The sequence below is a fragment of the Nocardia sp. NPDC003726 genome (assembly GCF_053586955.1).
Window position 1 is genome coordinate 1 of record NZ_JBSFNF010000008.1, and the last position, 57167, is coordinate 57167.

The following is a 57167-nucleotide window of genomic DNA, read 5'->3' on the forward strand; positions in this document are numbered from 1 at the left end:
GTCCTGTGGGCACTGCTGCGCGACGGCCGCGAATTCAGCTTCGACACGCCGATACCGGTGGCCTCCGCGACTTGACACGGTCATTGAGAGTCCTTTCGTCGCGAGACGCTGCGTCTCGCCGGATACCGTGCCAAGCCGTTCGCTCGTTGTCAAGACGAGACGTATCGTCTCGTTGTCTGCTACCGTGACCGGATGGCCGACACTCCCACCGCCGCGCGCCGCAGCGAGCGCGCCCGTGCCGCGATACTCGCCGCGACCGCCGAGCTGATCCGCGAGGTGTCCTACGCGAAATTGGGCATCGAGGCCATCGCGGCCCGCGCAGGCGTCGGCAAACAGACGATCTACCGCTGGTGGCCGTCGAAGGGCGCCGTCGTGTTCGACGCCATGCTCGAATCCGATTCGGGGCCGGAAGGCCCCGCCCTGCCCGATACCGGCGACATCGCCGCCGATCTGCGCCTGTTGCTGCGCGGCTCGGTCGTCGCGTTGACCGATCCGGGTTTCGAATCCTTCCTCCGTGCGATGTACATCGAAATCCAGCAGGACGCCGAGCTGGGCGCCGCCTACCGTGAGCGTCTGCTGCTGCCCCAGCGCGCCGCCGTCGCCGATCGCTTGGCCGCCGCCGTCGCCGCGGGCGAACTGCGCGCGGATCTGGATCTCGAGCTCGCCATCGATCTGCTGCTCGGCCCGGTACAGATGCGGTGGTCCCTCGGCCTCGGTGGCCTCACCGAGGAATATGCCGACGCCGCGCTCGACGCCGCGCTGGCCTATCTGCGGGCCTGAGCCCAGGGGGTTCTACTCGACCAGACGGGCATTGGACAACGGCTTCCCGTCGAGTTTCTCGGTCCGGTCGGACGGCTGGACGGCGGCCCTTCACGAAGCGCGCAGCGATTCTGCCTGCTTCTGGATGCCGTCGGTCATGCCATCGAAACCCCGGCGCAGATCCTTGCCGAGCAAGGCGACGACCACTGGGTGCAGCCATCCGCCGAGTTCGAAGTGTGATTCGTAGCGGGTGCGGTTGTCCGGCAGCGGCGTCACGGTGTGCGAGCGCAGGCTGTGCAGCGCGCCGAGGGGCACCGGTTTCATCGAGTAGCCGAGCTCACTGCCGGGGGTGTGCGAGCGGATCCATTCCCGCTGCTTGCGCGGCTTCGAGCCGGAGAGCCGGACGAGCATGTCGATCGGCTCGCCGGGCACCAGCGAACTGCGGCATTCGGTGACGAACGGATTCCACTCGCCGTAGCGCGGGAAGTCGGTGATCACCTGCCACACCAGGTCGGCGGGAGCGTCGATGTCGGCGGCGAGGTCGATGACGAAGGCCATGAGGAAATTAGAACATGTTCTACGTATGCGAGTGCGGCTGCCGTGCCGAACGGCTCAGCACGAGCCCATCAGTGTCCCTTGATCCCGGCCGTAGCGGTGGCCGTGGCCGGGCGGAGCGTCCAGGGCGGCGAGCAGGTCGGCGGTGGTCTGCGCGAAGCTGATCACCGGAAGCCACCGCGGAACCGGGGCGTCGACGCGGGCGCCGGTCAGGTCGGGAGCGCGCCACAGCTGGGAAAGCGACCAGTGGATCACCGGATCCGAGCTGTTGGCCAGCACCGTCGCGCCGCCGCGGTTGACCCGGTTGGCGGGCGGGCCCGCCCAGAGGACCGCGCAGGTCCTGGCGTCCTGCTCGGCGTCGTCGGTGAAGACGGCGTTGCCGCCGAGTGCACCGAGACTCTGCCCGTACAGGTAGAGCTTCGGCTTGCGTGGCAGGGTTTGGATGTGGTGTTCGACGGCGGTGAACAAGGTGCGCGCGGCGGTCACCGCCGTGTCCCTGCCGAACACGAACGTCGCCCAGCTCGGCAGATAGGAGTATTGCAGCCCGACCAGCGCCACATCCCCGTCGAAGCGCCGATCGAAGCCCGCCACGGCGTTCGCATCGATCCAGCCCGATCCGGTGGGCACCGTGACGACCAGGTGCGAGCGCGCGAAGCCGCCCGAGCGTTCCAGTTCCTCGATCGCCAGCGCGACGCGGCTGTCCAGGTCGGGTGCGGAGGCCACCCCGACGTACACCCGCACCGCGCGCACCGACGCGTCGCTGACGAACTTGCGTCCCTCGGCCCCCAGCGACGTCCAGCTCACCGCCGACTCGGCGGTTCCCGACCCGCTGTGCGAAACCGGCCGTACCACAGCCGGATCCAGCTCGGCATTGGCCCGCGCGTACGCCGTCTCCCGCCATCCGACCAGCGCGGGCACGCCGACCAGATACAGCAGCACCGCCGCGACGGCGGCCAGTGAGACGCCTCGCGCCCAGCCCAGCTTCCGCCGCGTCCAGGCGATCGAGTGGGTAGCCGCCGCGAGCAATCCGACGATCAGCGCCGCGCCGAGCGCGCACCGCACCCAGTAGTCCGCGCCGATCGGCGGCGTGCCCATCGCGGCGCGCAGCCGGTTCTGCCAGTGTCCCGCGTTCGCCGCGGCTCCCACCACCAACACCGATGTCGCGATCGACAAGGGCAGCCGCAGCCACGCATGCCGACGATCGACGTCGAAACCGCTTCGCCGCAGAAGGATTCGCAGTGCACCTGCGGCACCGAGCGTCAGCGCCGCGAGGAGCCCGGTCAGCACGGCTTGCGCGCCGGGAGTGCGAGGGAGCAGGCCCGGAGCCAACGACGCCAGCGTGCCCACCCCGATGCCGAGCGTGGTGCCGATTCGTGGCGTTCGGATGCGGAATCCCGTCATCGCCGCACCGTCGCCGCGATGGGGGCAGGCGGCACGACACCCGAGGGTCCGGAGCCGCGCCGCCGGGTGCGGACGACGAAAACAGCACCCAGACCGGTGATTCCGGCGGCGAGCACACCGAGCAGCTTCCGGCTCGGCCCCGAGTCCGACTCGACGGCGCCGAACAGCGGCTCCACCACCGGCGCGCCGTAGTCCTGCCGTCGCGAGTTCAGATCGACGGCGGTGTTCGCGATCGATGCCATCGCCTCGCAGCGGGCGCGGGAGAACGAATCCACGCGGGCGGCGCAGGCCTGGTGCATCTGCCGGTCCAGCGTCGCGTCGAGGGCCTGGCGCGCCCACGGGCCCAGCGGTTCGCCGCGCCGGTCGGCGTAGCGCAGCAGGTCGTAGCCGAGGTCGTGAGCCTTGCAGGCGGTGTCGAACTCGGCGGGCAGCGTCACCGGAGACGAGCAGTCGCCGTCCGGATCGACCAGCATGCCGTCCACCGTGCTCGGCCGGTACCCGAACGACGCGGCGAAGTCCGCCGGGATCGCGGTGAGCGCGCCGGGGCCGCCCGCGGCCAGTTCGGCGACGGCGGCACTCGCCTGCGGGCTCTCGATGGGCGCTGCCGCCGCGGCCGCCCGCGGGGCGGGGGAGAGGAAGACCGTGGCCGCCATGGCGGTCAACGCCGTCGCGGTGAGCGCGGCGTAGCGGCGCGTCTGCACGGTGACGGACGATGTAGCGGCGGAATGGTTTCGGGCTCCTGCGGCCGATGCGAACCGGGTCTCGCGCCCGGCGCTGGTCGGTGTGCTCATGGCGACGACGTTAGGGACCGGCTTCCCGCGCTCGCCTCACGCCCGGGGAGGTTTCGCGGGCCGTGCCGCCGGGGGAGCCGCCGCGAGGTCTCGTACCGGGGTATCGGGGCGGAAATCACCCGTGGGTATGAGGCGGCGGTGATCTGCGAGTTCCTAGTGTCGTAGGCATGAACCGAGAAAGTCGCGACTGGACGCGACGGCTGGACGCGCGGACCTGGTTCGACCTCGGCACGGTGCTGGTCGCGCTGATCTGGTACACAGTGGCCTGGCCGACCCTGCACCTGACCCACGCGGTGCCCGCCGCGGCGCAGCCGTTCATCGCGGCCCTCGCCGCGTTCCCGGTGCTGCTGGTGCGGATCAACCCGGCGTTGGGCTGGGCCATCTCGGCGGGCTCCGCGCTGGTGATCGCGCTGGCGATCCCGCACCAGCCGGGCAACGAGCTGCCGTTCCAGGTCGTGCACGTGCTGTGCCTGCTCGCGCTGCTGTTCGCGGTGGCGTTGCGCGCGCCGGGGCAGATCGTGGCGGTGGCATGGGCGGCGACGGCCCTGCTGTTCGCGACCACCATGCCCGGCGAAGGCGACGCGTTCGCCAACGCCGCGTGGGGCTGGCCTGTCGCGCTGGCCGCGCTGGTGCTGTTCGGCCTGCTCGTCCGCTGGCTGGCGCTGTCGCGGCGGCAGCTGGTGCGGCAGGAGGAGGAGAACGAACTCGAGCGGGCCCGCCGCGCGATCCTGGAGGAAAAGGCGCGCATCGCCCGCGATCTGCACGACGTCGTGGCACACCACATGTCCTTGGTGGTGGTACAGGCGCAGACCGCGCCGTACCGGGTGGACGGCGTCACCCCGGCCGCGCGCGCCGAGTTCGAGTCCATCGGCGCCACAGCACGCGAGGCCCTCAACGAGATCCGCGGCATGCTCGGCGTGCTGCGCAGCGACGGCCAGTTGCCAGAGCACGCGCCCCAGCCGAAGGCGGCCGACGTGATCGGCCTGTTCGAGGGCGCGCGCCGGGCCGGCGTAGGTATCGAGTGGACCGTCGACGGGGCCCTGGACACCATCCCGGAGACCACCGGTCTCGCCTTGTTCCGCGTGGTGCAGGAATCACTGTCCAATGCCTCCCGGCATGCTCCTGGCGCACCGGTCCAGGTGCGCATCGTCCGCGGCGCGGAGTTGCTGCTCGAAGTCGAGAACGCGCCGGGCGCAACACCGGCCCGTGCGGTCGGCAACGGCGGCCACGGCATCGCGGGCATGCAGGCGCGCGCGGTGGCCGTCGGTGGCGAGGTGACGGCCGGGCCGCGCGCGGACGGCGGTTTCCGGGTGCGCGCGCGCTTTCCGCTCGGCGCACCGGAAGCCGATGCCGCCGTTGCCGCAGTGCACGGCGAACCAGCACGCTGACTGCGCTGCCGCCGGGTGATGAAGCAGCATGACCGGCGGCGTCGATCGGAGCCATGGGCGGCGATGGCCGAGCGGTGTGCCGCCGCTCTCGCCTCTGCCCGCAGGCGTGGCAACCGGCGCGGACACGAGGAAGGCGCCGATGGCGAATCGCGCAAGGAAGCGGTGCGGAGATTCCGTCGCATCCTGGAGCGTCGCGAACGCCGAGATCGGGACCGGTACCGTCCGAACCGGGGAAACCCCTCCGGCCCTCGACGCCGGGCCGCCGGCCGATCGGCGTGTCACCGCGTCGGCCGGGCGCACGGGCACAGCGCGCAGTCGTGCGGGGCAATTAGGGTGAGCGGGTGGCAATTACGGTGTTGATCGCCGACGACCAGGCGATGGTCCGTCAGGGGTTCGGAGCGTTGCTGGCCGCGCAGCCGGATATCAGCGTGGTGGGCGACGCGGCGGACGGCAAGGTCGCGGTGGCCGAGGCGAAGCGGCTGCGCCCGGATGTCGTGCTGATGGACGTGCGCATGCCGGAGATGAACGGGCTGGACGCGGCCCGCGCCATCCTGGCCGCCGGGTTCGACCCGCCGGTGCGCGTGCTGATGCTGACCACCTTCGACATCGATGACTACGTCTACGAGGCGCTGAGCCTCGGCGCCAGCGGGTTCCTGCTCAAGGACGCTCCCGCCGAGGAACTGGTCCGGGCGGTGCGGGTGGTCGCCGACGGTCAGGCGCTGCTCGCGCCCACGGTCACCCGCAGGCTCATCGCCGACGTCACCCGCCGCCGCAGCGCGGCCCGCGCCAAGCCGTCGCCGCAGTTGTCGGCGCTGACTCCCCGTGAGCGGGAAGTGCTGGAGCTGATCGCGAAAGGCATGTCGAACTCCGAGATCGCCGAAACGCTGTTCGTGGCCGAGCAGACCGTGAAAACCCATGTATCCAAGGTTTTCTCGAAGCTGAATCTGCGCGACCGTGCGCAGGCGGTGGTGCTGGCCTACGAAACCGGCCTGGTCACCCCGGGCTGAGTCACATCGGCGGGCAGGATCCGCCGCGCAGTTCGTCGAGGTGACGGCCGAGCATCCGCGCCATCCGGCTCAGGATGGTGGTGGAGTCGTCGAAGCTGCCGGAATCGGCCGTCGCCGCCAGCGCGACGGCGATCATGCCCGAGCGCACCGGCACCAGGCCGAACTGGCGGACGGTGTAGACGCCGGTCTCGTCGTCGGGGCCCCATCCGCCCTTGAACGCCGTGCCCTCCAGCACACCGAGACCCCAGGCCTGCTCGGGCGTTATCTCCGTCATCAGCTCGGTGACCTGGTACGACTCGGGCAGGCACGGCAGCCGGGAGGCGAAGCGGGCCTGATTGGCCAGCGTCCATTCGGTGCCGCCGAAGGAGGTGTAGTCCAGCGTGGTGCGCGGGCCTGCCACCCCGGTCGTGGCGTCGCCCGCCTCGTCGATCACGTCCTGCACCGCCTTGGCCGCTTCCAGCCCGTCGCCGAGCGACTGCCACAGCGCTTCGGCGGCGTCGTTGTCCGACCATGTGATGGCGGCTTCCACCTCTTGGAGGATGCCTTCCTGCGAGTCGTGGCGCAGCGCAGCGATCGCGAGCGGCACCTTGATGGTCGACCAGGCGATGCCGCTGACCCAGTCGCCGAAGACGGTCATCCGGCCACCGCCGACCGGCATGATCGCCATGCCGACCTGTCCGCCCAGCTGCGGCTGCAACTGGGTGAAATCGGCGGCCAGGGAGTCGGGCATGGACACGGCCAGCCGTGGCCGCCACGCTCCCGCGGTGTCGACGACCACGGCGGGGGGATCGGTATCCGGCCGATCACCGGGAAGCAGAGTGCACGAGGTCAGCGTGAGCAGCACCACCATCGCTCCGGCGCGTAGCGCAGAACGACACGTCGAAGCAGATCTCGTCGACCTCACCACCGAGTCCTCCCCACCACCGGTGACGCGTCGCGCTGTAGAACGGCGGTGCAAAATATCTCATCGGGCCCGCCCGGTCGGTGACCGGACAGGAGACATCACCGCGGCGCGCGGTGGCGTCGACGGCACGATGTCTCGACCATAGTTTTGCCGATCTTCCCGGAGAATTCGAAACCACGTGGCCACGGCGTCACCCGGTAGGCTCCTGGATCGGTAGGAAAGCGGTCACCTGAAGGGGGCGTGTTGCTCGACAGCGGTGCGGTGTTCGCCGGGTTCACCATAGAGAAGCTCCTCGGCCAGGGGGGAATGGGATCGGTGTATCTGGCCCGTCACCCCAGACTTCCTCGGCAGACCGCGCTCAAACTGCTCAACCGGGAGCTGTTCACCGACGTGGAGGTCCGGGCCCGCTTCGAGCGGGAGGCGGACCTCGCGGCACAGCTGGATCATCCCAACATCGTCGCGGTGTACGACCGCGGCGCCGAGGACGAGCAGCTGTGGATCTCCATGCAGTACGTCGACGGCGTGGACGCGGCCACGGTGAACCCGCAGAGCCTGCCGCCGGAGCGCGCCGTGCAGATCATCGAGGGCGTCGCGTCGGCCTTGGACTACGCGCACGGGATGGGGGTGCTGCACCGCGACGTCAAACCGGCGAACATCATGCTGGCCCGCGCGGTGGGCGGCCACGGCGAGCGGGTCTTCCTCACCGATTTCGGCATCGCCCGGCTGCGGGAGGATTCCACCCACCTGACCCAGACCGGCATGTTCACCGCGACGCTGGCCTACGCGTCGCCCGAGCAGATGACCGGGGCCCACCTCGACCACCGCTCCGATCAGTATTCGCTGGCCTGCGCGCTGTACTGGTTGCTGACCGGCGTCGCCCCGTTCGACGCGCCCGCGCCGGCCGACATCATCCGCGGCCACCTCCAGTTGCCGCCGCCCTCGGTGGCGGCCGTGCGCGCCGGTCTGTCACCCGCGCTCGACGCGGTGATCGCCAAGGCCATGGCGAAGCGACCTGACGACCGCTACGTCTCCTGCGCCGAATTCGCCTCGGCCGCACGGCGAGCGCTCACCGAACCCGCTCCCACCGTGGTGGCCGCGCAGTACCAACCGCAGCCCGCGCCCACCGTCCTGGCGCAACCGTCCTATCCCGCGCCGGAGGCGAGCCCGCCGGCCTACAACCCCTCCGCCGCCGGCTACACCGCGCCGCCGCAGTACGCCCCGAATCCGATGAGCGGCCAGCAGTTCCCGGCGTCCGGCGGCTATGCCGCGACGGCTCCGCAGCCGGGTTACCCAGCGGCGCCGCCGCATTCCGCCGCCCCGCCCATCGGTTATCCGCCGCAGCCGAGTTATCCGTCGCAAGGCCGCTCCAACACCGGCCTGATCGTGACGATCGTCCTGGTGATCGTGGCGTTGCTGGTCGGCGTCGGCATCTTCGTGGCGAAGGTCGGATTCTCCGATTCCGCGTCGCCGCTGGACCTCGCCACCAAGGCGCCCTCCGGCCCGTCCGACGCGGACAAACTCGCCAAGGCGTTCCCGAAATTGCTGCCGCAAGGCGTGGACACCAAATACAACATCGGTTCCGGACCTGGCTACGGCGGCAAGACGTGCTTCCTCGGCACCGCCGAACCGGGCAGCAAAGTGTCCAGCGCCAACGGCGTACCCGATTTTCCGAACTGGGCGACGGCGTGGAACTGCTGGGGCACCCCGATCGCCGAGCCCGACTACGTCCTCATCGGCTTCAAGTCGGCCGCCGACGCGCGAGCCGCGGTGCTGGACCTGCCCCCGAACACGCCGGCCACCGAACGCAACAACGGCGAGTCGTACTCGACCTACCGGTGGCAGGAGAAGGCCGGTGGACTCCCGGACGGCTACCTCGTCGTCGGCTTCGACGACCCGGCCCGGTCGAACTACCTGCTGTTCGCCACGGTGACCCTCACCGACAGCATGCCCACCTCCGGATTCGGCATCACCTCGGCGAAATTCAAGACGTGGTTCGCCGACCTGCCGCTGTGAACCGGCGAACTCAGTCGACCGCCAGCGCCTCCACGATGGGCATCCTGGCGGCGCGCAACGCGGGCGGAATCGACCCGAGCAACGCGAGCACCAGCGCGACCGCGGCGTAGACCAGCAGCATCGGACTCGGCCGGTAGGTGACGTCGATGGTCAAGGCGTGCCCGAGGGCGACCGTGGCCAGGAACTGCACCGTCGCGCCGAGCGCGAGACCGAGCACCGCACCGACGATGCCGATGCCCGCGGCCTCCGCGAGCACCGAGCGCATCAGGAACTTGGGTCCGGTGCCCATGGCGCGCAGCACGCCGATCTCCCTGCGCCGCTCCAGCACCGACAGCATCAACGTGTTGAGCAACGCGACCGTGGCGACCAGCACCACGATCCAGAGAATGGAATTGCTCATCGCCATGCCCTGCCGGATGCTCGACGAGGCGGCCACCACCGTGTCCGCGCCGGTGTCCACGTTCAGTTCCGGCGGCACCACCTGCCGGATCGCCGCGAACACCGCCGCGCGATCGGCGCCGGGCGCGATGTCGAGCGCGATGACCGTCTCGCCGGGCCGCTCGTACCAGCTGCGCATCAGGTCCAGGTCCATCATCACCACGCCGGCGATGGCGGAGAAATACGGAATCACCTGCAGGACCCGCACGGTATGGGGGCCGGTGGGGGTCGGCAAGGTCAGTTCCGCGCCTGCGCCGACGCCGAGCGAGCGCGCCACGTCGCGCGAGATCGCCACGCCTTCCCCGGCCGACAACCGGGCGACCGACTCGTCGGTGAGCATGCGCATCCGCGTCTCCCTGGCATCCGGCGGAAACCCTTGCAGCATCACGCGACTGCCGCCGAGCGTGGCGAAGGCCATCTGCGCCGGGCTCAGATGCGCGACCCCGGGCACCGCCGCCAGCTTGCCGGCCAGATCCGCGGGCAGCAGCGGCCCGGTCGGGAACTGCGCCATCGAGGCGGGGCTGACGTAGACGTCGTTGCGGGCCAGATCGGTGAAAGTGACGGTGGCCGAGTCGATCATGTTGCTCGACGCGCCGCTCATGCCGACGGTGGCCCCGACGCCGATCATCACCGTCATCGCCGTGGCCCACACGCGCCGCGGCGAGCGTTCCAGCGTGGTCGCGCCGAGTGCGCCGGGCGCGCGGAACCAGCGCGCGATCCCCGCCGCGGCCCGCACGATCGGGCCGGTGGCGGCGAAGCAGATCAGGATCGCGGCGATGAACGACATCGAGATGGCGGTCAGCGAATAGCGGCCCAGATCGCTGCTCGCGATCAGCACCGCGGCCCCGGCCAGCCCGCCTCCCGCGAGGGCCGCCAGCCAGCGCAGCAGCGGGCTCGCCGTGTCGGTCCCGGCCGCACCGACCGGGGCCAGCGCCTCGATGGGCCGCACCCGGTACACCTGGCGCGCGGCCAGCGACGCCGCCAGCACGCTGGTGAACACGCAGGCCACCACGGCGAACGGAATCACATACCAGGGCACCGAGTATTCGGTGCGCGCCTCGACGGACTCCACGATCGCGGTGGGCAGCGTGCCGATCGCGACGCTGCCCATGAACACGCCGATGGCCGCCCCGACCGCACCGCCGAGCACGCCGAGCAGCGCCGCCTCGGCCAGCAGGTCGCGCACCATCGGGCCGCGCCTGCCGCCGATCGCGCGCAGCAGCGACAGCATCGGCCTGCGCTGGGCGATCGCCATGCTCATCGCGTTGTAGATGAGGAACGCCGAGACGATCAGCGCGGCGGCCGACGCCATGGTGGTGGAGTAGCGGACGATCTGCACCGCCCCGCCCGCCTGCGCGGTGCGCAGACTCGGCTCGGCCACCACCGCGCGTCCGTCCACCACGTCGGTGAGCGCCGCGCGCACCTGTCCGAGGTCGGCGCCGTCGGCGGGGATGATCTGCACCGAATCCAGCCGCCCCGCCCGGTCGGTGATCTTCTGCGCGAGCCCGAGCGGAGCGGCGACGAGGTGACCGTCGTTGAGTTTCCCGGACGTCTCCGCGTCCAGAACGCCCGCGACCGTGACCGTCGTGCCGCTCAGCGTGAACTGCTCGCCTTCGGCGCGGCCGAGTCCGGAGCCGACCAGCACACCATTGGGCACCGAGAGCAGCTTCCCCGTGAAAGCGCTCATCGGCGTGGTCAATTCGCTGCCGAGCGCGCCGATGTTCGCGTCGGCGCCGATCAGCAGCGCTCGGTCGGCGCCGGTGCCGATCTGCGTGCGCAGCATCGGCACCGCCACCGCGACGCCGGGTGTGGTCGCGATCCGCCGCAGCAATTGCTGGTCGAAGCCGGCGTCGGTGATCCCGCTGACCTCCAGTTGCGCCTTGCCGCCGAGGCCGCGGGTCAGTCTGTCCACCGAGCCGGTGACCGAGCCGGAGATGCTCAGCACCGCCACCAGCAGCGACGCCGAGACGCCCATCACGACCAGCGACATGAAGGTGCGGCCGCGATGGGCGAGCAGTTCGCCGATATTGAACAGCCGCAGGCGATCCCACGCCGCGCCGATCATGCCGTGCCCCTTCCCGCCCGCGCCATCACCTTCCACCGACCGCTCACGCGTTGACCGTCCGCTCGACCTTGTCGTTGGACCCGATGCGGCCGTCGCGCAGCGTGATCACGCGGTCGCAGTAGGTCACCGCGCCCATGTCGTGGGTCACCATCACCACCGAACTGCCCGATCCGGCGATCTCCCCGAGCAATTCGAGGATGGAGGCGCCGGTCTTGGAGTCGAGATTGCCGGTGGGCTCGTCGGCCAGGATGAGCGGCGGATCCATGATCAGCGCCCGCGCCACCGCCACGCGCTGCATCTGTCCGCCGGACAGTTCGGCCGGACGATGTTCGGCGCGCGCGGCCAGGCCCACCCGGTCGAGCAATTCCATGGCGCGCGGCTTCGCCTTGCGCAGACCCGTGCCGTCCAGCAGTTTGGGTATCGCCACGTTCTCCCAAGCCGAGAGCGTGGGCAGCAGGTTGAAGAACTGGAACACGAAACCGACCTGGTGACGCCGGAATTCCGATTGCTGTTCCTCGTCCAGCGCGCCGATCTCCTCGCCGCGGAACCGGATCGAGCCCGCGTCGGGACTGTCCAGCGCGCCGAGCAGATGCAACAGCGTGCTCTTGCCGGAACCGGACGGTCCGATGATCGAAGTGAATTCCCCTGTCTCGATGCGCAAGGCGACGTCGTCGAGAGCGCGGACCGCTTGGCCGCCGACCCGATACTCCTTCGTCACGCCCGATAGTTCCAGCATCGCCGGTTCCGGCATCGTCGTCCCCCGCTCCGTATGGTCGATCAAAGTTCTTCGTTCCTCGTCGCGCGTTACCGCGCCATGGCCTCCGACGCGAGTTTGCGGCGACGATACTGCGCGTCGAGCACCGCGCGCAGCACCGGCTGCTCGGCCGCGAGTTCCAAGTAGGCCTCCATCGCCGTCGATCCCTGGTCGAGTTTCGCGGCGAAGTGCAGATTCCACCGGTAGCGCAGCGCCAGCAGCAGCCCTTCTTCGCCGCCGAACAGCCGATCCAGGCCGGGGAGCCCGGCGAACAGGTCTGGATCGGCCGGGTCGAGCGCGGCGCGGGTGAGTACGGTGTGCACGATGTCGGTTCGAGCGTGCTGATCCGTCCAGGACATGGCCATCGCCTTCCTCTGTGAACTACCGCCAACGCTACGGACGCGACGACCTTGTTGTCGTCGTGCCAGGGACCCGAATGCGTCTCCGACCACGGTAGGAGCCGCGTCCCGCTCGCGGGACGATGTACCGGCCACGATGCGGCGGCTAGCCTTACAGAATGGGTTCGACCGGCGTATCCGAAGCACCGCCAGGTACGCCTCGCGCGGGCCGCGTGCGGGCCTCGGTCCGGCGCGTCGGGCAGCGGTGCTCCGAGTTCGCGCGCGATCCGGTCGCGGCCTTCCGGCGCAGCGTCGAGGAGTTGCCGTACGACTATCCGCCGTCGGTGATCGTCAGCGTCGACATCGCGGTCTTCGCGGTCGCGGTCGCGGCCGCGGTGCAGCGGCACAGCTATTTCCCGACCCTGCTTCCGATCGTGGCGGTCCTGCTGACCTGTGCCTTCGGTCCGTTGCACGCGTTGCTCGGCGTGCTGCCGCGCCCGCTGCTGCTCGGCGTGCTCGCCATGGCGGCGGAGGCGTTGTTCCTCGCCCAACCGGTCGAGGCCGACTTCGCGCCGTTCGTGCTGGTGGCCGCCGCGGGCGAGATCGCGGCGATCGCGCCGAAACGGGTGAGCATCCCGGTCACGATCGCGATGATGCTGCAACTGGCCGCCTTCGCGGTGATCGGCCATGTGCCGGAGGGTCTGCCGACCTATCTGGTTGGCATCGCCTTCGGCTGGATGGCCGGGCTGATGCTGCAATACCAGCGCCGCTTCCTCTACCAGGAGCGCGGATATCAGGACATCCGCGCCGCGCAGGCCGCCGACGAGGAACGGCACCGGATCGCCAGGGAAGTGCACGACGTGATCGCCCACTCGCTGAGCGTCACGCTGTTGCATCTCACCGCCGCCAGGCACGCCCTGGAGACCGACCGCGACGTGGACGAAGCCGTGGAGGCGCTGACCGACGCCGAGCGGCTCGGCAGACAGGCGATGGCCGACATCCGCCGCACGGTCGGCCTGCTCGACGCGCGCCCCTGGAAGCAGGTTCCGGAACCGGGTGTGGAGGACATCGAGGATCTGGTCGGCGATTTCGTGCGGGCCGGGCTGGACGTGCGGTACGACCGCGCGGGCGATATCGGCGCGGTGTCACCCGCGGTCGGGCTCGCGCTGTACCGGATCGGGCAGGAGTCGCTGGCCAACGTCGTCAAACACGCGCACGGCGCCTCCGCCACGATCCGGCTCGCGGTGGACACGACCATGGTGACCCTCACGGTGGACAACACGGTGCCCGCCGGGCTGCCCGCCCAGCGCGGCGCCGGCATGGGCCTGTCCGGGATGCGGCAGCGCGCCGAACTGCTCGGCGGTCGCATGACGGCAGGTCCGTCCGGCCGCGACTGGTCGGTGCGCGCGGCTATTCCGCTCGCACCCGGCCGTGGCGGATTCTCGTGTTCGGTGCTGCCGGGGGCGGCGCCGGCCGGACGGGAGGGTTCGTGAGCAGGCGTCGGCGATTCGTGTCCGCGGCAGCGCGCGCTGCCTGGCAGCGAGGAGGACTTGTGTATCGGAGAGCCGACCGAGCAGGGAGCGTGCCGCAGCCGAGCGCGGGCGAGGTGCGGTCGTGAGCGTGCCGACACCCGCAGGCGGCGAGGACGCCGTGACCGTGCTCGTGGTCGACGACCAGGAACTCGTGCGCGGCGGTCTGCGGCGCATCCTGCGCAGACGCGACGGCTTCGTGGTCGCCGAGTGCGCCGACGGCGACGAGGTGCCCGCCGCCGTCGCGGCAGCCCGCCCCGACGTGGTGCTGATGGACCTGCGGATGAAACGGGTCGGCGGCATCGACGCCACCAGAATGCTGCGGGCCGGCGACGGCGCTCCGCCGGTGCTCGTGCTCACCACCTTCGACGACGACCAACTGCTGTCCGGTGCGCTGCGCGCCGGCGCGGCCGGATTCATCCTCAAGGACTCGCCCGCCGAGGACCTCATCCGCGCGGTGCGGATGGTCGCGGGCGGCGGCGCCTGGCTCGATCCCGCCGTGACCGGCCGCGTGCTGTCGGCCTACCGCACCGTCCGCCCGGTGCGCACCAGCACCGACGCGCGGCTGTCGGAATTGACCGCGCGCGAATACGAGGTGCTCGAACTGATCGGGCGCGGCCGGGTGAACGCGGAAATCGCTCGGGAACTCGGTATCTCGGAAGTGACCGTGAAAAGTCATGTGGGGCATATCTTCGGCAAGCTCGAGCTGCGGGATCGGGCCGCGGCGATCGTGTTCGCGTTTGACCACGGGGTGGTGGCACCCGGAGAATCCACTCTGTGACGGGCAGGCTCCGGTCGCGTACCGCGTGATCTCGGTGTGTGATCCCTGCCCGGGATGCGGAGGATGACGGGTGCAGGAATCCGGGCCGAGAACCGGCACGCGGTTCGGGCCGTACGAACTGCGGTCGTTGCTGGGCAAGGGGGGAATGGGGGAGGTATACGAGGCGTACGACACGGTCAAGGACCGGGTGGTCGCGGTCAAACTGCTCTCCGAAGAACTCGCCAAAGACCCGATGTACCAGCTGCGTTTTCGCCGCGAATCGCAGGCCGCGGCGCGGCTGGCCGAACCGCACGTCATCCCGATCCACGACTGGGGCGTGATCGACGGGGTGCTGTTCATCGACATGCGGCTGGTGCGGGGCGTCGACCTGCGGACCCTGTTGCGCAGCAAGGGGCCGCTGAGTCCGGCTCGCGCCGTCGGCATCATCGAGCAGATCGCCTCGGCCCTGGACGCCGCGCATGCGAACAATCTGGTGCATCGCGACGTGAAACCGGCGAACATCCTGGTCACCGACGCGGATTTCGCGTACCTCGCCGATTTCGGCATCGCGCACACCGAAGGCGACAGCGCGGTGACGCTGGTCGGTATGGCCGTCGGCTCCTATATCTACATGGCGCCGGAACGCTTCGACGTCGGTCCGGTGACCGGCCGCGCCGATGTCTACTCGCTGGCCTGTGTGCTGCACGAGTGCCTGACCGGAGCGACGCCGTTCCCGGCGGCCAGCATGAATGTGCTGATCAAGTCGCACATGTCCGATCCGCCGCCGCGGCCGAGCGCGCAGGCCAGTGGCATTCCCGCGGCGTTGGACGAGGTGGTGCACCGCGGTATGGCCAAGGATCCGGCCGACCGCTACCCGACCGCCACCGCGCTGGCCAGGGCCGCCCGCGCCGCCCTTGCCTCGGCGCCGACCGGGCCGACGCTGGTGGTGCGCGCGCCCGACCGGTCGCAGCAGGCGGTCGCGCCGGAATCGACCGGTGAACTGTCGCTGCCCGCGGTGATCCATCCGAGCGCGCCGACCGTTGTCCGCCCGACGGAGTTCCACTTCACGCCGCTGCCAGCGTCGGATGCGCCGGAGCCGCCGCGAGCGCAGCACCCGCCGGAGGTGGAACTGCCTCCGATCCGCCCCTTCCCGGACGCGCACCTGTATCCGGAGACGCAGCCGTACCTGGAGGCCGCCGGATATCCGCAGCCGGAGCCCGTCGTTCCGCCGACGCAGGTGTACCCGCAGCCGCCGGAGCCCGCCGCGCCGCCCACGCAGGTGTACCCGCAGCCGCCGGAGCCCGCCGCGCCGGGTCCCCAGGTGTATCCGCAGGCTTACGCCGAGCCTGCCGCGCCTCTCGATCCCGCATATCCGCGACAGCCCGACGACTCCGCTTACGCCGATCCGGATTCCACCCGGGTGTATCCGGAGCCCGCTGCGCCGGTGGACGGATATCGGCAGGGCTATGCCGATTCCGCCGTATCGGGGAATTTCGATCCGGCGTATGCGCGACAGCCGGACGACTCCGCGTATGCCGATCCGGATTCCACCCGGGTCTACCCGGAGCCGGTCGCGTCGGCGCACGAGTATCCGCAGGGCTACGTCGATTCCGCCGTATCGGGGAATTTCGATTCGGCGTATGCGCGACAGCCGGACGACTCCGCGTATGCCGATCCGGACTCCACCCGGGTATACGCGGAACCGGCTGTCGCGCAGCAATATTCCGATACGCCGCAGGCCTACTCGCAGATTCCCGGCGACGCCTTCGCCGAGGGGCATCCCGGGCTCGGGAACTACCCGCAGTATTCGGACCCGGCCCACCCGTCGGGCTCGGTCCCGCCGCACGGCACGTCCGGCTACCTCCCGGAACCGGACTCGGCCCCGACCCAGTACCTGGCGCCGTCCGAGCACGACGGGCACGCGGCTCGCACCGACTACCCGCCGCACGGCGACTATCCCGCGCGCACGGGCCACCCACTCGGCCGGGCGGAACCGGACTACGGCTATGACGACTACGACCAGCCCGATTACTCGGCGTCTGGTCAGGGTCGCTCCATCGCGCTGCCCATCATGGTGGCCGTTTTCGCCATCGTCGCGCTGACCGTCGGCGGCGCGATCGCGTGGCAGTCGTTCGGCCGCGGTCAGGTCGAGACGACCTCCGCCGCCGCGCACTCGGAGGCGTCCGCGCCCGCGGCCCGGCCGACCACCCAGGCGCCGAGCCGCACATCTGCGCCGTCGGCCACGTCCACCTCGGCGAAGCCGTCCCAGGTCACGTTGCCCGCGGGTGCGAAGGCGTGCGGTCAGGGGCAGGCCGCCACCGGGGCGTTCACCGAGTCGGCGACGGGCACCCCCGTGACCAGCTGCGCGTTCGCCGAAGAGGTGCGCAGGGCCTATGCCGCGCTCGGCCAGGCGCAGAACGCGACTCGTGACGCGCCACGCACGGTCGTCGCGACCAGCCCGGTCACCGGCCGCACCTACACCATGAACTGCCTGCCCGAAGGCCAGCTCGTCACGTGCAGCGGCGGTGAGAACGCGGTGGTGTACGTCTACTGACGGCGGCTACGGCACGGCCGGGCTGCCGCCGGGAACCACCGGCAGGCCCGCCGCCCGCCACGCCCGGAACCCTCCGACGAGGTCGGTCACCCGACGGAGCCCGAGGCGCTGCCCGTCGGCGGCCGCGAGGCTGGAGGCGTAGCCCTCGTTGCACACGATCACCACCGGTGTGTCGGCGGTGAGGCCGAGCAGTCGGTGTTCGCCGTTCGGGTCGAGGCGCCACTCCAGGACGATCCGTTCCACCACGACCGCGCCGGGTATCTCACCCTCGGCGCTGCGGTTCGCGTGCGGCCGGATGTCCACCATCAGGCCGCCCCGGGACTGCAGCGCGGCGGCCTGCTCCGGCGTCACCCGCTCCAGCCGCGCCCTGGCCCTGGTCACCATCTCCTCGGCGCCTGTACTCATCGTGCGTCCACTCCGCTCGCCGACGTTCCCGCGAAGTCAGCCAGCCTACGGTATTCGCGGGCCGGCCGGAGCGGGGGAGAGACGCGTGCACCGACGCCGCGGACCAGAGCTTGTCGTTGCGCAGCTGGTGCGAGCCGCAATCAGCCCCCATCGGACGCCGACAGGAACGCCTTCCGGTTATCCGAACCCTGGCAACGGCGGAGATTCCGGGAAGACGACCGGCAACGACACGAGGGCACGGTGGAACGGACCCGGTCGCCAGGACAGCTCTTCCGGCTCCACCGCGAGCCGTATCTCGGGCAGGGCGTCGAGTAGTTGGTCGATGGCGTCCTGCGCGATCAGGTACGCCATGGATCTTGCGGGACAGGAGTGCGGTCCGGCGCCCCAGGCCAGGTGGGCCCGGCTGTCGATGTGCTCGCCGGTGTGGATCGCCGGATCGTTGTTGCAGGCGGCCATGCTGATCACGACCGGCTGGTGGGCGGGCAGCCACACGTCATCGATCAGGATGGGCTGCTTCGGGTAGCTGAAGCAGTAGTTGGCGCCTGGCGGGTCGTCGAACAGCACCTCGTCGAGCGCGTCGCGGGTGGACAGGCTGCCGCCGAAGATCCCGCCCGCGAACCTGCGGTCGGTGAGCATCAACCGCAAGGTATTGGCGATCAGGTTCTGCTGCGGCTCGATCCCCGCCCCGTACAGGGTGACCAGCTGGTGAATCATCTCCATGTCGTCGAGGCCCGTCGGGTGGCGCAGCAGTCGGGTGGTGATGTCGTCGCCGGGCTCGCGCCGCTTCATCCGCACCAGGTCGAACAGCGCGTCGGCGAGCATCGCGTTGCCCTTGTCCGCGTTGACGCCCTCGAAGATGGCGGCCATGCCCATCGCCACCTGCTGCCCGATCTCCGGCGGGCAACCCAGCAGCGAGTTGAGCACCGCGAAGGTGAGCGGGAACGCGTACTGGCTGATCAGATCCGCCGCACCGTCCTGGCAGAAGGCGTTGATCAGCGGACCGGCGATGTGTTCGGTGGTCGCGTGCAATGCGTGCAGGTCGACCGCCTCGATAGCGGCGACATTCACCTGCCGGTAGCGCTGGTGCTCGAATCCCGTGTTGCGCAGTGCGTTCGGTCGCCACTCCATCATCGGCAGGATGGGGCACTCGCCGGGGACGCCCTGCTGCCAGGTGCGTGGATCCGCGGGAAAATGCACCGGGTCGTTGAGGATTCGCAGCGCCGTGTAGTAGCCGATGACCAAAGTCGCGGGCACGTTCGGCGCCAGTTCGATCGGGACGAGCGAACCGTAACGGCGGCGCATCTCCCGGTAGGCGTGATGAGGGTCGGCGGCGAAGGCCTCCGTGTACAGCGCGACCCGCGGTCCGTCGGCGTCGAGCGGCGAATTGTGCTGAACAGGGCAGGTTTTCGTGCTGGATCGCGGGGACTGTTGCGTGGACAAAGGGCATGACTCCAGAAGGGAAGGCGCTTGGCCGGCGCGTGCGGGTGCGCGGGTCGGCTACGCGCCGGTGAGGTGCATGTTTCCGATGTAGCTACGGGATCGTAAGCAGTTCCGACGCCGCGGTGGGGTGGTTTGGGCCGCGCGCTCATTCGCCGAGATCCGCCGCGTACCGTTCGGTGAGCGCGGCGACGCGAGCGGCGGGCCACGGGCACCGGATGTCGCCCCGGGTGGCGGCGAAGAACAATTCCAGCTGGACGTGCCAGGCGGCCAGCAGTTCGGGCCGGAGTCGAGCGAGCCTGTCGGGCAGGGTTTGGGTGAGCTCCACCCGCACGCCGAGGTCGGGATCGGCTTCGAAGGACCAGCGCACGGTGCCCTCCACCGCGCCGTCGTGCCGCCACCGGTACTCCAGCCGTCGGGGCGGCTCGACGCCGACGAGCTCGGCCGCATCGACGTGCGCGTTTGCCGACCGGACGGGGGCGGGGCCGCCGACGGTGGGAGCCTGCTCCTCGGTGAGCAGCGACCACAGCCGGTCCGGCGGCTGCCACACCAGGTCGCGCTCGAACCGCAGAATATAGCCGTCGGCGACCTTGTCGCGCGTGCCTGTGTCGAGCCCGAATTCCGCTGTGTAGCGCTCGATATCGGCGATCCAGGTGGTGTCCGGCCGGGCGTCGTCTCCGTCGAGTGTCGCCGTGAGAGCCGCCAAACAGCGGTCCCAGCCGACCGCCGACCGCGCGGCGCCGAGCCGTGCGCGCGGTCCGCCACCGAGGTGGTGGGTGAAGATCAGCAGTGTCCCGTCCCCGTCGGCCACCAACTCGAAGCGCAGCACGTCCTGGTTCCAGCGGAACATGTAGACCTTGGGCGGGTCGAATTCGAGCACCTCGCCGTGGGAGGTGCTGTCGGCTGTTTCCGGTGCGTCGGCGAAGGTGAAGCGCATCGCGGCACCGGGCCGCGGTTCGGTGGTGACAGCGGCGGGGAACCAGGCCGGCATCCGGTCCGGATCGCTGATCGCGCGCCACACTTTCTCCGGGGGATGGGCCAGCCTGCGTTGAAACCGCAGGGTGGGTGCGCCGTCGATGGTGTGCAGTCGTGCTCGGCACGGGCTCATGGTTGTCCTTCCTCGTCGGGCATGGCGTCGAGATGACGTTCCAGGGCATCGAGGCTGGTTTCCCACATCCGCCGGTACGGCGCGAGCCGTGCCTCGATCTCGGCCAGCGGTTCCGGGCGCAGCCGGTACCAGCGGCGCTGCGCGTCGTGACGGACGTCGACCAAGCCCGCGCCGCGCAGGCCCCCGATGCGCCGCTCGGGTCGCTGAAGAATTGCGGTGTCAGTTGCGTGAAGGTTGCGCCGGATCGCGATCCCGTCGTGGCCGCCGAACCCGCGCGGTGGCAGGCGTCCCCGGCCTCGACCTCGATGGGGCTTGCGCCGCGCGTCGCGATGTGTATCCGGTCGACCGCATGTCCCGGGCTGTGAAGCCCGCCAAACGCGTGCACCGACAACGGCGATGTCGCCGGAAGGCCGGCTCGAACCCGAAAATACTGCGGTGATACTCGAATGCTATTGAGCGCGAGCGACGTGCGCCCATCCGTTCGGCAGTGGCCGTGGCCGTCAGTGGTTTTCGGTGAACTGGGGCTTGATCAATTCATCTAGTACGTTCTCCGGGATAACGAGAAGCAGTTCTCGGGTGAGGCCGGCGCCGAACGCCGGTTCCGAACCCGGCCGCTCGGCGACATCGGGCGGGTAGGTGGAGGTGTCCATGCTTGTTGACCGCGCCGTCGTCACCTGGCGGGGAGACAAGAGTCAGCCGACCCGAGGCCGCGCCCCTGCCGTCGCGGTCGCCGGTGGGTGGGCCGGCGGATTTCGCGAGAAGAATGTGTCGAAAATGTCTACTGATCGATTCCGCAGAGTCCGAAACGTCCTGGGTTGCGCGGCGCTGGCCGCGGCTCTGGTAGCCGGATGTGGAACCGACCGCGCCGAGGATTCGTCGAGCGAGCCCACCATCACCGAGGCCGCGGCCCGCACCGACCAGAAGGGCCTGTCCCTCATCGTGCCGGGCACTCTGGCCGCGAGTTATGCCGAACTCGCCGCGAGCGTGCGCGGCAAGCTGGGCATGGCCATCATGCCGGTCGGCGGCGAGCAGGCGGTCACCTTCGGGGAATGGACGAGCGGTCCGGCCTGGTCGACGATGAAGGTGCCGCTGACCATCGCCGCGCTGCGCCGCAGTCCGAGCAGCTCGAACTACGCCGCTTCGGCGGCGATCACCCAATCCGACAACGCCGCCGCCGACGCGCTGTGGCAGTCGCTGGGCACACCGCAGGAGGCGGCGCAGGCCGTGCAGGCGGTGCTGCGCGAAGGCGGCGACAACAAGACCGTCGTGCCTGCCACTCGCACGCGCTCCGAGCACTCGGCCTTCGGTCAGGCGGAGTGGTCGCTGACCGATCAGGTGCGGTTCGCCTCGCGTTTGCCATGCCTGCCCCAAGCCGAGCGCGTCACCTCGCTGATGGAACAGGTGATCGCCAGCCAGCGGTGGGGTCTCGGCGAGTTCAGCGGCGCCGAGTTCAAAGGCGGATGGGGGCCGGACGTCTCGGGCAACTATCTGGTGCGGCAGTTCGGGGTCGTGAACGTGCCTTCGGGGCAGATCGCGATCGCGATCGCGGTGCAGCCGGAGTCGGGATCGTTCAGCGACGGCATGAACGTCCTGGACAAACTCGCCACGGTCGTCTCCCAGCATCTCGACGAGCTGGCCGGGGGTCAATGCGCGGCCTCGTGAGGTCATCTGTCCAGGTCAGTGTTACGCGCCGTTCACGGGGGCGGGGCTGCCGAGATCGGACATGAGGGGCAAGATAGCGGCCATGCGCATCGGAGTTCTGACCGGAGGCGGAGACTGCCCAGGACTGAACGCGGTCATCCGCGCCGTCGTTCGCACCGCGAACGGCCGCTATGGAGACGCGATCGTCGGCTTCGAGGACGGTTGGCGGGGCCTATTGGAGGACCGGAAGATCCAGATCCGCAACGACGACCGCACCGACAGGATCCTCACCAAGGGCGGCACCATTCTCGGCACCGCCCGCACCAACCCCGACGTGCTGCGCGCCGGGCTCGGCCGGATCAAGCAGACCCTGGACGACAACGGCATCGAGGCGCTGATCCCGATCGGCGGCGAGGGCACGCTCACCGCCGCGAGCTGGTTGTCCGACGAAGGCGTTCCGGTGGTCGGCGTGCCGAAGACCATCGACAACGACATCGACTGCACCGACGTCACCTTCGGCCACGACACCGCCCTGAGCATCGCCACCGAGGCGATCGACCGGCTGCACACCACCGCCGAGTCGCACCAGCGCGTCATGCTCATCGAGGTGATGGGCCGCCACGCGGGCTGGATCGCGATCAGCGCGGGCATGGCGGCGGGCGCGCACCTGACGCTGGTGCCCGAGGTCCCGTTCGAGGTGGACGAGGTGTGCGCGATGATCAAGCGGCGTTTCCAGCGCGGCGACAAGCACTTCATCTGCGTGGTCGCCGAGGGGTCGCATCCGGCGCCGGACTCCGGATTCACCTTGCGCGAGGGCGGTATCGACGAGTTCGGCCACGAGCGTTTCACCGGCGTCGCCCAGCAGCTCGGCGTGGAGATCGAGCGGCGCATCGGCAAGGAGGTCCGCACCACCGTGCTCGGTCACGTGCAGCGCGGCGGCAGCCCGACGCCCTACGACCGGGTGCTGGCCACCCGCTTCGGCCTGCACGCCGCCGAGGCGGTGCACGCGGGCAAGTTCGGCCAGATGGTCGCGTTGCACGGCACCACCATCGATCTGGTCCCGCTCTCGGAGGCCACCAAGCAGCTCAAGCGGGTGCCGACGGAGCGCTACCGCGAGGCGGAGGCGTTCTTCGGCTAGGCGCGGCGGTGCGGTACGCGCGCGGCGAATAGGCGCGACCGGCCCCGCGTCGTCGGTACTGTGAGTCGCATGCGCAGCGGGCGACTGATCGCGTCGGCACTGTTGGTGATCGCGGCACTGGTGGCCGGGTGTTCGGAGTCGAATCCGCCCGAGCCCACCACCGGTGACTGGCACGGAGCGATCGAGGTTCCCGGACAGCCGGTGCAGGTCGGCGTGAGCTTCCACGACGACGGCACCGCCACGATCGACATCCCTTCGCAGGGCATGAGCGGCGTGCGTTTGAAGGACGTCAGCTCCGACCGCGACGGCGTGTCCTTCGCGATCCCCGACATCCCGGGCGAGCCGGTGTTCCATGGCAAGTACGAGTCGGGAACCGACCGGATCACCGGTGATTTCACCCAGTCCGGCCAGCAATTCCCCTTGGCGCTGAGCCGGGGCGAGGTCGTGGCGCCCGCCCATCCGCAGGAACCGAAGCCGCCGTTCCCGTACAAGACCGAGAACGTCACCTACAGCAGCGGCGGCATCACCATCGCGGGCACGTTGACCGAACCGCAGGGCACGGGCCCGTTCCCGGCCATCCTCATGATCACCGGAAGCGGCGCGCAGAACCGCGACGAGGAACTCATGGGCCACAAGCCGTTCCTGCTGCTGGCCGACACCTTCACTCGCGCGGGCTATGCCGTGCTGCGCACCGACGACCGCGGCGTGGGCGGCACCGGCGGCAAGCTGGACGACGCGAACTACATCGATCTGGCCGATGACGCCGCCGCGGGCGTTCGGTTCCTGCGCGCCCGCTCCGACATCGACCCGGCGCGGGTCGGGCTGTTCGGCCACAGCGAGGGCGGCTACCTCGCGCCGCTGGTCGCCGCGCGCCCCGACAGCGGCGTCGCGTTCGCCATCCTCATGGCCGGACCCGGCGCCCCCGGCGCGGATGTGCTCGTCGAACAGACCCGCTTGCTCGCCACCGCGAACGGCACACCCGCCGACCAGGTGGAGACCCGCGTCCGCGACACCGCCGAACTGGCCGCCCTGCTGAAGGCGGGTGACCTCGACGGCGCGCGACAACTGGCCGTCCGGCAGAACCAGGCCCTGCCCGCCGACCAGCGTGTGCCGGACGAGCAGGCCGCCGCGCAGATCACGCCGTATTTCGCCGCCCTGGTCGCCTACGACCCGGCGCCCGCCCTGTCCGCGCTGCGCGTTCCGGTGCTCGCCTTCTTCGGCGGCAAGGATCTCCAGGTGCCCCCGGCGCAGAGCGAGCAGCCGATGCGCGAGCACCTCGCCGCCGACCCCGACGCGACCGTGCACGTCTTCCCTGGCCTCAATCACCTGATGCAGCCCACCGAGACCGGCCGCCCCGGCGAGTACGGCGCCATCGAGACCACCATCTCTCCCGAGGTGCTCGACTACGTCACCGGCTGGCTGCGGCAGCGGGTCCCGGTGAAGTAGCGGCACGCGAGAGCCGCTGCGCTGCGACGGGAGCGTTTACCTAAACTGATGGCCATGAGCGCACCCACGGTCGACCTGATGGATTACTCGGATGTCATCGCCCGGTTCGAGCCGGTGCTCGGCATGGAGGTCCACGTCGAGCTGAACACCGCGACGAAGATGTTCTGCGGTTGCCCGACCGAGTTCGGCGCGGAGCCGAACACCCAGGTGTGCCCGGTGTGCCTCGGTCTGCCCGGTTCGCTCCCGGTGGTCAACCAGAAGGCCGTCGAGTCGGCCATCCGGATCGGCCTGGCGCTGAACTGCTCGATCACGCCGTGGGGCCGGTTCGCGCGCAAGAACTACTTCTACCCCGATCAGCCGAAGAACTACCAGATCAGCCAGTACGACGAGCCGATAGCCACGAACGGGCACCTGGACGTGGTGCTCGACGACGGCAGCGTCTTCCGCGTCGATATCGAGCGCGCGCACATGGAGGAGGACACCGGCAAGTCGGTGCACATCGGCGGCGCGACCGGCCGTATCCACGGCGCGAGCCACTCCCTGCTCGACTACAACCGGGCGGGCGTGCCGCTGATCGAGATCGTCACCAAGCCGATCACCGGCGCGGGCGAACGCGCCCCCGAAGTGGCACGGGCTTACGTGACGGCGCTGCGGGATCTGCTGAAGTCGCTCGGCGTGTCCGACGTGAAGATGGAGCAGGGCTCGCTGCGCTGCGACGCGAACGTCTCGCTGATGCCGGTCGGCGCAACGGAATTCGGCACCCGCACGGAGACCAAGAACGTCAACTCGCTGCGCAGCGTCGAGGTCGCGGTGCGCTACGAGATGCGCAGGCAGGCCGCGGTGCTCGCAGGCGGCGGCACGGTGGTGCAGGAGACCAGGCACTTCCACGAGGCCGACGGCACCACGTCACCCGGCCGCCGCAAGGAGACCGCCGAGGACTACCGCTACTTCCCGGAACCGGACCTCGAGCCCGTCGCGCCCGACGCGGAGTGGGTCGAGCAGCTGCGCGACACCATCCCCGAGTACCCCTGGCTGCGCCGCGCGCGCATCCAGTCCGACTGGGGCCTGTCCGACGAGGTGATGCGCGACCTGGTCAACGCGGGTGCGCTGGATTTGATCATCGCCACCGTCGACGCGGGCGCCCCGGCCAACGAGGCGCGCTCCTGGTGGGTCGCCTACCTCACCGAGAAGGCCAAGGAGCGCGAGGTCACGCTGGAGGAGCTGCCGATCAGCCCGGCGCAGGTCGCCGAGGTGATCAAGCTGGTCGACGCGAAGACGATCAACAACAAGGTGGCCAAGCAGGTCGTCGACCACGTGCTGGCCGGCGAGGGCGACCCGGCGCAGATCGTCGAGGCCAAGGGCCTCGGCATGGTCAGCGACGAGGGCGCCCTGCAAGCGGAGGTGGAGAAGGCGCTGGCCGCCAACCCCGACATCGCCGACAAGATCCGCTCCGGCAAGGTCCAGGCCGCGGGCAAGATCGTCGGCGACGTCATGAAGGCGACCCGCGGCCAGGCCGACGCGGCACGCGTCCGCGAACTCGTCCTCGCCGCCTGCGGCTAGGGGCGGTCGACCGCGACGGCGCTGTAGGGCGTGGCCGGAGTCGGCGGCGTGGTGTAGCGCGCGTTCGGGAGGTACAGCCGATCCCCGTACGCGGCGACGGTCGTCGGCACGTCGAAGCGCGGGTCGGTGACGCGTCGTATGACGGATCCCGTGGTTCCCGCGTGGTCGAGCGTGACCACGGCGATCGCGTTGGACCGGTTCTGCACGACCAGAAGTGTGTTGCCGCGTAGCAGCAGCCCATCACCGTTGGGCAGTGTCTCCGCGCCGAGGTCGATCTGCCGTGTCGCGCCGGTCGCCGGATCGACGCGGAACAACCGGCCGGTCACCGACTGCATGATGATCAGTCCGGCGCCATCGGGCGTGCGCACGATCCCGTTGGCGTTGATCGCTCCCGGCTCGTAGCGGATGTCGCCCGTCAGCGGACGCCGCACCACCGCGCCGGGCGGGGGCAAGGCATCCCCATCGCTGATGGGCAGGTGGTAGAGCACGGGCGTCCGCGAGTCGGTGAGCCACGCGCCCGTGGGTGTGAGCACCACGTCGTTGACGAACGTGTCCGGCGGCGTGCCGAGCGGGTAGCTCGCCAGCACCGCGCCTGTGCCGGTGTCCACGACGCGGGCGTCGCCTCCCGTGCCACCGGCGACGAACAGCCGACCGCGGTGGTCGAGTTGGAGCCCGAGCGCCGGTGTCCCCCGCCCGGGGCTCAGCATGTCGCCTCGTCCGGTCACCAGGTCGGCGCGGTAGATGGAGCCATCGGCCCGCGACCCGAGATATGCGACCGGTCGCGACCCGATGGCGATGCCCTCCGGCTGGAATCCGGCGGGTAGGTCGAACTCGGCGGCGAGGACCGGACGGTCGGCCGTCCGGTCCTCGGAAACCAGCGCGGCCGCCCCGAAGCAGGCGAGGACGGACGCGATCACCAGGACGCGCTTCATCTCATCGTTCCTCTTGTCAGTGGTCGCCCGTCCTACCCTGTCGCCGCGCTCGTGCGGTGCCGAGTGCCCGGGTCCGGACTCAGTAGCCGACGGTGAAATGTTCGTTCTCGCCTGGACTCTCGAGCTCGTCCAGGACGGCCACGGCGAGGTCTTCCGCCGAGATCCGCGACGTGGCATCGGCGCTGGTGATCAGCGTGGTGGTGCCGCGCCGATAGTTGCCGGTCCGCTGTCCGGGTTCGAGCAGCGCGGGCGGGCTGAGATATACCCAGTCGGCCGGATGCGCACGGCAGGTTTCCCATTGCGCGACACTCGCGGCGGCGATGGTGCGAATGTGTGCCGGTACGTATTCCGGACTGTCGAGCACGAGCCGCTCGGGGTCTCCCGGAACCCGGAGCGGGGCGGCGCCTCCGACCACGAGGATGCGCGTCCCAGTGGTGGCGGCCGCGTCGAGCAGGGCGGCCGTGGTCGCCGTGACGGTGTGTTCCTGCCCGGCGGCCGGACGGGTCGCCGCCACGATCGCGTCGGCGCCGTCGAACAGTTCGCGCATTCGGACGCGGTCGGTCGCGTCCCCCTCGACGGCGGTCACCGTGGGCGGTAGGACCGTCCGCCGGGCTTTCCGGAACACGGCGACGATTTCGTGGCCGCGGCGCGCGGCCTCGTCGATGACGCGCGAGCCGACCATGCCTGCGGCTCCGACGACGGTGATCTTCATTTCAGTACCTCATCGGGTGCGGGAACGCGAGTGGACGTGCGGGTGGGGGCGGGAAGCTGTCCCGCGACGATCGCGGCGAGCGCGAGCCCGAACCCGAGGAGTTGGACCGGGCCGAGCGTCTGGCCGAGCAGGACGGCGCCGAGCACCGCCGCGACCAGCGGCGAGAGCAGGACGAGAACCGCGACCGAGGTGACGGGCAAAGAACCGATGCCACGGAACCAGACGACATACGCGAGCAGGCCGCCGGCCAGACCCAGCCAGAGGTAGCCGAGGACGGCGGGCGGGTCGATCGCGGGAGGCGGACCCTCCACGAGGAACGTGATCGGCAGTAGGAACAGCCCACCCGCAGTGAGTTGCCAGCCCGCGAACGCGGTGGGACCGGCCTCGGCGGGCCGTCCCCACTTCTTCGTCAAAGTCACGCCGAGCGCCATGGAGCCCGCGGCGGCAAGGCCCGCCAGGACCCCGGCGAGGTCGAAGGCGGCCTCCGGGCCGATCACCATGAACCCGACGCCGACAAGGCCTATCGTTCCCCAGACGAGGCGCCAAGCGGAGGGCTTCTCGCCCAGGACCACCACGGCCAGGATCGCCACGACGAGCGGCTGGGCCGCCGCCAAGGTCGCGGCCACCCCGCCGGGTAGGCGTTCGGCGGCCAGGAACAGCAGCGGGAAGAGCAGCCCGATATTCAGCACGCCCAGCACCGCGGCTTTGCCCCACCAGGCTCCGCGCGGCAGTGTCCGCGTGATCGCCAACGCGATCAACCCTGCCGGCAATGCACGCAGCAGCCCGGCGAACAGGGGGTGTCCCGGTGGGAGCAGTTCGGTGGTGACGACGTAGGTGGTGCCCCATGCGGCGGGAGCGAGCGCCGTCAGAACGGTGCGCGGCAGCGTTCCCGGTGGCGCGGCTCCGCCGGAAACCGCCTGTGTTGCTGGATTTCTCACCTTCGCAGTCTCGCGCGGCGCCGATCAATGAGTCCAACACATGTTTGTCACTTGATCAATCGTGATACACGATTGATCAATGGAGCTCCAGCAGATGCGCTACGTCGTCGCGGTGGCCGAGACGAACAGCTTCACCCGGGCCGCCGAACGATGCCTGGTCGTGCAGTCCGCTCTCAGCCACCAGATCGCCCGGCTCGAGCGGGAATTGGGCGCGCGGCTGTTCGAGCGCACCAGCCGCCGCGTGCGCCTCACACCGGCGGGTGCGGCGTTCCTCCCGGCCGCTCGCCAGTGCCTGGACGCCGCCGAGCGCGCCGTCGCCGAAGTGGCCGCCGCGGTCGGAGAGGTACGCGGGCGGCTCGCCGTCGGCCTGATCCCCACCGTCGCCGCGGTCGACGTCCCTGAGGCGCTGCGCGAGTTCCGCCGCCGTCACCCGCAGGTGCGCGTCAGCCTGCGGGTGGGCGCGAGCGAGGAGCTGGTGGAGCAGGTCGAGCAAGGAGCGATCGACGTCGCCTTCCTCGGCTTGCCGACCACGGCGCGCCCCCGGGGCGTGGTCGCGCACGCACTCGCCCGTGACCGGCTGGTCGCCGTCGTCGCGCCGGACCATCCGCTCGCCGGGGAGCGCTCGACCGACCTGCGCACGCTGTCTTCCGAGGTATTCGTGGATCTCCCGGCCGGGACAGCAGGACGTCTCCAGTCCGATCAAGCCTTCGCGGCGGCAGGTCTGGACCGCGACGTCGCCTTCGAAGTGACCAGCGCGGACTACATCGCCCGACTGGTCCGCCCCGGCCTCGCCGTCGCCATGCTCCCCTCCGCCTACGTGCCGCACCTGGAGGGCGTGATCACCGTCGAGGTCACCGACGCCCCGGCCCGCGTCGAATATGTCATCTGGAGCCGCAGCCGCACCCCCGCGGCCACCGCCTTCCTCGGCGTGATCGGCGTCCCGGCGCAGAACGCGGACAACTCCTGAAAGCAACCCGCTGTCGAGTCGACAACCGCGTCGCGGTGCGCGCTGGCGAACCTCTTCTGGCGAGCCCACCGCCCCGCTGACCGGCCTGGCCATGTACCGCCGAGGGCCTGACCCGGCGCCTGCCGTTTCGAAACGGCAAGCGGCGACTACTCCAGCAAACTCGTCGGCCCGTCGCGCGCGAAACCAGGCCGTGCGTCGCGGTTTGGTCAGTCCGCGCGATGCCCGAGAACGGCCCGCAAGCCGTTGCTCCTGCTCGAACGCCTGACACCGCGCAGGAGCCATGACCAGCACCACCGCGGCTTCCACTGGGGAGGGGCTGTCCGCAACCGCTGCCGAACACCGCATCGCAGGTCGCCTGCCTCGAGCAAGTCCGGATCGGCCGGGATTCGAGCGGCTGTGGTGTGCGCGCAAAAGCCCGCAGCCGCCCACGCTGTAAAGCCGAACCCTCAGGTCGCGCACTCACCGTCAGACGCGCCCAGCGCACCTCGACCACAGGTTTCGAGCGAAGCGAGACCGAGCATCCGCCGTTCGCGGCCCGGCTCGCGTCCGAGTGGCCGCCGCGTCCGCGACGCAGTCGCTAGCGGCGGTCGCTCGGGCGCGAGCCATAAGGGGGCCGCGAACACGCCGCGACGAAGTCGCGGCCAAATGATTCAGTCCGGGCCGCCGCCTCCGGCCTGCGGCGGCGGGATGCGGACCACCCGGTCGTCGAACGGTCCGGGCTGGCCGTCGGTCTTGTTCACCGTGGTCACCCAGATGGTGCCGTCCGCGCCGACCGCCGCGCCGCCGAGTTGCCCGTACTTGTCCTGCGCCGTGAGCGTCGGCGCCGCGGTGACCGCGTGGGTGGCCGGGTCGGCGGCGGCGATGGCGAGGGCCTTCGCACGGGTCAGGGAGATCGCGACACCGTCCGTGGCGGCGGCGCACCCGGCGACGCCGGGCCGGTCCGGCCAGGTCCACGCGGTGGTGAGCGCGCCGTCGCCGCCGAGCCGCTGCAGCCGGTCCTCCGCGGCGGTGCGGTCGGTGATCCAGATGCTGTCCTTGCCGTCCCGGCACACGTCCCCGGCGGTCCCGATGCCGGAGACGGCGATCTCCGGCGCGGGCGTGCGGCCGGGCACCGGCGAGTTCACGCGCAGCAGTTTGCCGGCCAGCGAGCCCGCCGATGCGGCCGCTCCGGGGTTGCCCGCGTCGCCGGTCAGCACGAGCATCTGGTCGGGCGAGGCGAATTCGATCGCGCCGTGATTTCCGCTGGCGCCCTTGGGAATTCCGGTGAGCACGTCCTTCGGCGAGCCGCCCTGGGCGATGCGGACCACCCGGTTGTCGCTGCCGGTGGTGATGTACGCGTACATCAGGCCGTCTTCGTTGTAGGTGGGCGACAGCGCGATGTCGCTGAGGCCGCCGTCGCCGGAGCCGTCCACCTCCAGCCTGGCGATCTCGAACGGCGGCTGGTCGGGCACGACCTTCAGGATGCGTCCGGTTCTGCGCTCGGCGACCAGCGCCCCGTCGGGGAGCGTCACCAGGCCGCCGGTGGTGTCCAGGCAGGTGGCCACCACCGCCGGGTCGGGATCGATGCACGGGCCGCTCGGCCTGGTGGTCGAGGTGGGCGGCTGGCTGGGTTTCTTCGGGTCGATGTTGGCTCCGTGCAGGGTCGGTTCCGGGGTGAACGGACTGGACGCCGAATCGTCGAACCGGGCGCATCCGGCCAGCAGGACGGAGCCGAGCGCCAGGCTCGCCGCGACGCGGCCCACGACAACCAAACTCATAGACCAGACGTTACGGAAATTCCGTCGCCCGCGCCCTTCCGGGTGGGGGTGTCGCGCGCACTGACACGCCGCGCCGTACTTGCCCGCGCCGGTGCGGTGCGGCATAGGGTATTGGCCGTGACCGACAAGCCGAAAGACACGCCCGAAGCCAAGGCCGGGGACGCTACTCCCACCACGGCCGAGCAGGTGGCGGTGTCGTCCACCGGCCGGGGAGTGACCAGCCCGTACGACTCGCCGACCGAGCAGTTCGAGCGGGTCGATCCGGCCCAGCGGCCGCAACTGTCGAAGGACGTCCCGCGCACCGAGGAAGAACTGGGGCTCGATCCGGACGTTCCGGCCACCGGCGCCAGCAAGCCCCCTGCGGGTGCGACGGCGGCGCCCACCTACGACTACGCCAGCATCCCGCCCGCCCCGACCCCGCCGAGCGAGACCGCGCGCCTGCGCCGCCGCAATGGCGAGCTCCGCCGCGGCACGCTCGATCTCGGTCTGCTGCTGCTGCGCTTGGTGGTCGGCGCCACCTTCCTCTACCACGGCCTGCAGAAGCTGACCGGCTGGTTCCACGGCCCCGGCCTGGACGGCACCCGCGACATGATGGAGCGCGGCGGCTGGGACCACCCGAGCGTGTCCGCCATCCTGGTCACCGCGGGCGAGGTCGGCGGCGGCGCGCTGCTGATCCTCGGTCTGTTCACGCCGTTGGCGGCCGGTGCGGTGCTCGCGGTCATCCTCGACGCATGGGCCTGGAAGCAGGGCATGGCCCCCGGCTTCCAATACAAGGCCGGGCCGGGAGCGGTGGAATTCGAAAGCGTCCTGGCGGGCGTCTCGGCCGCGATCATCCTCACCGGCCCCGGTCGCCTGTCCTTCGACCGCAGCCGCGGCTGGGCCATCCGTCCCGCGGCGGGCTCGTTCGTGATCCTGCTGCTGGCGGTGGCAGCCGCGGCCGGCGCGTACTGGTACCTGCACGGCGGTAACCCGCTGACGGGCATCGGCCCCTTCGACTGAACCCAGACGAACCGAAGGCCCCTTCCTCCCGGCCGGGAGGAAGGGGCCTTCGTCGTTCGCTACCGTCTAGGGCACGTGCCGGACCGCGCCCTTGTCGGCCGACGTCGCCATGGCCGCGTACGCCCGCAGCGCGGTCGTCACCGGACGATCCCGGTTGACCGGCTGCCACGGCCGTTCGGAGGCCTCCATCTTCGCGCGGCGCTCGGCGAGCACGGCGTCGTCGACGAGCACCTCGAGCGTCCGGCTGGTCACGTCGATCCGGATCTGGTCGCCGTTCTCGACCAGGCCGATGACACCGCCGCTGGCCGCCTCAGGGGAGATGTGCCCGATCGACAGGCCCGAGGTGCCCCCGGAGAAGCGGCCGTCGGTGATCAGCGCGCATTCCTTGCCGAGCCCCGAGCCCTTCAGGAAGGCGGTGGGGTGCAGCATCTCCTGCATGCCGGGGCCGCCCGCGGGCCCTTCGTAACGGACCACGATGACGTCGCCCGGTTTGATCCTCTTGCCGAGGATGACCGACACGGCCTCCTCCTGCGACTCCACCACCACGGCCGGGCCCTGGAAGGAGAACAGCTCCTCATCGATGCCCGCGGTCTTGAGCACCGCGCCGTCGGGCGCGATGTTGCCGCGCAGCACGACCAGGCCGCCTTCCTTGGTGTAGGCGTGCTCCAGGTCGCGGATGCAGCCGCCTTCCGCGTCGGTGTCCAGCGACGACCAGCGGTTGTCGGTGGAGAACGGCTCGGTGGTGCGCACACCGCCCGGGGCGGCGTGGAAGAGTTCGATGGCTTCCTGAGACGCCTTGCCGGAGCGGATGTCCCAGGTGTCGAGCCACTCGTCGAAGCTGGCGCTGTGTACCGTGGTGACGTCGGTTTCCAGCAGCCCCGCCCGGCGCAGCTCGCCGAGGAGGGCGGGGATACCGCCGGCGCGGTGGACGTCCTCCATGTGATAGTCGGAGTTCGGCGCCACCTTCGACAGGGTGGGCACCCGGCGGCTTATCTCCTCGATGGTGTGCAGATCGAAGTCGATCTCTCCTTCCTGCGCGGCGGCCAGGATATGCAGCACGGTATTGGTCGAGCCGCCCATCGCGACATCCAGCGCCATCGCGTTGCGGAAAGCATTGCGGGTCGCCACATTTCGCGGCAGCACGGACGCGTCGTCCGCTCGGTACCAGCGGTTGGCGATATCCACCACCACGGTGCCAGCCCGCTCGAACAGCGCCCGGCGCGCGGCGTGCGTCGCGAGGGTGGAGCCGTTGCCTGGCAGCGCGAGACCCAGCGCCTCGGTGAGGCAGTTCATCGAATTGGCGGTGAACATGCCCGAGCAGGAACCGCAGGTCGGGCACGCGGAACGCTCGACTTCGGACAGACCCTCGTCGGACACCGCCTGATTCGCGCTCGCGGAGATCGCGGTGACCAGGTCGGTCGGCGCTTGGGCGACCCCGCCGACGACCACGGCCTTGCCCGCCTCCATCGGCCCGCCGGAGACGAACACCGTCGGAATGTTCAGCCGCATGGCCGCATTGAGCATGCCCGGGGTGATCTTGTCGCAGTTGGAGATGCACACCAGCGCGTCGGCGGTGTGCGCGTTCACCATGTACTCCACCGAGTCGGCGATGATCTCGCGCGAGGGCAGCGAGTAGAGCATGCCGCCGTGGCCCATGGCGATGCCGTCGTCGACGGCGATGGTGTGGAATTCGCGCGGCACGCCACCGGCGGCGCGCACCGCGTCGGCCACGATGTCGCCGACGTTCTTCAGGTGCACGTGGCCGGGAACGAACTGCGTGTAGGAGTTCGCGATGGCGACGATCGGCTTGCCGAAGTCGGTGTCGGTCATGCCGGTGGCGCGCCAGAGTGCGCGTGCGCCTGCGGCATTGCGGCCGATGGTCGTGGTTCGTGAACGAAGCGGTGGCATTTCGATGGTCCTCGGGTCGCGGGGGCTGACGTGCGACGGGCGCGGAGCGTGCTCGGCGGTCCACCACGTTACTCCCGGTGGGCGTGTCCACCTGCCGGGTGGTGTGGCGTCCGATCGCGGTCGGCCGGGTCGGGTGTGTCGCCGGTGCGTGGTGTCGCGGGCGACGACGGTGACGCCGGAGGTACCGGAACGTCGGGTGGGGACTGAACGGAGGATCACTGCTCCGGGGAAATCATCCCATCACTCGACCGTAACCTCCCAACGATGGCGAATGTTCCGCGCCGGCGCTCGGACCGGGCGGCCGAGGAGCTCGCCGTACCTGCGTCCCCGATGGCCGCCGGATTGCCGACTGCTAGGTCGCGCTGTCGCGTGGCGTGTCTTCGTCGGCGTTCTCGCCGGACTTCGCCAACCCGTTGGTCGCCGGGTCGCCTTTGGCGTTCGAGGGTCGGTCACTCCCGTCCGCGGGTCCGGCGGGGGACTCTTCGGTCGCGGCTTCCCCGGGCGCGGCGAACGGGTCCGGAATCCGTCCGCCGGAGAACGCCGCCAGATCGCGCAGCCGGTCGTAGCTCACCGCGGGCAATTTCACCTCGGTGCCATCGGTGAGGTCGGCCCGCACGTATCCACGCTTCGGGATGCGCACACCCTTCAGCTGCGCCCAGTCCAGGTGGCGCGAGCCGAACAGCGTCCGCAGGTCCAGCCCCGCGTCCGAGACGGTGGTCTGCGTCCGCAGCACCCACGCCAGCACCGCGACGGGGATGAGCAGCAGCCACCACAGTCCGGCGGGCCAGCCGACGAAGGGGAAGAACACGCACATCAGCAGGATGAACACGCCCAGGAAGGCCAGCCGTGGGATGCGGATCACACGGGCCTGCGAGACGCCACCCGTATCGGTTGTCGCCGCGGGCGTGTGGGACGATTCAGACGGTGGCACGGACTGATGCGGTGATGACACACCACCATCCTCGCATCCTGATGAACGGACACAAGCAACCGCACTGTCCCACATAATGGGACACACGGGGTCATCTGTTTGACTCTTCGGTTCACACCCGCTTAACGTCGTGCGCGTGAATCGAAACGAGTTGCTCGTAATCGGCCGGCGCGTCCAGCGTTGAGCCTGACACACTGAGTCGAATACGTCAGCTCGCGTTGCGACGCGCCACCCTCGATCAGCCCTGTGCTGTCGGGGGCTTTTTTATGTTCGGACTAATGTCCGGCATGGCGAAGCGCAAGACACCGCTGGCACAACATCCGGGGTCGGAACCACAACCAGTAAGGAACGAAGACGGTGAGCGCACCTACCGCACGGCCAGGGCCTTCGGCCCGTAGGCCAGCGCCTTCGGCGAATCAGCAGGCCACGCCCGCTGCCAACGCGACGTCCGCGGCCAACCGCCGCCAGCTCCCGCCCGAGCGGGTCACCGGCGCGCAGTCGGTCGTCCGTTCGCTCGAGGAGCTCGGCGTCGACACCGTATTCGGCATTCCGGGTGGCGCGATCCTCCCCGTCTACGACCCGCTTTTCGATTCGACCAAAGTGCGCCACGTGCTCGTCCGCCACGAGCAGGGTGCGGGTCACGCCGCCACCGGTTACGCCCAGGCCACCGGCAAGGTCGGTGTGTGTATGGCCACATCCGGCCCCGGCGCGACCAACCTGGTCACCCCGATCGCCGACGCGCAGATGGACTCGGTGCCGATCGTGGCCATCACCGGCCAGGTCGGCCGTGGGCTGATCGGCACCGACGCGTTCCAGGAAGCCGACATCTCCGGCATCACCATGCCGATCACCAAGCACAACTTCCTGATCACCGACGGCGTCGACATCCCGCGCATCATCGCCGAGGCGTTCTACCTCGCCGCGTCCGGCCGTCCCGGCGCGGTGCTCGTCGACATCCCGAAGGACGTGCTGCAGGCGCAGACCACCTTCACCTGGCCGCCGGAGATGCGGCTGCCCGGCTACCGCCCGGTCACCAAGCCGCACGGCAAGCAGGTGCGCGAGGCGGCGCGGATGATCATGGAAGCCAAGGCTCCCGTGCTCTACGTCGGCGGCGGCGTGATCAAGGCCGACGCGTCGGCCGAGCTGCTGCAACTGGCCGAGCTGACCGGCATCCCCGTGGTCACCACGCTGATGGCGCGCGGCGCGTTCCCCGACAGCCACCGCCTGAACATGGGCATGCCCGGCATGCACGGCACCGTGGGCGCGGTCGCCGCGCTGCAGCGGTCGGACCTGCTGATCACCCTCGGCGCGCGGTTCGACGACCGCGTCACCGGGCAGCTGGACTCCTTCGCGCCCGGCGCCAAGGTCATCCACGCCGACATCGACCCGGCCGAGATCGGCAAGAACCGCCACGCCGACGTCCCGATCGTCGGCGACTGCCGCGAGGTGATCGTCGAGCTCATCGAGACCCTGAAGGCCGACCCTTCGGCAAGCGACGCGCTGCCGCTGCACCTGACCGACTGGTGGACCTACCTCGACGGCGTGCGCGACGCCTACCCGCTGGGCTGGACCCCGCCCGCGGACGGCTCGCTGTCGCCGGAGTTCGTCATCGAGGCCCTCGGCCGCTTGGCCGGACCCGACGCGATCTACTGCGCGGGCGTCGGCCAGCACCAGATGTGGGCCGCCCAGTTCATCAAGTACGAGAAGCCGCGCACCTGGCTGAACTCCGGTGGTCTCGGCACCATGGGCTACGCCGTCCCTGCGGCCATGGGCGCCAAGATGGGCGCGCCGGACAAAGAGGTGTGGGCGGTCGACGGTGACGGCTGCTTCCAGATGACCAACCAGGAACTGGCCACCTGCGCCGTCGAGGGCGTCCCGATCAAGGTCGCGCTGATCAACAACGGCAACCTCGGCATGGTTCGGCAGTGGCAGACGCTCTTCTACCAGGAGCGCTACTCCAACACCGACCTCGGCACGCACACCCTGCGCATCCCCGACTTCGTGAAGCTCGCCGAAGCCCTCGGCTGCCACGGCATCCGGGTGGAGCGCGAGGAGGACGTGGAGGCCGCGATCCGCGAGGCGCAGTCCATCAACGACCGTCCCGTGGTGATCGACTTCATCGTCGGCAAGGACGCCCAGGTGTGGCCGATGGTCGCCGCGGGCACCAGCAACGACGAGATCATGGCCGCTCGCGGCATCCGCCCGCTGTTCGACGACGACGAGCAGGCCGCCGAGCCCGCCGTCATCCACACGGCGATGTCGCAAGATCAGAACAAGGTGAACAACGGATGAGTACCACGCATACCCTCAGCGTTCTCGTCGAGGACAAGCCGGGCGTGCTGGCACGGGTCGCGGCGCTGTTCTCCCGCCGCGGCTTCAACATCGAGTCGCTGGCGGTCGGTGGCACCGAGCTGCCGGAGATCTCGCGCATGACCATCGTCGTCACCGTCGAGGACCTGCCGCTGGAGCAGGTCACCAAGCAGCTCAACAAGCTGGTGAACGTCATCAAGATCGTGGAGCAGGACGCCGACAGCTCGGTGGCCCGCGAATTGATCCTGGTGAAGGTGCGCGCCGACGCCAGCGTGCGGACTCAGGTGATCGAGGCGGTCGGGTTGTTCCGCGCCAAGGTCATCGACGTGTCGCCGGACGCGCTCACCGTCGAGGCGACCGGAACCCGGTCCAAACTCGACGCGCTGCTGCGGATGCTCGAACCGTACGGCATCCGGGAGATCGTGCAGTCCGGTGTCGTCGCGGTGGGGCGTGGACCGAAGTCCATCACCGCCACCCGCTGAGCTGACCAGCGGCACACCGATGGGGCCGACCGCCCGGCGGCGGCCACACGCTAGTCTTTCTGCGATCGACGGTTGGCGTGCCGCCTCCCCGCTCACGCGGGAATGATCCCCTCCCGCGCCCGCGGGGGTGATCCGATCCAGAACAACGAAAATCAACACCTGCGCGAGCACGGTGTGCCCCGCCTCGCGCGGGGATGATCCCGGAAGGAACCACAGTGGCAGTCGAGATGTTCTACGACGACGATGCCGACCTGTCGATCATCCAGGGCCGCAAGGTCGCTGTCATCGGCTACGGCAGCCAGGGTCACGCGCACTCGCTGAGCCTGCGCGACTCGGGCGTCGAGGTCCGCGTCGGTCTGGCCGAGGGTTCGAAGTCGCGTCCGAAGGCCGAGGAGGCCGGCCTGACCGTCGGCACGCCGGCCGAGGTCTCGGAGTGGGCGGACGTCATCATGGTGCTCGCGCCCGACACCGCGCAGGCGTCGATCTTCACCAACGACATCGAGCCGAACCTGAAGGACGGCGACGCGCTGTTCTTCGGCCACGGCCTCAACATCCACTTCGGCCTGATCAAGCCGCCCGCCAACGTCACCATCGGCATGGTCGCGCCGAAGGGCCCCGGCCACCTGGTGCGCCGTCAGTTCGTCGACGGCAAGGGCGTTCCCGCGCTGATCGCCATCGACCAGGACCCGAAGGGCGAGGGCCAGGCGCTGGCGCTGTCCTACGCCAAGGGCATCGGCGGCACCCGCGCGGGCGTCATCAAGACCACCTTCAAGGAGGAGACCGAGACCGACCTGTTCGGTGAGCAGGCCGTGCTGTGCGGCGGCACCGAGGAACTGGTCAAGACCGGTTTCGAGGTCATGGTCGAGGCCGGTTACGCGCCGGAGATGGCCTACTTCGAGGTGCTGCACGAGCTGAAGCTGATCGTCGACCTGATGTACGAGGGCGGCATCGCGCGGATGAACTACTCGGTCTCCGACACCGCCGAGTTCGGCGGCTACCTGTCGGGCCCGCGGGTCATCGACGCCGACACCAAGAAGCGGATGCAGGACATCCTCAAGGACATCCAGGACGGCAGCTTCGTCAAGCGCCTGGTCGCCAACGTCGAGGGCGGCAACAAGGAGCTCGAGGCGCTGCGCAAGAAGAACGCCGAGCACCCGATCGAGGTCACCGGCGCCAAGCTGCGCGGCCTGATGAGCTGGGTCGATCGCCCGATCACCGAAACCGCCTGATACTCGGGCTGATTCGCGCGGGGGCCCGCTTCGGAGTTCGGAGCGGGCCACCGGCGTCTTCGCGGACTTCCTAACTACTGCCGAACGAGCCGGTGCCCCAGCCCTGGCCCCATCCGCCGGGACCGCGGCCATAGGGTGGGTTGCCGTAATGGCCTCCGCCGAACAACGGGTTGTTGTTGCAACTCCAGTTCGGGAATGGGCCGAAGTCGCACCGGTTGTCGTAATACGGGTCGTATCGAGCCGGAGTTACGCCGGGTGTACTGGGCGTGGCGGACGCGGGCATCGCCAGCGCGGTCAACGGGATCGCGGCGATTGCCCCGGCTACGGCCACGCGGGCCAAGGTGCGGCGTGCGCTGGTTGTGGAGAACAACGTAAATCCTTTCACTCTGCGGCGAGCGTCTTCGCCCGCCATCCCCGACGCGGGGTCTGCCCACGGCCCACCTCCGTGCACAGATCTTGGATCTACGGTCACTGCTTCGCGGCCGCGCTTACCGCCGGGCAGCGACTGCATTCCTACACTCTGGCGCACCCGCTTGGAAAGGTCACGGGTGTCGCCTCCCCTTCGGGGTAAATAAAACCGCGGCATTAGGGGCATCCCCTATGGAATCCGCCCCCACCTCGACAACACCGGCATCCGTGAGTGGCACAGGGCTGCGGCAAAACGCGAGTAAGCCTCTCGATGGTGTGCCACTCGCGGAACGCGCCGGGGTTGGTGGGCGTGCCTCGGGATCTCTTCGGAGACCGGTGTGGAGCGCGGCTGAAATGCCCCGTCTAGACTAGTTACCGATGAGTAAGTTCTTCGCCTCGGTGGATGAGGTGACCGGGCGCCTCGCCGAGGCCGGGTATCTGCCGTCCCTGGATATCGCCACCGCCGTGTTCCTCGCGGGTCATCTCGGCAAGCCACTGCTGATCGAGGGCCCGGCGGGCGTCGGCAAGACCGAGTTGGCGAAGGCCGTCGCCGCGGCGACCGCCTCCGACCTGGTGCGGCTGCAGTGCTACGAGGGCATCGATGAGGCGCGCGCCCTCTACGAGTGGAACCACGCCAAACAACTGCTGCGCATCACCGCCTCGGACGACGCAGGCTGGGACAGCACCTGCGACCACGTCTTCACCGAAGAGTTCCTTCTCGCGCGCCCCTTGTTGGCCGCCATCCGCAATCCGCGTTCCACCGTGCTGCTCATCGACGAACTCGACAAGGCCGACGTGGAGCTGGAGGGACTGCTGCTCGAGGTACTCGGCGACTTCCAGGTGAGCATCCCGGAACTCGGCACCGTCACCGCCGTCCGCAAGCCGTTCGCCATCGTGACCTCCAACGCCAACCGGGAGCTGTCCGAAGCGCTGAAGCGCCGCTGCCTGTATCTGCACATCGATTACCCGACGGCGGAATTGGAGCGGGCGATCGTCCGGATGAAGGTCCCGGAGCTGGACGAGGCGCTGGGTGAGCCGGTGGTGCGCGTGGTCGGGGCGCTGCGGCAGCTCTCGCTGCGAAAGGCTCCGTCGATCGCCGAAACCGTCGACTGGGCCAAGACTCTGGTCGCCCTCGGTGCGCGCAACATATCCGGCGGCGTGGTCCGCTCGACGCTCGGCGTTCTGTTGAAGTATCAATCCGACCATCGTCTGGCGATCGAGCGGCTCGGGCTCGATCTGGATGCCGAGCAAGGTGGGCGGTGAGATGAAGGTCGGGTTCGGTCGGATCGCCGCATCGGTCGCCATCGACGGCGCGGAGGTCGTCGTCGCGCTGTCGGCGCACGACCGGGTCACGTTCTCCGCCCCGGTCGATATCGCATCTCGCGCGCCCGGGACCGTCCTCAGCACAAAGTCCCCTGTCGCCGTGCGATTCCGGTATCCGACCGGTCCTCGGCATCGCAGCGGACCGGGGGGTCGACGGCTCGGGTCGATCGCGGGCTCTAGACCGCGACCGCCCGCCCGGCCGCTGCGCAATCTCGCCTCGCATGCGACCATCGATTCCTGCGGGGTTGCGAGGCACCGGGGTCAGCATGAGCATCGCTGAAGCGGGCCGCCGAGGCCCCGACTCGATGACCGATCGGCTCGTCGAGTTCGTCGGGCTGCTACGCGATCACGGTATCGACGCGGGGCCGAGTGAGACCATCGACGCGGCCGAGGCGATGGTCGCCCTGGGAATCGAGGATCGCGCTCGCCTGCGCTCCGGCATGGCGGCCTGCCTGCTACGCCGAAATGGTCAGCGTGCCGTGTTCGATCAACTCTTCGACCTCTACTTCCTGACCGCTCAGCAGCCGCAGCCCGTGGAGCCGTCGACACCCGAAACCGTCGAAGCACTGCGCGATCGTCTCGTTGCCGCACTGGCACAGGATGATTCGGGCTCGATCGCCGAACTGGCCCGCCAGGCGCTGACCGAACTCGGCGGCTACGGCGGCGCCGCGCAGTCTTCCGCGCCGGTCACCACCGCGTCGGGCGCAGGCTGGTCCTCCTACCTGACCATGAAAGCCCTTCGCCCCGAAGAACTCATCGATCGCATCGTCGCGGGCATGAACGGCTCGTCCCAGCTCGACGCCACCGTCCACACGATCGAAGCGAACCGCCGCCTCGCCGGCTTCCGTACCGCGGTCCAGACCGAGGCCCGGCTGCGCTCCGCACAACTGCGCGGCACCGAATACATCGCCCGCCGCGGCGTCGAATCCAGCACCGACCGAATCGATTTCCTCGGCGCCCGCGAACAGGACCTCGCCGAAATGCGCCGCCTGGTCCACCCGCTGGCCCGCAAACTCGCCACCCGGCTCGCCGTCCGCCGCCGCAAAGCGGTGCGCGGCCAGATCGATCTACGTCGCACCCTCCGCCGCTCCATGTCCACCGGAGGCGTCCCCATCGACCCGGTGCTGCGCGCCCGCAAACACGGCCGCCCCGACCTGGTGGTCCTCGCCGACATCTCCGGCTCGGTCACCGGCTTCGCCGAATTCACCCTCCACCTGATCCAGGCCCTGCAAGACCAGTTCAGCAAGGTCCGCAGCTTCGGCTTCGTCGACACCTGCGACGAGATCACTCACTTCTTCACCCCCGGCGAACCACCGACCCCAGGCACCGCCGCTCGAATCATCCGTTCCACCAAGGTGGCTCGCTTCGGCAGCTCCAACTACGGCGAAGCCTTCCAAGGCTTCCTCGACAACTACGCCGACGCCCTCGGCCCACGCACCTCCGTCCTCATCCTCGGCGACGGTCGCACCAACCGCACGGACCCGAACATCGCTGCCGTGCAGACGATCGCCGACCGGGCGAAGCACACCTATTGGCTGAACCCCGAGCCGTCTCGGTCGTGGTCGACGGGGGATTCCGCAGCCTATGTGTACGCGGAGTGCGTGACGATGCACGAGTGCCGGAACGTCGAACAGTTGACCGAAGTCGTAGCGCGGCTGCTGCCTGCGTGAACCGGCTCGCGGAGACAGCGCCTTATCCGGATGTGACCGACTCGGTGGCTGTCGGGCCCAACTCGTGGACTACGGCGGCCGTCGCGGTGGCGACGACGTCGTCGACCCAGTCCGGAATGGGCACCGCGCCTGCGATGTACTCGCGAACCAGCCCGTAGGGAATCGCCTTGACCGCAGCGATCGCGATCGCCATGCGGTGCTCGTCGTCGGCGCCGAACTCCGCCGCCACGGCGGCGCGCAGCGCGTCGTTCATTCGGTCGTTGACCGCGGCGATGTCCGCGCGCAACTCGGCAGGGCCCACGTCCAGCAGCTCATCGCGCCGGAACATCTTCAACGCACGAGCTTCGGTGGGATGCTCGCGGCAATACCGCGGCAGGTGCATCGCGGCGGCGAGCAGCGGGTCGGCTCCCGACAGCGCGGCGATGACTCCGGTCTGGAAGCGCCGGATCGAGCGCAGCCACAGTCGAGCGAGCAACTCTTCGCGGGAAGCGAAGCGCACGTATATCGAGCCGGTGGGGACGCCGGAGGCGGCACTGATCGCGGCGATGGTCGGTCTGGTCGTGGCCGGATCGGCGAGCAAGTCGCGCGCGGCGTCGAGGATCTGGTCATCGGTGAATCGCCGGGGTCTTGCCACGGGTGACAGCCTAGGGCAATGTTTAAGAATATGGATTCAAAAACAAGGGTCCCGCTGACGGGCGGTCTGCTCGCTTTCATCGGATCGGCACATACCGCGCTCGGTGGAGTCATCTGGGCGACCGGTCGTGAGCAGACCGAGCTCGCTTTCTGGTTCACCGCGTTCGGAGTCGCCGCCGTCGGCTTCGGTATCGCCGTGATCGAGACGGAGCGAACCCGCGGCTACGTACCAGCGCCGATCCTCTCGGCAATCGGCGTGTTGACCGCGTTCGGCCTCGTTTTCGAGCCGGTGTCCGGGTTTCTCACCGTCCTGGTACCGCTGGCCATCGGCGTCCGCGGATGGATACGGCATCGCCGCATCGCCGCGGTTCCGGCATAAGGTTCGGCCACGTCGACCCTGCGTCCCGCCGTCGCGAGACTGACCTGAGGGCCGGCCTTCGGGTCGAGCTACGAGCCGACGCCGCCGATGTCGGGGCGGCCTTGGCCGAGCACGCCGCGCTGGATCGTGCCGCCGGTGGCCGGAACTCCTCGGTCGTGCACCGCGGTCCCGCTCGGGCGCAGGAAAGTTCCTGCGGCCAGGGCCACCGCGGCGCCGACCGCCGGATACACCAGTGCGTCGGCGTGGCGATACCAGAAGGTGGCGTAACGGCTGTCGGTGGTATCGCACAGGTCGTCGGTCGCCCGGGTGCTCGTCGTCTGGTCGACACAGATCCCGACGTAAATCGGCTGTGCGGTGTCGGTGGTCGGCGCGGTCGAGGTGATCCGGGGGGTGGTCGTCGTCGGTGGGGCGGTAGTGGTCATCGGCGGTGTCGTGCGGGTCGGGGGCTTCGAGGTGGTGGTGAAGACCGTGGTGACGATCGGCCGGGGAGCGGCGGTGCCACCAGCCCCGCATCCACTGGACACGAGCGCCATGGCCACCAGGGCGGGCACCGTGTACGAGACACGGCGCGACGCCATGACCCGCTTCTGCCGACGATCGCAGCCCGACGCGCCGCTCATGAATTCCCCTCCGCTTCATCCGAAACCACTGTCGCGAACCGCCCGATGCTAGCAGCGCGCCGGCGCGCGCACGATCGATCCGTGGTTCGTGAAATGCCAATTGCCGGAATGTTTTTCCCCGCTCGGGCCCTAGGGATCGTTCCCATGGCGAAATACGCGCCGAATACGGGAGAACTCATCAACGCGGGGTGTGGGACGACGCACGAGTGCCGCTATCACGCGCGGTGACCGAGGTCATGGCGCGGCTGCCTGCGGGTGTCGCGAATACTCCGTGCGACGATTCGCATGGAAACGCACCGTCGATTGCCGTCGATACGAGCGACATTCCGATCGGCGAAAGGTCGCGGTGATCAAGCCCGGCATTCGCCCTCCCTTGCGCAGGGGCCCAGGCGGAGCACAGCAAATGTGACGAAGTGCAACCCTCGAACGTGATGCAGGTCATTGCCCGCGAAGGCGCGGCTGGGTGATGGTCGTCAATTCCTTGAATGAAACTGGCTGGAGATACCCGAATGGCCGACCACAATTTCGCCTACGACCTCACCTTGGACGAGGTGCGACGCCGCAGCGCCGTCGTCGCGGCGCTCGGTGACGACTGGGATCCGATCGCGGTGCTCGCCGAGGAAGATCTGGCCTACGACATGCTGTACTCGAATCTCGACGACGAACAGCAGCGTATCTACGACGACCTCGTCCGAGCCGGAATCCTGCCGGATCGATCGACGGGCCGTATCGCCTCCGGCGAGGCGTGACCTGACCACCCCCGCTCGCCTACGTTCCATCGCGCTCATAGGTTCCAACCACAGCGAAGCAAAGCTCCGCACGTCTGCCTAGCGCGGTCCACCCTGCTGAAGATCGCGCATCAGAACATCGAACTGTGGAGCACCGGCCCAATCGGGTCGCAGAGTGCCGACGCGGTACCACCCCCACCGGCGATAGTTGTCATACGCCCGACGATTATCCGGACACGCCAACAGTGTCGCGCGCTGCTCCGGCCGCCCCTCGAGCAGTTCATCGTGTAAGGCACGAGCGAATCCTCGCCCAGTGAACTGCTTGCGCACCATGATCTCGCCGAAAGCAAACGTGCAACACCCATTCTCGGCAGTGAATCCCGCCTGGTCACCCTCATCGAGCCGCAGCCCGTCCCACCACGCGGTCCTGTCCGTGAGCGGCCAACCCCACGCCTGGCCACAGAGTTCACCGTCGAGCCGGGCGATCACCAGCTCGAACGCACCGGCGCGGACGGGATCGGTGTAGGCGTCGAACCGATGCATGAACGCTTCGGGCGCTTCGAACTCCCGCCCGTTGCTTTGGCGATGCACAGCCGGGTGTCGGACTACACGAAGACCAACTCAGTCACCGAATACACGCCCAGCGCGGATTGCTGCTTCTTCGGCTGGCATACGCCCGCCTGCCGAGAGCACCCCCATAACTGTTTCTTTCGCGATTTCTGCAAGTTCTTCGTCCAACGCTGACTCTTCCAGCGCTTCGAAGACGACGAAAGGAGCCAGGCGGAGCAGCCGCTTCAGGAAGTCTCGCAGAATCTCTCGCTCGGTCAGCCCGCGCAAGTCCATACGCCGCCACACTCGCAGGATCGACTTGATCAAGTGTGGACTGCCGCCCAAGGCCGCGCGCCGCGCGTAGATCTGATCGAATGCCGCTTCGCCGAGAACGTGCAATGCCGCATACGGGTCCGAGTCGGTCGGCGAATACACCAAGTGTGCTCGCCACCACATCCGGCCGAACACATGGCGAGTGAGATCGGACCCGAGGACGCGATCGACCGGTGGCTTCGGGTAGCGCCAGTGAGCAACGTCGGGGAGGACAATCAATGCCAGAAACGCCCACACATCGCCTGCAGCAGCCTCCGCAGGCGCGATTCGCATTTCCTTGTGCAATGCGACCGCAATGCTGAGATCGAAAGCCACCTTCTGACGCGCATCAGGTGGTTCCGGGAAGCCGGACTCCTTGGCCAGGTCTATGACGATGTCGCGGAGGAAGCGCAACTTCTCTTGGTCCACCCTTGTGCCACCGGTCGCCACGAATACCGCTGATTCGTCCGCAATCGCCCAGCGGTCGTGCAGTTCCAGTGGGGTGAATTCTTTGTACTCCGCCGCAAGTAGCTTCGCGCGGTGGCGCAGCAGCCGAGGGTACAGAAGTGTCATGCGACCCCCTCGAAAATCTTCACGGCCGCCTGCAACTCGGATGCGAACAAGTTCGGGGACTCCTGTGCTGCAAGCCGAATGTCGGTGATCGATCGGCTCGGGAAAAGTCGGCCGAACAGCTCTTGAAGCGTGGCGCCCAGCGTTTCATCAACGTAGTGCGCCTCGTCATCGAACTCGGCGAGGCGTAGGGCATGGTCCACCATTGTGCGAGCAACGTCGGCATAGAGTGCGGACAGGGCGATCTTGTCTTCAAGACGCGGGCTGGCTGCGCGTTGAAGGGCTTCTGTGATGACGGTCTTCTTCTCGTTGACCAGCAAAAGAAGCGAGCCCATCGTTGCTGCGTCGAGATTCGTACCGATCTCCAAGTGCCACGCGGCGTCACCGGGGTAGTCGGTCTTATCGAAATCGACTATGGCGATCGGGAATTGAGGAGCGTCGCCTTGGAGGCGAATCTGGCTACGATCGCTCCACAGAACCGAACCGCCGCGGCGAGGCGCTACTGGACGGTCACCGCCATGTCGGCGCCGGGCAAGGACCAAGGCGGTGTCCAACAGCACGACACCGCCCAGGTCGGCCCCTGGAAGCTCGGCTTGTAAGACGACTTCGCCATTTTCGGGAACCAACGCGCGCATGACCGTTCCCCTGAGCTTCGATCCGGTCGATGTCCAGATGGCGGCCAGCGCGAGTTCGGTGCCGGGGGCCAACGTCGATTCGGCAAGGGCCCGAGGCAGGTCTACCTTGACAGTGCGGCGAAGGCGAAGCGTCGTTTGATAGTCCCAGTGCGGGTAGGACTCCGGCAGCGGCAGTTCGTCACCATCGACTGACAACAACCACTGGCCTGCCTGGATGGCGGCAGGCGAAGGCTTTTTGTAGGGAAGAACGCGATGGACCATCAGCCAACCGCCTCGGTGTAGAGCATGATGTCGGTCATGGTGTCGGCGGCAGGCTTCACCACGGCCTTCCAGATCTGGCCGTCGCCTCCTTCGATGACGTACGACGGCACTTGATGCAGTTCCCCGTGTGGATCCTCCCAACCGACGAGTCCAGGCATTTCCGCACCGGCAGGAGGATCCATTTCGAGACCGCCATCGCTGTTCAGTGCAACTGCCAGATCGACGGTGACTCGTTGCGGAATGCCGACCGGCAAGCGGAAGCGCTGCACCACCACGGCATGTCCCCACAGTTCCTCCGGCTCGGGATCACCGACATATTCGACTTTCGGGCGTCGCCGACGTTGCTTGACCAGCTTGGCGGGCTCGGCGAATGCGTCCATGTCGAAAGGGTCCGAGTCGCCCGCGTCTCCGGTCAATCCGGCAGGCTCGCGTCCCTCAACGCTTGGTGTATGCGTGACTTCCACCGCATCGGTCTCAGCGACCTCTTGCCGACGGCCACTCGGGCGACGAGCAGGTGTCGATCGAGCGGGCGGTGCCGTGTCACCGGGCTTGCCGTAGTCGGTGGCCGCACCGATACCCCACGCGCCACCCACGAGAGGCGAAAGGCGTTCGCTCGCAGCCCCCAGCGATACTCGGGCGACCTCGACCCCGCTGCTGCCACGCGGTCCGAGCACCGCTTCGATGGCTTCCTTCATACGCACGAACGTGGTCCTGACGAACGTGTGATCAGGATGGTCCAGCGACTGATAGTTCCAGTTGTCGTGGGTCGGCGGCTCCGCCGCCGCATACGCTTCGTCCATCTCAGGATCGGCACGGAAAACGCCCGCGTATGCGGAGTACTCGCTCGCAGGCTTCGGTCCAGGCCAATATGTGACCACTAGTTCGGCAGGTCGCATCAGGCAGACGTGATGCACCATGCCGTTCTCGAAGCCTGCCATCCTTTCTGCGTCGGTTGGCTCGAACCGCTGCGCCATAGACTGGTATAGGGCAAACCGCCCAAGTAACTTCTTCGGCCTGCGGCAGTGCAGCTCTTGCGCCTCAGCGCCGATCATTTTCCGATAGGCGGAGGCGAACAAGCGCAGGGACTTCATCGATGTCGGTTCCGGCACCTTGTATTCGATACCGTCACAGGTCACCGAGAACCGCATCGGAACAATGCCGTTTCGGTCGGGCATCATCTTCGGCCACAACTGACACGTGATCGTCTCCGCGAGATACGTGGCTACGTCTGCCGGTTCTGCGTCATCAAGATCGGGATCGATAATGACAATCGTCGTTCCGGTCTCGGTGTCTCCGAATGGTCGCAACCCGAGCTTTCGGGCCATCGCGTCGGCGTCGGCACCGACGAGCGGCTCGATCACTTCCCCCGAAGTGTCTCCCCACCAGTGCCTGCCGGTGTAACGACGTTCACGGTCGAACTCCTTCGCGTCATAACTCTTCCACAGTGCCGCCCCCATCAGTCGAGTCTCGTAACGCCCCTCGTACCGGCAACGGGTGTGCACGAGGATCGTGCCCGATTTCGACACGAGATACAGGATGCCCTTGCCGAAGCCGTAGGTGCCGCCGCCCAATGCCTGGTCACGTGGTTCACCGATATTGCGAAGGAAGGCAACGAAGTCGGGCCGCTTTTGGGTGACCGCGTCGGCGCGGGTCGGCCCACCGAGGCCTCGGGTTCCGCGATCCGAGATCGACAACACCCGAATGGTGTGTTGCTGCAGAGAGTCCCGGAGCGGAAGTACCTGCTTGGCCGGAGCACGACGCAACAGGTTATCTCTCCAGGCCGGTGCATCGGCGGCACTGACAGTCTTCAGATCGATCCGATAATCCACCGAAGCGCCATCACTGACACGAGCATCCCAGCTGTTCTGCGCCGATTCGCGAATCAGAATAGTCAGATGGTCGAGCTCGGGTTTGCCGAGCTGATTCCTGATTCCTTCTGCGGCACTCGCGCCTTCCGGCGGAAATGGTTGGGAAACCCAAGCAGGCGGCGTCACACATGCTCCTCGATCATCAAGCGGATATGTCGTTCCACTTGGCTTTCCTCCATCGGGCCGGGCATGTCTCCCGAAAGGTCGATCGTGTAATCGACGTCGCGCACGTTCGAAGAGATCGCTGCCGCCGCGAGGTCGATGGCGGTCAGCCTCGGGAACCCGACATCGACGTTGTACCAGCGCTGTTCGCTCACGTGGTAGCGGGCATGACGGTAGTGGTCGTCATCGGCTTTCCGGTAGCCGATCGATGCCAGCTGGTTCAGAACGGCCGTCTCGTCGTCGGCGAGCTCCAAGACGCGATCGATCAGATCCAGGAAGCCGAGTCCGTCACGCACGGCCGGTTCCAGCCGAAGCCAGACCAACCCCAAGACACCGTTGGCAGGAGGCTCCAACTGGTCGAGGCCGTGGATTCGAATCTGTCGACCGTCGGCACTTGTCGAAGTCTTCACCTCGAGAGCGCCGGCGTCGGTCGCGAAATCGTGACGATATCCTGATGGCCCTCGCCATAGGAGGTGAGCGCTGCTGTGATGTTCGAGCAGACGCGCCAGCACGATCAGTTCGCCGAACAGACCCGCCAGCTTCTCCGGGCCCAGCGGCGGACCGGGGTTCTGGAACAGCGCCTTCCAACGATCAAGTACTCGGTTGAGCACCTTCAGCGGATTCTCGGGCGCCGCCTCGGTGGCGATCAGTACATCGGCGCACAGCGTAGTGAAGATGTCGTTCAAATCTGGCCGCAGACAGGCGAGATCAGCGTAGTCATGTCTGGTCCTGCCATCGTCGAGGGTCCGCTTGTGCAACATCAGAACCGGTCCGTTGAGCCCTCTGCGCACGTTCTGATGCGCTCCCACCGGAACGAGAAGGTGACGGTTTCCCGCGCTATCGAATGCGGCTGCCAGCGAGCCGTTTTGCGTCGGTACAGGTAGCTCGGAGACGGCAACGACCGACATCAATGGTGGGCGACGTGCGAGGCGGCGCCAGTGATCGTCCAGAACGTCTCTGATGGCTGACGACATCAAATGTCCTCGGCTTCGAGGGCGCTGAAGTCCTCCTCTTCGATTTCGACACCGGACAGGTCCGCCGAGATGTAGTTGGCCTCCCACGCAACAGTGCTGTCGTCGGCGGTCGGAGTGGGGAACACCAGACCGACGCCGATGACGTGCTCAGGAGCGTTGAGCGGTTGCCGCTCCTTTTTAGATGGTTTGGGTTTGGGCTCGGGCTCCGAAACCTTGTCGATCGGATATAGAACCAACAACCCGGTGTCGGGCTGCTGGATCTGGCGTGCTTTCTTGATTTCTTCTTCGGTTGTACCGGTGGTGATTCCCTTGAGATCCAAGCCTGCGTCGCGACGGCTCATCAGTGTTTTGATGTCGGAATAATCTATTCCAGATGCGAATTGGGACCGGACGATCCTCCCGACGCCGATGCCCGGTGCAAAGTCGAACCGCTCCAGACGGTTGTCGGTTGGTTTCCCGACCACTGCGAGGTTCCAGCGCCGTAATGTTCCTGCGTTTCGGATGCGCTTCTCGATGTATCCAGACATCAGCTTTGCATCGCACTCTTGCGACCGCTCATGGAACTGATAGTTCCGCAGGAACGTCAATACGATGTCACTCGACACATCTCGAATGAGATAGCGGCCCTCCGTTGTACTTCCCTCGACATCTCCGACCTGCACTGCGTCGCTCACCAGCTTGGATGCCGCTGATTGGTTCCGAAGCAGCCAATCGGATTCCAGACGGAAGTACCGGGTTTGAACACGCTGACCACCGTAGGACGATGCCGCTGATACCGCGTCCTTCATCTTCGCGGCTGCGGTAACGCGTAGTGCGGGATGCGTCCGGAGGCGGACCGCGAAGTTCATCGGGGTCTTTCCCTCGGTCATGTAGATATCGATGTCGCGGCGCATCTCGGTCTCAACCGTTGCGAGGTGGCGGAACCAGTCCTCGAGCTCCTTGGTCATCCAGATACGGGGCAGGTCTGCATAGCCCTTGCGGTAGCCGAACCAGCGGCCCATCTGCAGCAACGTGTCATATGTCGAGACCGAGCGCACGAAGTAACTGACAGACAAGCCCTCGAGCGTGAGACCGCGTGACAATGTGTTGCCGCCCACTGCGATCGCGACCACAGGCCCGTTCTCATAGTCGAGGCGGTCGGTGCTCTCCGAGTTGTCCATCACGATGCGGCAGTCACGGAGTACGCCTGGCAATTCTGCCGCCAGCTCATCGAACGAGACGGACTTTTCTTTGAACTCGACCGCAGGAACACGAGACGTTTCTTCATTCCATAGCGTGCGCAACTCATTTATAATTTTCGCGTCGTTCAGGTTGCGTCCGATTTTCGCTCGCAATGAAAGCAACGGGTCTCGGAAGCTGTTGTGCACTGCGGTGCGAACGCTGGTGTGAATCAGCATCGTGCAATGTGGATTCCCGCCGCCACGTACTCGACGGGCGGCTGTTGTCAACCAGAAGTAGAGCACTGCGCGGCGCAGGGTGTCAGTGATGGTCGGGAAAAAGCCTTCGGCCTCGGCCCTGGTCTTCGGTCGGACGAGCTCGATATCGTCGTCGGGAACGGTGCGGATCATGTCGTAACCGTCGTCGACCTCATTAGGGTCTTCGCCGTCCAACGCGTACCTGCCGAACAACACCTCCGTTCCGAAATGACCCTGTGGTTGGGGGAGGTTCACGATGAAGTGTTCGGGATACAAATCCTCGGCGGCAGGGTTGATCAACAAGTTGGCGAACGGTGAGGCTGTGTACCCCACATAGGCGGACTTCGGCAACGTGTTGAGGATCTGACGAATGAGCGGGTTGATCGATTTTGTTGCGACGGTCGCCTGATCGGCTTCGTCATCGATGATCAGCGCCGGACAATCCGCCAAGTACTCCGAAGCGTCGCCGAGCCATTTCACCAGCTTGCGCAGCACGGTGGCGTTCTTCTTGACGACACAAAGTACGTGCGTCTTGTTCGACTTGCCGAAGAAACTGGCGGGGTTCGCGGTCGGTCGGAAATCATGATCCAGGTCGGTGATCTGAGACCACAGCGTGGGGTTCGGCTCCACGAGTTGCTGGACCAAGCGAGCTTGGGTCTGTCTGCGGAGGCCGTTGTGAATCCCGGCGAGCACGATGAACAGCTTGTAGCCGCGATCGGCCGCCTTGGCCATCACCGCGGTGAAGTTCGTGGTCTTGCCGGACTGCACGTAGCCGACGACCAAGCCGCGCGTCGAGAAGGAACTCTGTCGCGGATGTTGTAAGAGCGAGACGACTCGAGTAGAGGCACCATCCAGACTGTCGATGGATGTCTTCGGCCAGCCGTCCCTGGCCAGCCCATCGGTGATCGACGGCCACAGCTTGTCATCGGGATGCGGCCCGGCGTACCAGGTTTCGTAGTTGTCGATCACAACAGAAGGTGGTTCTCGCATCTCCTTGATGCGCACGACTTCCTGCTCGTGACGGTCCACGATCCGTTTGATGACTTCGTCGGGCGTGGAAAACAAACGAAGCTTCTTGATCGCTTCCGCCGGCGTGTAGGTATCGAGCAGCAATCTGAACACATCGAACAGCTCGTCTTGCTCGTCAATCACATCGCTCACCGGCACCTCCCACTGCGTGCTACCGCTACATCGACGATGGGAGGTTTGGCTCCCCCGCGTTGCGGGTAACTGTATCGGCTCGATCCGATGATCTTCGGGTAAGTGGACGAAGTGTTACACCGCTGATGTGAGGTATCGTTCGCCGACGCGGGTTCGCTACAGGGGGCGGCAGACCGGCCGGGCCCACGCAGAGAGTGCGAGACAATGCGCTGTAGGTGCGAGAAGGGGTCAGACGAAAAGCTGTCCAATTCTTGCGAAGTGGTCCAGCGGGGCAGAGTCCCGGGTGTCGATCCATGGACGATCGACTACCTTCCGTGCATCCTCGTGACTCACCTGCTGCCCTAGGGCCGCCGACAAGACGTGTAGAGCGAGCACGGGTGGAATCGCATTGCCGATCTGCTGGGCGATGTCGTTGCCCGACCAGGGGTAGTCCAGCGGGAACGTCTGCAGGCGACCCGCCTCGGCCAGGCTGAACCGTGGGCTCTCGATACCGGTGTCGTCGACGATCTTGTTCCGGGAGACCTTGCCGGTGATCGTGGCCGAGGGCTCGCGAGAGTGGCGACGACCTCGCAACTTGGGGTTGCCACCGGTTCCGTAGTTCGAGACCACGCAGAAGTTGTATCCGCGATTCAGCGCAGTGTCCATCGTCTCCCAGGGGAGCAGGTCGGACTCACCCGCTGTGCGTTCTACACCTTTGCGGTAAGGCCGGTGGGTGGCTTGCGGGAGTTTGCGCTCGCCTTCGAGGCTGGCGATCAGAATGGCTCTCCGGCGAGTCTGCGGAACGCCGAACTGTTCGGTGCGCAGTACATCGCAGGCAACGTGATACCCGATCTTCCTCAAGACGGTGCCCATCGCCTGCCAGATGGGCAGTACTGCCGGAACTTGTTCCAGCACAATCACTTTGTAGGGATCGCCGCGGTTGTGCGCAGATAGTGCCCATCGTAAGGGTTCGAGGACCAGGCCGGTTCGCTCATCCTTCAATGTCTCCAAGTCTGCGGACACGTCCTCTCCGTCACCCATCCGGACGACGTAACTCAGGACTTCGTCAAGTGCCTTGCGCCCAGCTCCGGCACCGGCGACGGTGAACGTTTGGCAGGGCGGCCCGCCGGCCAGTATCCAGGCGCTCGGTGCTGTCGCAGGTCCGAAGTCCCGTACATCGTGCGGGCGGTCGTTCAAGCCGGCGGCAGACCTTGTCGCGCACGCGTTCCGGTCCCATTCGAACCCATAAACGCTCAGCCCCAACCATCGCGCCGCCACATCGAGTCCTCCAGGTCCGGCGAACAAGTCGATCATGTCGACCTGGTGGGGTCGGGGTTGCTCGTGTGGATCGGAGGGCATGACTCGCGATCTTAGCGGCGCAACGCCGAGTCGCTACAGCGCGTTCAACAGTCGGTCAGCGCTGCTCGGAGGGCATGGCCAACCGCGCACGCGGCGGGTGGCGGGGTCGCATTTCCGACCTGGCGATACCGCGCCGTTTTGCGGCCTTCGATACGCCAATACGCAGGGAACCCCTGCAATATGGCGACCTGTTCGACCGTGAGTTTCACCATGTGGTCTGGACCGAGGGCTGGGCTCCACACGAAGTCGGCGGCCGGTAGCTCGTCGCTGATCGACCGAGCGTTGACGCCGATTCTCGCCCAAGCGTTAACCGAACCCTGCGGTCCGAGGTCCCCACCGCCGCGGTCCCACGAGCCACCGACGATAGTGGGTGCGATCACGTTCGCCTGCATCGCCCACTCGTCGGCCTGAGGCCAGCCGCGCGCACCCATAGAGGGCCGCAACACAGTGCCGACTGTCAAGGCCAAGCTCGGCGGCGGAGCCGTCAGATTTCGTTCGAACTGTACGATGTGTCCATCGCGCAAGGCGATCAGTATGCCCAGCAGCCGATGCTGCGGTACTCCGAAGTCGCGAGCGTCGATCACCAGCCACTGATACTCGTAACCGGCAGTATTCAGGTATTTTTCGACGCAGGACCGGCTCTCACGGTATTCCGGTCGAGTAACCATGTCGGGCACGTTCTCGATCAGCAGGGCACGTGGTCGCAGTTCTGAAGTCAACCGGCCTGTCGTCTCCAGCAGCTCCAATTCCCAGCCGCTGCCGCGCTGTCTCGATGCCGTTGCCGCAGATCTCACTCTCGGAAGGCCGGCAGCCAGGAGGTCGATATCGGTCGATCGCGGCAACTCCAACCGCGGCTCGAACTTCAGCAAGTCGGTGTTCAGCACATTCCAGTGCGGCCGGTTCGTCCGCAGTGTCGCGCAGGCGACATCGCGATTGTCGAGAACCAGGAGGGGATCGAATCCCGCCTGCTCGAGACCGAGAGCGAGCCCGCCGGCGCCCGCGCAGAACTCCACCGAGCGCATTCGCCGCCCTAGGGGAACCACCCGGACGTCGGTTCGCTCTGCCTTGCGCAATGCCTACCTCCCCACCTGGTAGCTGTCCCGTTCAGGATAAGGCGCAGTTCAGACCATACGTGCTGTTAGTTGGGAAGTAGACATGCGCAAGACCGGCTCCCTGGTGATCTAGGTGTCGGAGCCAACTGGATCACTTCAGCGTGCGGTCGTTGGGTGTTAGGACAGGTACAGGTCAGCGTTGGACTTCGCCAACCTCAACCGCTCGCCGCTCTCGGCGCGACAGTTCGCACGCGTCTGCGACATAGAATGCTTCGAGCGCCTCAGTCGGAGGACAGGGATTCTCGAGCCGCCCCGTCGCGACCTCGATGAACGCCGCCAGTTCCTCCGCATACGCCGGACGGAAGCGTTCCATGAACCCGGAATAGGGAGGATAGGGGGAGGGACTTCGGTCGGGTTCGACGGAAGTCAGCGGCGCGCGGTCGTCCAAACCGACGATGGCGTTTCCCTTGGAGCCCAACGCTTCCAGTCGTACGTCGTACCCCGCCCCGTTGTACCGGGTCAGTGACACAGTCGCCAGCGCCCCGTCATCCAGGCGCAGCAGTACTGCGCCCGTATCGACATCGTCGGCTTCGGCGAAGAACGCCTCGCCCCGGTTCGCCCCGAGCGCATATACCTCGACGATCTCACGCCCCGTCACCCAACGAATGATGTCGAAATCATGCACCCCGCAGTCGCGGAACAACCCGCCGGAGCGGGCGATGTATTCGGCGGGTGGTGGAGCCGGATCGAGGGTCGTCGCGCGCAACGTGTGCAGCCAGCCGAGCCGTCCGGAGCGGATCGCTTCGCGCGCCGCTCGGTAGCCGGCGTCGAAGCGGCGTTGGAAGCCGATCTGGACGGGGACCGGGGAGTTGCGGAGGTGGTCGACGACGGCCAGCGTGCCGGTGATGTCGGCGGCCACGGGCTTTTCGCAGAAGACGGGAATGCCCGCGTCGACAGCGCGGAGGATGAGTCCGGGATGGGAGTCGGTGGTGGTGGTGATGATCAGGCCGTCGAGGTCGGCGGCGAAGAGGGTGTCGAGGTCGGGGGCGAATTCGACGCCGAGGACGGCGGCGGTGGTGCGGGCGCGGTCGGCGTCGGCATCGGCGACCAGCACGGTGGCGACGTTCGGGAGTTTCTTCAAAGTCTCGGCGTGGGAGGTTCCGATGCGGCCGGTTCCGGCGAGGCCCAGCGTGACGGCTCGGTGGGATGACATCGGCTCTCCTTATATATGGAACGGTGGCGGGGCGCGGGGCCCGTGGTTCAGCGGGGAGCGGTCGTGGTGGAGCGGACGACGAGCGAAGGTTCCACCCGGCGGCGGGCCGGGGTGGTGCGGCCGTCGCGAAGGCGTTCGGCGAGCGCCTCGATCGCGAGGCGGCCCATCTGGGTGCGGGGCTGGTCGATGGTGGTCAGCGCGACGTGGCGCAGCGCGGCCAGCGAGGTGTTGTCGTAGCCGACCACCGAGACGTCCTCTGGCACCCGCAGCCCCGCTTCCTCCAGCGCGGACATCGCCCCCACGGCGTTGAAGTCGTTGCCGCAGACCAGCGCGGTGGGGAAGTTGTCGCGGGAGAACAGGTTCAGCAGTTTGCGCACCGCGGCCGTGCCCGCGGAGTCGGTGTGCTCGCTCGCCACGACCATCGGTTCGAGGCCGTGGCGCCGCATGGCGGCGCGGTAGCCCTTGCGGCGGGGCGCGGAGGTGAAGGCTGCGCCGCCGTCCAGGTGCACGATGCGTCGATGCCCGAGGGAGACCAGATGATCGACGGCCAATCCGGTGCCGACCTCGCCGTCGTCGTTGACCGTGTCGATTTCGGCGACGGTGGAGGTGCGCGAGACCAGCACCAGCGGAGCCTGCTGCGCCGCTGCGCGAATGGCGGCGGCGGGCAGGATCGGTGACAGCAGGATGATGCCTCCCGGCCGGAAGGACAGCAGGCTTTCCAGCGCCGTGCGTTCGCGGGC

51 protein-coding genes (1 of these 51 running past the window's edge) are annotated in these 57167 nt (G+C 68.2%); 20 read left to right on the top strand and 31 right to left on the bottom strand.

Annotated elements, in window-relative coordinates:
* Window positions 1-192 precede the first annotated feature (192 nt).
* Window positions 193-780, top strand: a complete 588-nt coding sequence (locus tag ACWDMM_RS12810; RefSeq protein WP_195078613.1) for a TetR/AcrR family transcriptional regulator — start codon at window positions 193-195, stop codon at window positions 778-780.
* 90 nt (window positions 781-870) lie between these two features.
* On the opposite strand, the gene ACWDMM_RS12815 is transcribed toward ACWDMM_RS12810, so the two are convergent.
* Genes ACWDMM_RS12815 through ACWDMM_RS12825 form a run of 3 tightly spaced genes read right to left on the bottom strand, consistent with a single transcriptional unit; the run spans window position 871 to window position 3506 of the window.
* Window positions 871-1317, bottom strand: a complete 447-nt coding sequence (locus tag ACWDMM_RS12815) for an SRPBCC family protein (RefSeq protein WP_195078614.1) — start codon at window positions 1315-1317, stop codon at window positions 871-873.
* Window positions 1318-1371: 54 nt separating this feature from the next.
* Window positions 1372-2715 (bottom strand): alpha/beta-hydrolase family protein, encoded by a 1344-nt coding sequence (locus tag ACWDMM_RS12820; protein WP_357112891.1) that lies wholly within the window; start codon window positions 2713-2715, stop codon window positions 1372-1374.
* Window positions 2712-3506, bottom strand: coding sequence for a hypothetical protein (locus ACWDMM_RS12825; protein WP_449937423.1), 795 nt, complete (start codon window positions 3504-3506; stop codon window positions 2712-2714). The genes ACWDMM_RS12820 and ACWDMM_RS12825 overlap by 4 nt, the downstream gene beginning before the upstream one ends.
* Window positions 3507-3673: 167 nt before the next feature.
* Between ACWDMM_RS12825 and ACWDMM_RS12830 the strand changes: the two genes are divergently transcribed.
* Together ACWDMM_RS12830 and ACWDMM_RS12835 are read left to right on the top strand one after the other, a co-directional pair.
* Window positions 3674-4894 (top strand): sensor histidine kinase, encoded by a 1221-nt coding sequence (locus tag ACWDMM_RS12830; protein WP_195078617.1) that lies wholly within the window; start codon window positions 3674-3676, stop codon window positions 4892-4894.
* Between the two features lie 341 nt (window positions 4895-5235).
* Window positions 5236-5901 carry a response regulator gene (locus tag ACWDMM_RS12835; RefSeq protein WP_039799687.1) on the top strand — a complete coding sequence of 222 codons (666 nt, stop codon included), beginning with the start codon at window positions 5236-5238 and terminating at the stop codon, window positions 5899-5901.
* A gap of 1 nt (window position 5902) precedes the next feature.
* Here the strand turns inward: ACWDMM_RS12835 and ACWDMM_RS12840 are convergent, their stop codons facing one another.
* Complete coding sequence (locus ACWDMM_RS12840) at window positions 5903-6751, bottom strand: serine hydrolase (protein ID WP_323124192.1); 849 nt, start codon at window positions 6749-6751, stop codon at window positions 5903-5905.
* A 297-nt stretch (window positions 6752-7048) separates the two neighbouring features.
* Here ACWDMM_RS12840 and ACWDMM_RS12845 point away from each other — a divergent pair, with 297 nt between their 5' ends.
* The gene (locus tag ACWDMM_RS12845; protein ID WP_357112886.1) at window positions 7049-8818 is read left to right on the top strand and encodes a protein kinase domain-containing protein; all 1770 of its coding nucleotides are present in this window, start codon (window positions 7049-7051) and stop codon (window positions 8816-8818) included.
* Window positions 8819-8828: 10 nt separating this feature from the next.
* On the opposite strand, the gene ACWDMM_RS12850 is transcribed toward ACWDMM_RS12845, so the two are convergent.
* From ACWDMM_RS12850 to ACWDMM_RS12860, 3 genes are read right to left on the bottom strand one after another with little or no spacing between them, the layout of a single operon-like run.
* On the bottom strand, window positions 8829-11321 hold the full coding sequence (locus ACWDMM_RS12850) for an FtsX-like permease family protein (protein ID WP_449937643.1): 2493 nt from the start codon (window positions 11319-11321) through the stop codon (window positions 8829-8831).
* Window positions 11322-11364: 43 nt separating this feature from the next.
* Entirely contained in the window at window positions 11365-12072 is a 708-nt protein-coding gene (locus ACWDMM_RS12855) for an ABC transporter ATP-binding protein (RefSeq protein ID WP_195078913.1), read from the bottom strand.
* Window positions 12073-12125: 53 nt separating this feature from the next.
* The gene (locus tag ACWDMM_RS12860; protein WP_195078620.1) at window positions 12126-12434 is read right to left on the bottom strand and encodes a hypothetical protein; all 309 of its coding nucleotides are present in this window, start codon (window positions 12432-12434) and stop codon (window positions 12126-12128) included.
* A gap of 158 nt (window positions 12435-12592) precedes the next feature.
* On the opposite strand from ACWDMM_RS12860, the gene ACWDMM_RS12865 reads away from it, so the two are divergent.
* The 3 genes from ACWDMM_RS12865 to ACWDMM_RS12875 all read left to right on the top strand — a co-directional run bounded on the left by ACWDMM_RS12865 (window position 12593) and on the right by ACWDMM_RS12875 (window position 17256).
* Complete coding sequence (locus ACWDMM_RS12865) at window positions 12593-13906, top strand: sensor histidine kinase (RefSeq protein ID WP_357112882.1); 1314 nt, start codon at window positions 12593-12595, stop codon at window positions 13904-13906.
* Between the two features lie 163 nt (window positions 13907-14069).
* Window positions 14070-14723 carry a response regulator gene (locus ACWDMM_RS12870; protein WP_195078914.1) on the top strand — a complete coding sequence of 218 codons (654 nt, stop codon included), beginning with the start codon at window positions 14070-14072 and terminating at the stop codon, window positions 14721-14723.
* Between the two features lie 70 nt (window positions 14724-14793).
* Complete coding sequence (locus ACWDMM_RS12875) at window positions 14794-17256, top strand: protein kinase domain-containing protein (RefSeq protein WP_449937428.1); 2463 nt, start codon at window positions 14794-14796, stop codon at window positions 17254-17256.
* A gap of 6 nt (window positions 17257-17262) precedes the next feature.
* On the opposite strand, the gene ACWDMM_RS12880 is transcribed toward ACWDMM_RS12875, so the two are convergent.
* The 5 genes from ACWDMM_RS12880 to ACWDMM_RS12900 form a co-directional block, all read right to left on the bottom strand.
* On the bottom strand, window positions 17263-17661 hold the full coding sequence (locus ACWDMM_RS12880; RefSeq protein WP_449937430.1) for a rhodanese-like domain-containing protein: 399 nt from the start codon (window positions 17659-17661) through the stop codon (window positions 17263-17265).
* Between the two features lie 177 nt (window positions 17662-17838).
* Window positions 17839-19101: a cytochrome P450 gene (locus ACWDMM_RS12885; protein ID WP_195078623.1), complete on the bottom strand. Its 1263-nt coding sequence runs from the start codon at window positions 19099-19101 to the stop codon at window positions 17839-17841.
* Window positions 19102-19246: 145 nt separating this feature from the next.
* A complete protein-coding gene (locus ACWDMM_RS12890) occupies window positions 19247-20206 on the bottom strand; it encodes an SRPBCC family protein (protein WP_449937434.1) in 960 nt (319 codons plus the stop codon).
* Window positions 20203-20370, bottom strand: coding sequence for a hypothetical protein (locus ACWDMM_RS12895; protein WP_323124194.1), 168 nt, complete (start codon window positions 20368-20370; stop codon window positions 20203-20205). Before ACWDMM_RS12895 ends, ACWDMM_RS12890 begins: the two co-directional genes overlap by 4 nt.
* A 336-nt stretch (window positions 20371-20706) precedes the next feature.
* A complete protein-coding gene (locus tag ACWDMM_RS12900; protein WP_195078624.1) occupies window positions 20707-20856 on the bottom strand; it encodes a hypothetical protein in 150 nt (49 codons plus the stop codon).
* 124 nt (window positions 20857-20980) lie between these two features.
* On the opposite strand from ACWDMM_RS12900, the gene ACWDMM_RS12905 reads away from it, so the two are divergent.
* The 4 genes from ACWDMM_RS12905 (at window position 20981) to gatB (ending at window position 25991) form a co-directional block, all read left to right on the top strand.
* Window positions 20981-21868 (top strand): hypothetical protein, encoded by an 888-nt coding sequence (locus tag ACWDMM_RS12905; RefSeq protein ID WP_449937437.1) that lies wholly within the window; start codon window positions 20981-20983, stop codon window positions 21866-21868.
* Between the two features lie 82 nt (window positions 21869-21950).
* Window positions 21951-22985, top strand: a complete 1035-nt coding sequence (locus tag ACWDMM_RS12910; RefSeq protein ID WP_067797600.1) for an ATP-dependent 6-phosphofructokinase — start codon at window positions 21951-21953, stop codon at window positions 22983-22985.
* Window positions 22986-23054: 69 nt separating this feature from the next.
* A complete protein-coding gene (locus ACWDMM_RS12915; protein ID WP_357112870.1) occupies window positions 23055-24431 on the top strand; it encodes an alpha/beta hydrolase family protein in 1377 nt (458 codons plus the stop codon).
* A 54-nt stretch (window positions 24432-24485) separates the two neighbouring features.
* Complete coding sequence (gatB, locus tag ACWDMM_RS12920) at window positions 24486-25991, top strand: Asp-tRNA(Asn)/Glu-tRNA(Gln) amidotransferase subunit GatB (RefSeq protein WP_323124196.1); 1506 nt, start codon at window positions 24486-24488, stop codon at window positions 25989-25991.
* Here gatB and ACWDMM_RS12925 read toward each other — a convergent pair.
* The 3 genes from ACWDMM_RS12925 to ACWDMM_RS12935 form a co-directional block, all read right to left on the bottom strand.
* Window positions 25988-26923 (bottom strand): SMP-30/gluconolactonase/LRE family protein, encoded by a 936-nt coding sequence (locus ACWDMM_RS12925; protein WP_449937441.1) that lies wholly within the window; start codon window positions 26921-26923, stop codon window positions 25988-25990. The genes gatB and ACWDMM_RS12925 overlap by 4 nt on opposite strands.
* A 79-nt stretch (window positions 26924-27002) precedes the next feature.
* A complete protein-coding gene (locus ACWDMM_RS12930) occupies window positions 27003-27635 on the bottom strand; it encodes an NAD(P)-dependent oxidoreductase (RefSeq protein WP_357206945.1) in 633 nt (210 codons plus the stop codon).
* A complete protein-coding gene (locus ACWDMM_RS12935) occupies window positions 27632-28573 on the bottom strand; it encodes an EamA family transporter (RefSeq protein ID WP_449937445.1) in 942 nt (313 codons plus the stop codon). Before ACWDMM_RS12935 ends, ACWDMM_RS12930 begins: the two co-directional genes overlap by 4 nt.
* Before the next feature lie 79 nt (window positions 28574-28652).
* Between ACWDMM_RS12935 and ACWDMM_RS12940 the strand changes: the two genes are divergently transcribed.
* Complete coding sequence (locus ACWDMM_RS12940; RefSeq protein ID WP_357206943.1) at window positions 28653-29540, top strand: LysR family transcriptional regulator; 888 nt, start codon at window positions 28653-28655, stop codon at window positions 29538-29540.
* Window positions 29541-30190: 650 nt separating this feature from the next.
* Here the strand turns inward: ACWDMM_RS12940 and ACWDMM_RS12945 are convergent.
* Entirely contained in the window at window positions 30191-31297 is a 1107-nt protein-coding gene (locus ACWDMM_RS12945; protein WP_195078631.1) for a PQQ-dependent sugar dehydrogenase, read from the bottom strand.
* A 117-nt stretch (window positions 31298-31414) separates the two neighbouring features.
* On the opposite strand from ACWDMM_RS12945, the gene ACWDMM_RS12950 reads away from it, so the two are divergent.
* On the top strand, window positions 31415-32296 hold the full coding sequence (locus tag ACWDMM_RS12950; RefSeq protein ID WP_449937447.1) for a DoxX family protein: 882 nt from the start codon (window positions 31415-31417) through the stop codon (window positions 32294-32296).
* A 66-nt stretch (window positions 32297-32362) separates the two neighbouring features.
* On the opposite strand, the gene ilvD is transcribed toward ACWDMM_RS12950, so the two are convergent.
* Complete coding sequence (gene ilvD / locus ACWDMM_RS12955; protein WP_449937450.1) at window positions 32363-34204, bottom strand: dihydroxy-acid dehydratase; 1842 nt, start codon at window positions 34202-34204, stop codon at window positions 32363-32365.
* A gap of 352 nt (window positions 34205-34556) precedes the next feature.
* Complete coding sequence (locus ACWDMM_RS12960) at window positions 34557-35156, bottom strand: PH domain-containing protein (protein WP_357206939.1); 600 nt, start codon at window positions 35154-35156, stop codon at window positions 34557-34559.
* A 336-nt stretch (window positions 35157-35492) separates the two neighbouring features.
* Here ACWDMM_RS12960 and ACWDMM_RS12965 point away from each other — a divergent pair, with 336 nt between their 5' ends.
* The 3 genes from ACWDMM_RS12965 to ilvC all read left to right on the top strand — a co-directional run bounded on the left by ACWDMM_RS12965 (window position 35493) and on the right by ilvC (window position 39156).
* Window positions 35493-37427, top strand: a complete 1935-nt coding sequence (locus tag ACWDMM_RS12965; RefSeq protein ID WP_067797575.1) for an acetolactate synthase large subunit — start codon at window positions 35493-35495, stop codon at window positions 37425-37427.
* Window positions 37424-37927 (top strand): acetolactate synthase small subunit, encoded by a 504-nt coding sequence (gene ilvN, locus ACWDMM_RS12970; RefSeq protein WP_040780853.1) that lies wholly within the window; start codon window positions 37424-37426, stop codon window positions 37925-37927. Before ACWDMM_RS12965 ends, ilvN begins: the two co-directional genes overlap by 4 nt.
* A gap of 227 nt (window positions 37928-38154) precedes the next feature.
* On the top strand, window positions 38155-39156 hold the full coding sequence (ilvC, locus tag ACWDMM_RS12975) for a ketol-acid reductoisomerase (RefSeq protein WP_174372187.1): 1002 nt from the start codon (window positions 38155-38157) through the stop codon (window positions 39154-39156).
* Between the two features lie 70 nt (window positions 39157-39226).
* Here ilvC and ACWDMM_RS12980 read toward each other — a convergent pair whose 3' ends face one another.
* Window positions 39227-39526, bottom strand: coding sequence for a hypothetical protein (locus ACWDMM_RS12980; RefSeq protein ID WP_357107821.1), 300 nt, complete (start codon window positions 39524-39526; stop codon window positions 39227-39229).
* Between the two features lie 416 nt (window positions 39527-39942).
* On the opposite strand from ACWDMM_RS12980, the gene ACWDMM_RS12985 reads away from it, so the two are divergent.
* Complete coding sequence (locus ACWDMM_RS12985) at window positions 39943-40827, top strand: AAA family ATPase (protein ID WP_357107818.1); 885 nt, start codon at window positions 39943-39945, stop codon at window positions 40825-40827.
* 326 nt (window positions 40828-41153) lie between these two features.
* Window positions 41154-42557, top strand: a complete 1404-nt coding sequence (locus tag ACWDMM_RS12990) for a vWA domain-containing protein (RefSeq protein ID WP_357107815.1) — start codon at window positions 41154-41156, stop codon at window positions 42555-42557.
* Between the two features lie 22 nt (window positions 42558-42579).
* Here ACWDMM_RS12990 and ACWDMM_RS12995 read toward each other — a convergent pair whose 3' ends face one another.
* Window positions 42580-43191, bottom strand: a complete 612-nt coding sequence (locus ACWDMM_RS12995) for a TetR/AcrR family transcriptional regulator (RefSeq protein WP_357107812.1) — start codon at window positions 43189-43191, stop codon at window positions 42580-42582.
* An 18-nt stretch (window positions 43192-43209) separates the two neighbouring features.
* On the opposite strand from ACWDMM_RS12995, the gene ACWDMM_RS13000 reads away from it, so the two are divergent.
* Window positions 43210-43569 carry a DUF6463 family protein gene (locus ACWDMM_RS13000; RefSeq protein WP_449937457.1) on the top strand — a complete coding sequence of 120 codons (360 nt, stop codon included), beginning with the start codon at window positions 43210-43212 and terminating at the stop codon, window positions 43567-43569.
* A gap of 68 nt (window positions 43570-43637) precedes the next feature.
* On the opposite strand, the gene ACWDMM_RS13005 is transcribed toward ACWDMM_RS13000, so the two are convergent.
* A complete protein-coding gene (locus tag ACWDMM_RS13005) occupies window positions 43638-44147 on the bottom strand; it encodes a hypothetical protein (RefSeq protein ID WP_195078638.1) in 510 nt (169 codons plus the stop codon).
* Between the two features lie 551 nt (window positions 44148-44698).
* Here ACWDMM_RS13005 and ACWDMM_RS13010 point away from each other — a divergent pair.
* Entirely contained in the window at window positions 44699-44938 is a 240-nt protein-coding gene (locus tag ACWDMM_RS13010) for a DUF6400 family protein (RefSeq protein ID WP_357107806.1), read from the top strand.
* 78 nt (window positions 44939-45016) lie between these two features.
* Here ACWDMM_RS13010 and ACWDMM_RS13015 read toward each other — a convergent pair whose 3' ends face one another.
* The 10 genes from ACWDMM_RS13015 to ACWDMM_RS13060 form a co-directional block, all read right to left on the bottom strand.
* Window positions 45017-45460: a GNAT family N-acetyltransferase gene (locus tag ACWDMM_RS13015; RefSeq protein ID WP_449937461.1), complete on the bottom strand. Its 444-nt coding sequence runs from the start codon at window positions 45458-45460 to the stop codon at window positions 45017-45019.
* 78 nt (window positions 45461-45538) lie between these two features.
* Window positions 45539-46351, bottom strand: a complete 813-nt coding sequence (locus ACWDMM_RS13020; protein WP_357107800.1) for a DUF6339 family protein — start codon at window positions 46349-46351, stop codon at window positions 45539-45541.
* Complete coding sequence (locus tag ACWDMM_RS13025) at window positions 46348-47244, bottom strand: hypothetical protein (protein WP_357107797.1); 897 nt, start codon at window positions 47242-47244, stop codon at window positions 46348-46350. Before ACWDMM_RS13025 ends, ACWDMM_RS13020 begins: the two co-directional genes overlap by 4 nt.
* Window positions 47244-49238: a hypothetical protein gene (locus ACWDMM_RS13030; protein WP_357107794.1), complete on the bottom strand. Its 1995-nt coding sequence runs from the start codon at window positions 49236-49238 to the stop codon at window positions 47244-47246. Before ACWDMM_RS13030 ends, ACWDMM_RS13025 begins: the two co-directional genes overlap by 1 nt.
* Window positions 49235-50248: a PD-(D/E)XK motif protein gene (locus ACWDMM_RS13035; RefSeq protein ID WP_357107791.1), complete on the bottom strand. Its 1014-nt coding sequence runs from the start codon at window positions 50246-50248 to the stop codon at window positions 49235-49237. Before ACWDMM_RS13035 ends, ACWDMM_RS13030 begins: the two co-directional genes overlap by 4 nt.
* Window positions 50248-52824: a Z1 domain-containing protein gene (locus ACWDMM_RS13040; protein WP_357107788.1), complete on the bottom strand. Its 2577-nt coding sequence runs from the start codon at window positions 52822-52824 to the stop codon at window positions 50248-50250. Before ACWDMM_RS13040 ends, ACWDMM_RS13035 begins: the two co-directional genes overlap by 1 nt.
* A gap of 228 nt (window positions 52825-53052) precedes the next feature.
* Complete coding sequence (locus ACWDMM_RS13045) at window positions 53053-54162, bottom strand: DNA cytosine methyltransferase (protein WP_449937465.1); 1110 nt, start codon at window positions 54160-54162, stop codon at window positions 53053-53055.
* A gap of 44 nt (window positions 54163-54206) precedes the next feature.
* Window positions 54207-55184, bottom strand: a complete 978-nt coding sequence (locus ACWDMM_RS13050; protein WP_357107782.1) for a DNA cytosine methyltransferase — start codon at window positions 55182-55184, stop codon at window positions 54207-54209.
* A gap of 223 nt (window positions 55185-55407) precedes the next feature.
* Window positions 55408-56427, bottom strand: coding sequence for a Gfo/Idh/MocA family protein (locus ACWDMM_RS13055; protein WP_357107779.1), 1020 nt, complete (start codon window positions 56425-56427; stop codon window positions 55408-55410).
* A 47-nt stretch (window positions 56428-56474) separates the two neighbouring features.
* Window positions 56475-57167, bottom strand: partial view of a LacI family DNA-binding transcriptional regulator gene (locus ACWDMM_RS13060; RefSeq protein ID WP_195078642.1) — the 3' portion only. Its footprint extends 309 nt past the window's final position; the window shows 693 of its 1002 coding nt (coding positions 310-1002); its start codon lies beyond the right edge, outside the window; the stop codon is at window positions 56475-56477.

Excerpts from the sequence above, each read along its gene's own strand:
- ACWDMM_RS12825 (WP_449937423.1), bottom strand. The coding sequence starts at position 3,506 with ATGAGCACACCGACCAGCGCCGGGCGCGAGACCCGGTTCGCATCGGCC.
- ACWDMM_RS12815 (WP_195078614.1), bottom strand. The coding sequence starts at position 1,317 with ATGGCCTTCGTCATCGACCTCGCCGCCGACATCGACGCTCCCGCCGAC.
- ACWDMM_RS12900 (WP_195078624.1), bottom strand. The coding sequence starts at position 20,856 with ATGGACACCTCCACCTACCCGCCCGATGTCGCCGAGCGGCCGGGTTCG.
- ACWDMM_RS12945 (WP_195078631.1), bottom strand. The coding sequence starts at position 31,297 with ATGAGTTTGGTTGTCGTGGGCCGCGTCGCGGCGAGCCTGGCGCTCGGC.
- ACWDMM_RS13035 (WP_357107791.1), bottom strand. The coding sequence starts at position 50,248 with ATGTCGTCAGCCATCAGAGACGTTCTGGACGATCACTGGCGCCGCCTC.
- ACWDMM_RS12880 (WP_449937430.1), bottom strand. The coding sequence starts at position 17,661 with ATGAGTACAGGCGCCGAGGAGATGGTGACCAGGGCCAGGGCGCGGCTG.
- ACWDMM_RS12985 (WP_357107818.1), top strand. The coding sequence starts at position 39,943 with ATGAGTAAGTTCTTCGCCTCGGTGGATGAGGTGACCGGGCGCCTCGCC.
- ACWDMM_RS12855 (WP_195078913.1), bottom strand. The coding sequence starts at position 12,072 with ATGCCGGAACCGGCGATGCTGGAACTATCGGGCGTGACGAAGGAGTAT.
- ACWDMM_RS13005 (WP_195078638.1), bottom strand. The coding sequence starts at position 44,147 with ATGGCGTCGCGCCGTGTCTCGTACACGGTGCCCGCCCTGGTGGCCATG.
- gatB (WP_323124196.1), top strand. The coding sequence starts at position 24,486 with ATGAGCGCACCCACGGTCGACCTGATGGATTACTCGGATGTCATCGCC.
- ACWDMM_RS12860 (WP_195078620.1), bottom strand. The coding sequence starts at position 12,434 with ATGTCCTGGACGGATCAGCACGCTCGAACCGACATCGTGCACACCGTA.
- ACWDMM_RS12930 (WP_357206945.1), bottom strand. The coding sequence starts at position 27,635 with ATGAAGATCACCGTCGTCGGAGCCGCAGGCATGGTCGGCTCGCGCGTC.
- ACWDMM_RS12905 (WP_449937437.1), top strand. The coding sequence starts at position 20,981 with ATGTCTACTGATCGATTCCGCAGAGTCCGAAACGTCCTGGGTTGCGCG.
- ACWDMM_RS12990 (WP_357107815.1), top strand. The coding sequence starts at position 41,154 with ATGAGCATCGCTGAAGCGGGCCGCCGAGGCCCCGACTCGATGACCGAT.
- ilvC (WP_174372187.1), top strand. The coding sequence starts at position 38,155 with ATGTTCTACGACGACGATGCCGACCTGTCGATCATCCAGGGCCGCAAG.
- ACWDMM_RS12865 (WP_357112882.1), top strand. The coding sequence starts at position 12,593 with ATGGGTTCGACCGGCGTATCCGAAGCACCGCCAGGTACGCCTCGCGCG.
- ACWDMM_RS13050 (WP_357107782.1), bottom strand. The coding sequence starts at position 55,184 with ATGCGCTCGGTGGAGTTCTGCGCGGGCGCCGGCGGGCTCGCTCTCGGT.
- ACWDMM_RS12890 (WP_449937434.1), bottom strand. The coding sequence starts at position 20,206 with ATGAGCCCGTGCCGAGCACGACTGCACACCATCGACGGCGCACCCACC.
- ACWDMM_RS12940 (WP_357206943.1), top strand. The coding sequence starts at position 28,653 with ATGGAGCTCCAGCAGATGCGCTACGTCGTCGCGGTGGCCGAGACGAAC.
- ACWDMM_RS12915 (WP_357112870.1), top strand. The coding sequence starts at position 23,055 with ATGCGCAGCGGGCGACTGATCGCGTCGGCACTGTTGGTGATCGCGGCA.
- ACWDMM_RS12840 (WP_323124192.1), bottom strand. The coding sequence starts at position 6,751 with ATGGTGGTGCTGCTCACGCTGACCTCGTGCACTCTGCTTCCCGGTGAT.
- ACWDMM_RS12910 (WP_067797600.1), top strand. The coding sequence starts at position 21,951 with ATGCGCATCGGAGTTCTGACCGGAGGCGGAGACTGCCCAGGACTGAAC.
- ACWDMM_RS12850 (WP_449937643.1), bottom strand. The coding sequence starts at position 11,321 with ATGATCGGCGCGGCGTGGGATCGCCTGCGGCTGTTCAATATCGGCGAA.
- ACWDMM_RS12925 (WP_449937441.1), bottom strand. The coding sequence starts at position 26,923 with ATGAAGCGCGTCCTGGTGATCGCGTCCGTCCTCGCCTGCTTCGGGGCG.
- ACWDMM_RS13055 (WP_357107779.1), bottom strand. The coding sequence starts at position 56,427 with ATGTCATCCCACCGAGCCGTCACGCTGGGCCTCGCCGGAACCGGCCGC.
- ACWDMM_RS13015 (WP_449937461.1), bottom strand. The coding sequence starts at position 45,460 with ATGCATCGGTTCGACGCCTACACCGATCCCGTCCGCGCCGGTGCGTTC.
- ilvN (WP_040780853.1), top strand. The coding sequence starts at position 37,424 with ATGAGTACCACGCATACCCTCAGCGTTCTCGTCGAGGACAAGCCGGGC.
- ilvD (WP_449937450.1), bottom strand. The coding sequence starts at position 34,204 with ATGCCACCGCTTCGTTCACGAACCACGACCATCGGCCGCAATGCCGCA.
- ACWDMM_RS13000 (WP_449937457.1), top strand. The coding sequence starts at position 43,210 with ATGTTTAAGAATATGGATTCAAAAACAAGGGTCCCGCTGACGGGCGGT.
- ACWDMM_RS13020 (WP_357107800.1), bottom strand. The coding sequence starts at position 46,351 with ATGACACTTCTGTACCCTCGGCTGCTGCGCCACCGCGCGAAGCTACTT.
- ACWDMM_RS12820 (WP_357112891.1), bottom strand. The coding sequence starts at position 2,715 with ATGACGGGATTCCGCATCCGAACGCCACGAATCGGCACCACGCTCGGC.
- ACWDMM_RS12810 (WP_195078613.1), top strand. The coding sequence starts at position 193 with ATGGCCGACACTCCCACCGCCGCGCGCCGCAGCGAGCGCGCCCGTGCC.
- ACWDMM_RS13010 (WP_357107806.1), top strand. The coding sequence starts at position 44,699 with ATGGCCGACCACAATTTCGCCTACGACCTCACCTTGGACGAGGTGCGA.
- ACWDMM_RS12830 (WP_195078617.1), top strand. The coding sequence starts at position 3,674 with ATGAACCGAGAAAGTCGCGACTGGACGCGACGGCTGGACGCGCGGACC.
- ACWDMM_RS13045 (WP_449937465.1), bottom strand. The coding sequence starts at position 54,162 with ATGCCCTCCGATCCACACGAGCAACCCCGACCCCACCAGGTCGACATG.
- ACWDMM_RS13025 (WP_357107797.1), bottom strand. The coding sequence starts at position 47,244 with ATGGTCCATCGCGTTCTTCCCTACAAAAAGCCTTCGCCTGCCGCCATC.